The sequence below is a fragment of the Rhodococcus sp. NPDC076796 genome (assembly GCF_040702765.1).
Classification (GTDB): domain Bacteria; phylum Actinomycetota; class Actinomycetes; order Mycobacteriales; family Mycobacteriaceae; genus Rhodococcoides.
Genome location: NZ_JBFBMS010000001.1, coordinates 684,781 through 741,347, shown reverse-complemented (window position 1 = coordinate 741,347; position 56,567 = coordinate 684,781). Strand labels below are relative to the sequence as shown.

Here is a 56,567-nt window from a genome sequence, read left to right as displayed (position 1 = left end):
ACCATCGGCAGCGACTCGAGATCCGCAATTGTCAGGCCTGCGTCTTCGTCGACGCGTCCCGATTCCGACACGACGCAGACCAAGCGTTCGTCGAGGAGTTCCCGGCACCTGCCCGGCAGCCCGTCCGATGTCGGGGCCACGACGATGTCGGTGACGAGGAGCTGAGCCGGAAAGTCCGCCGCGGCGTCGGGATACGTGTCGAAGCGCACGGTGACCTCTGGTGCAACCTCCGTGAGCACCGCGGTCACGGGGCCGGCGAGCTGCCCCAGAGCGTGGTCGGATGCCATGATCGAGTAGAGCCGTCCCGGAGCGGCCGGATCGGTTCGATCTGCCGGTCGCAATGCCGAGTCGAGAACGAAGACGACCCGGTCGATCTCGACCTTCAGGGTCTCGGCCTTCGCGGTGAGGCGATAGTCGCGGCCGACTCGCTCGAGTAGTTCGTCGTCGTAGTGTTGCCTCAATCGAGCGAGCGCCCCACTGACCGCCTGGGGGCTCAGGAACAGCCGCCGAGCAGCACCGGTGACGCTCCGCTCGTCCAACAATGCGTGCAGAGTCAGGATCGCGTTGCGGTCGATGCTGCCGTCACCTCGCCGGACCATCGACCCTCCAAACCCTGCGCCGCAACCGTATTCGGTCCGGCGACAGGGTAGCTCGAATCTCCGCCGAGTCTCGCTGGAATGGTCGTTGTGCGCCCGAACCCACACGGGCGGATGAACAATGTCGGTATGCAACCGGACCCGCGTGACGTCGATCGAGGTGTACGCGAGATCGCGGCGGTGCTCTGGGCCGACGTGGAAGACCTCGTTCAGGACATGACGGCTCTCGTGGTGAGCAGGCATCCGCAGCTCGAGGCGTTGGGTATGCGGGACTACGTCGCGGGCAGCGGGGCGGTCAATCTACCGATTCTGCTCGACGGCTTGGCCCGCAATCGTGAGTCGGATTCGTTCGACCTGTCGGTGGAGGTCGCCGAACAGACGCTGCACATCGTCCGTTCGGGAGCGCCGCTGGATCTGGTGAGCGCGGGATATCGAATCGTGGCGTCCTGGGTGGTGGAGTTGTGGACCGACACGGTGGCCGTCCGGACCGATCTGCCCGAATCGACCAAGATCGCGGTGATCAGGCGCGGGACACGATTCATCCTGTCCTGGACGGAATCCTTGGTGGCCGGAATCGGCGACGTCTACCGAACGGAATTGGCGCGCATCGCCGCGGAGCGCTCTCGCGAACACATCGAATTCGTGCAAGCGGTGCTCGACGGGACCGTCGGCGATGCAGGCCTGATCGAGAAGAGGCTCGGAATGGCCTTGGCAGGCCGGCATCTGTGTTTGATCCTCCGTGCCAACGGCCCCGACGATCGTGCCGCGGACCTGAAGAACGCTCTGTACCGTCTGACGTCGTCCGCGGGGGTCGCCACCGAGGTCACGGTCGTCGCCGATCAGCGGACGGTGTGGTGCTGGGTGCGCAATCCCGAAGGGCGAGAGATCGATTGGTCGACTCCGATGGCGGGCGTCACCCTGGCCGTCGGCCGCGACGCGCCGGGGCTGTCGGGGTTCGTCGGCAGTCACCGATTCGCCACGGCTGCGCTGCGGGTGGCCGACCTGCGATCCGAACCGCCGGCGCGAGTGCGATACGACGACATCGAAGTGGTCGCTCTGTGTACCGGTGATCCCGATACCGCGAGGGTGTTCATGGCGACGGTGCTCGGACCTCTGGCGAAGTCCGGTGCCGCTGCAGCGCGCCAACGCGAGACGCTCGATGCCTTCGTGCAGTCGTCGATGAATTTTCGGGCCACCGCCACCCGGCTGGGGTTGCACCACAACACGGTGCGCTATCGACTCGACGCTGCCGAGAAGGTCCTCGGCTATACGATCGAAAGCCGAAAACTCGACCTCGAACTCGCGCTTCGACTGCATGCCTGGCTCGCCTGACCGATTGACCAATTGGCGCAAAACTCGTCGCCAGGTTGGTGACTTGACCGTGACGCAGACCACGTCGACCGTCCTACCATCGCTCTCACCAGCAGATTCGAGTAAGGGACTCCACATGAGAGCAGATGTTGACGTCGTCGTGATCGGGGCAGGATTCTCCGGTTTGTACGCGATACACAAGTTCCGCGACGAGATGAACATGACCGTCGCGGCATTCGATCTGGCCGACGGACCGGGAGGGACCTGGTTCTGGAACCGCTACCCCGGGGCGCGATGCGACTTCGAGTCCGTCTACTACAGCTTCTCGTTCTCCGACGAACTCGAGAACGAGTGGCGTTGGAGCGAGCGCTTCGCCGGACAGCCGGAGATCCTTGCCTACTTCGAGTGGGTGACCGACCGCCTGGACCTTCGACGCTCCATCTCGTTCGGCGTGGGTGTGGAGCGCCTCGACTGGGACGACACCGACGCGTTGTGGACCGTGTGTACCTCCGACGGGGCACGGACGACGGCCCGCTTCGTCGTGTCGGGTGCCGGAGGATTGTCCAAGCCGAAGGCGCCCGAGTTCCCGGGTTCGGAGTCGTTCCAGGGCGAGCTGTACGCCACCAGTACGTGGCCGGCCGCCGAGGTGGACTTGACCGGCAAGCGAATCGCGGTGGTGGGCACCGGTTCGTCCGGGGTTCAAACCATTCAGGAGGTGGCCAAGGTCGCCGGTAGCCTGACCGTCTTTCAGCGTAGTGCCAATTACGTTGCCCCTCTGGGTAACAGGCCCATCAGTGCCGAGCAGCAAGAGTGGAACGCTCTCCATCATGCGCAGATCCGCGCCGAAGCGAGTCCGGTCACCGGGGCCAGGTTCGAGCTCCCCAGAACGTCTGCGCTCGCAGTGTCCGCCGAGGAACGGAAGGCGCGATACGACCAGATGTGGGAACGAGGTGCTCTGGCTCTTGCCATCTCGAGTTTCATCGACATCTCGACGTCGATCGAGGCGAACGACACTCTCGCCGAATACATTCGCGATCGAATCAAGGCGCAGGTACACGATCCGCGTACTGCGGAACTGCTGTGCCCCGTCGATCACCCCTACGCCACCAAGCGCCCGCCGTTGGGAACGAACTACTACGAGGTCTACAACCAGGACAACGTGGTTCTGGTCGATGCGCGGACAACTCCCGTCGAGCGCATCACCGAACGCGGTATCAGGACGAGCGACCAGGACTACGAATTCGACGTCATCATCCTGTCGATCGGCTTCGACGCCTTCACCGGTGCGCAGCTGGCCGTCCCCACCGTCGGGCGAGGCGGGGTGACACTGAAGGAACACTGGGCCGACGGCCCAGCGAGCTTCCTCGGTCTCGCATCGGTCAACTTTCCGAACCTGTTCAACATCTGCGGGCCGCCCAGTGCCGCTTCGCAATACAACACACCGACGCTCATCGAGAAGCAGGTCGACTTCGTTGCCGGCGCGATCGTCCGCGCGTCGGAGTTGGGTGCACGTGCCGTCGAACCGCTGGCGGGTGCCGAAGAGGCATGGGCCACGCTGGCCAACGACATCCTGCAGATGACGTTGCTGCCGCTGGCCCCGAACACGTGGTTCCTGGGCGACAACATTGCGGGCAAACCCCGCAAGGCGTACGCGTTCCTCGGTGGCCCGCACTTCTACCTGGCCCTGTGCGAGCAGGTGCAGGCGCTGGGCTACTCCGGGTTCGCATTCGACGGAAAGCCGGCGACGGACACCCTTCCGCCACTGGTTCGCTTGAATGCAGCTGCGGCGCTGGCTGTATCGGGTGCGATGCTCTCCGGTGCGCCACCGATGGAAGACATCTCGATCGAGGAGATGCGCGCGCAGGTGCAGATGCAGACCGCGTTCCAGATACCGGGGCGAACGGTGAGCTCGCAGGACGTCGCAGGCAAGGGGCTGCGGGTCTACCGTCCCGATCGGGGTGGCCCGCTCCCTGTCGTGGTGTTCTATCACGGTGGCGGCTTCGTCGCGGGTTCGGTCGAGGCTGTCGACCCTCTGTGTGGCCACCTCGCCGAGGAGCTCGGATCGATCGTCGTCGCGGTGGACTATCGCCTGGCGCCCGAACATCCGTACCCGGCCGCTGTGAACGACAGCATCGACGCAGTGCGGTGGACCGTCGACTCGATCGCTGACTTCGGCGGGGATCCGCGACGGATCTCTCTGATGGGTGAGAGCGCCGGAGCGCACATGGCAGCGGTCACTGCGCTGCAGGCCCGCGACGAGGGGATCGATCTGGTAGCCCAGGTGCTCGTCTACCCGCCGATCGATCCGGAAGCCGCGACGGCCTCGGTCCTCGAGTTCGCGCACGGTCCGATCCTGACAGCAGCAGCGGGAGAACGGTTCTGGGAGCTGTACCTGGCCGGTGCAGACATCACGTGGAAGAACTCGCCCAACCGAGCCTCGCTGGCCGGCGTCGCTCCCGCGCTGGTCGTCACCGTCGAGTTGGATGTCCTACGAGACGAGGGAGAGGACTACGCGCGTCTGCTCGCCGACGCCGGTGTCGAGGTCGAGCGCCATCGCGTCGACGGAGTGTTCCACGGGGCACTGAGCATGCAGGCCATGATCCCGAAAGCGCGCGAGATAACAGATGTGGTGCGCGACTTCCTTCGCGATCGGACGAGTGTTGCTGCAGTGGAGCACAATTTGGCTGGTGCCGAGGTCTGAGTCCGATGTCGGCTACACCTCGATCGAGTCGAGTCCGTGTGACTCGATCTCGGTCGAGGCATCGCCGAGGATGGCATCGAGCGACCGGAACAGTCGGTCCGCGGTGTCGGCAGGCCAGTCGTGAGGAAGCAGGGTAGCCGGCAGCAACGGATCGGCCCTGCCCACGAACAGCCAGTCGGCCTGCAGGTGAATTCGTGCGGCAAATGCGCCCTCGGCGTCGAACACGCTGACATCCGTGCTCGCCCAACGAGCGTCGAACACCCTGTAGTACTGAGCAATACGATCCAGGTCGAAGGCATCGGACACCAGTGACTCGTCCGTGGTGGGGGGGTGAGCTCGGCCGATCATGACGGTGAGGTCGGCTCCGACGAAGTCGGAGCCGAGGATCGCCGACACGTCGCGGCTGCCCGGGGTGACCCACAGCCCGGACGCGGTGGTGCCGAACCCTGCCCAGCCGAGTCGAGACCGTGCCCGGTGTCGAAGATGGCGTGCGTCCTCCGGGACCGAGAGGGCCACAGTGGTCCACTGTCCGTCCCAGGAGGATTGCTCGGCGGCGCGCCACACTCGGCGTGAACCGTCGTCGAGAACGGCGGATCCGTGCTCGGTGAGCGAGTAGAAGGTCTTGCGACCCGACTTGTGGCGACCGAGCATGCCGCGATCGGTCATCCGGGCAAGCAGTGACCTGGTGGCCGAGCGGCCGACATCCAGCCACTCGAAGACCTCGACGATCGATGCGCCGCTGACTGCGATCGGCTTCCGCAGCAGGTGCATTCCCATGAAGGTCAGCAGCAGAGACTGCGGGGTGCTGGTGATCTCGACAGTGCCCCCTGTGTATAAGTCGCTCCGCATATCGGCAGTGTAGTGACGGCCCGGCGGTAACGATCAATACAACGCATTTCATTGACGTCACGTAACTCTCATGCATAGTATGAGTGAATCTTGTTCGTGCGCGGAGCATCCCTGCGAGATATTCGCGAGTCGACGCCGCCACGCCGTCAACACCCGAGGATCGAGGAAGCCGGCATGACTTCTCGTTACCGTCCAGGACTCGCGACGCTGTCGGAGCGAAGAGCGTCGAAGAGCGCCGACGCGATCGCGTCGATCTACCTGGGTACAGAGCTCACCTACCGCGAGGTGCACAACCGAGTGCTCGTGCGCGTCGACGAGATGGCACTGGCCGGTGTGCGACGCGGAGATCGCGTCGCCTATCTCGGTCCCAATCACCCCGCCCTGATCGAGACGATGCTTGCGACCGTGCGTATGGGTGCCGTCTTTCTCCCGCTCAACCACCGACTGTCGGCACCCGAGCTCGAATATCAGTTGGGTGACGCCGATGTCGTTCTCCTCGTTGCCGATCCGACTCTGGCGGCCACCGCCGACGAACTCCGCGGGGTGACCGCTGTGGAGTACCTTCGGTGGTCTCCCGAGCAGGCCGTGCCACCCGCCGATCCAGTCTCGGCCGCCGACGTCGGTGGGGACGATCCGGCCTTCGTTCTCTATACCTCCGGGACCACGGGACGTCCCAAGGGCGCAATTCTCACTCACGAGAATCTGCTGTGGAACAGCTACAACGTGCTGCTCGACGTCGACGTGTCCTCGGACGAGGTGGCCCTGATCTCGGCCCCGATGTTTCACGTCGCCGCGCTCGATCAGATCGTGCTGACCGTGTTCCTCAAAGGCGGTACCAACGTCATCGCACCCCGATGGGACGTCGACGACACTTTCGATCTGATCGACCGGTACAAGGTCACCTGGATGTTCGGCGTCACGTCGATGTATGCGCAGCTTGCACAATCCCCACGGTGGACCGATGCCGACCTGGGCTCCATCCGCAGCGTCATGTCCGGCGGCGCTCCCATCCCGTTGCGGCTGATCGAGATGTATCGGGACAAGCAGGTGACCTTCTGCCAGGGGTACGGCCTCACCGAAACCGCCCCTGGGGCAACGTTCCTGGGTCCCCGAGATGCCGTGCGCAAGGCCGGCTCTGCCGGTCGACAGGTGATGTTCGCCGAGGTCCGGATCATCGACGGCACAGGTGTGGAAGCGCAGCGCGGAACTGCGGGGGAGGTGCTCGTCCGCGGGCCGAACGTCACCCCCGGATATTGGGCGAACAGCGAAGCGACCGACGCGGCGTTCACCCCAGGGGGGTGGTTTCATACCGGAGACATCGCCTACGAGGACGACGAGGGCTTCGTCTACATCGTCGATCGGATGAAGGACATGTACATCTCCGGCGGGGAGAACGTCTATCCGGCCGAGGTGGAGAATGCGCTCTTCCAGCATCCCGAGGTGATCGAATGCGCGGTGGTCGGTACTGCCGACGACCGGTGGGGCGAAGTGGGACATGCCTACGTAGTCACCGCGGAGAACTCGACACTCGATCGAGAAAGCCTGTGCGAGTTCGTCGGCCAACGCCTCGCTCGCTACAAGGTGCCCAAGATCGTGACGTTCGTATCGGATCTTCCACGCACGGCCTCGGGCAAGATTCGCAAGCAGGACCTCCGCAGTGGCGGCGCACTGGGAGCGCACTCGGACCTGGCAACCACCATCGGCAAAGGCGTCAACTGACATGTCCATCGCAATCTCCGAGTCCTTGACCTTCGAAAGAGACGGGGACGTCGGCATTCTGACGCTCGACCGCCCGAAGAAGCGGAACGCCCTCGACGACGCGACGGTGAACGCGCTGGGTGACTTCTTCCGAACGCCGCCCGACGGGGTGCGGGCAGTGGTGCTGACCAGCTCCGGTGATCACTTCTGCGCCGGGCTCGATCTGGCCGAACTGTCCGAGCGCGATGCCGTCGGGGGCCTGCACCACTCGCGAATGTGGCACAAGGCGCTCGGTGAGATGGCGAACGGCGTGGTGCCGGTGGTGGCTGTTCTCCGCGGTGCCGTGATCGGCGGAGGTCTCGAGCTCGCCACCGCCGCACACATCCGGGTAGCCGAGCCCAGCGCGTATTTCGGTTTGCCGGAGGGGCAACGCGGTTTGTTCGTCGGAGGCGGTGCGTCGGTGCGGGTCCCGCGTTTGATCGGCGTCGCTCGAATGCAGGACATGATGCTGACCGGACGAGTGCTCACCGCACAGGAAGGCGAGCGGATAGGCCTTGCCGGTTATCTCGTGGACGACGGAGATGCCACTGCCCTCGGGCTGGCGCACAAGATCGCGAAGAACTCACCCGTCACCAATTACGCTGTTCTGCAGGCGCTCCCACGGATTGCCGACGTCTCCCAGGACGACGGACTGATGATGGAGTCCCTCATGGCAGCGGTCGCACAGTCGAGCTCGGAAGCCAAAGAACGCATGAGCCAGTTCCTCGACGGCAGCGGCCCCAAAGTGCGCGTGGCACCCGAACCCGAGACGACCCCGGTTCTACGACCGGTTCCCGCCGACGCACGCAAGACCTCGCGCGTCGGCGCATTCATGGAATGGCTGTCCACCACGCGCGGTCTCGAGTTCGAGGATTGGGACGCATTGCAGCGGTGGTCGACCGTCGAGATCGAGCAGTTCTGGGAGTCGATCTGGGACTACTTCGGCGTGGTGACGCACACGCCGTACGAGACTGTTCTCGATGCCCGTGTCATGCCTGGCGCACAATGGTTCACCGGCGCGTCGATCAACTACGCCGAACATTCACTCGGAGTCGACGAAGACCTGAACGCCGTCGCGGTCAAGGCGCGGTCGCAAACTCGCGGTACGACGAACCTGACGTTCGGCGAACTGCGTGACGAGGTGCGCCGAGTGCGTGCCGGTCTCGTGAATCTCGGTGTGCAGCGCGGTGATCGCGTCGCCGGGTATCTGCCGAACATCCCGGAAACGTTGATCGCGTTCCTCGCCACCGCCAGTCTTGGGGCGATCTGGGCGGCATGTGCGCCGGAGTTCGGTGCGCCCAGCGTCGTTGACCGGTTCGAGCAGATCGATCCGAAGGTTCTGTTCGTGGTCGGCGGCTATACCTACGGGGTCAAGAGTATCGACCGCGGCGAGGAGATCGCCCGTATTCGAGCAGGTCTACCCGGTGTCGAGTCGGTGGTATCGGTCGAGTACGGCGAGCATGCGGTCGAGAACGCGATCGCATGGAATGATCTGGGCCGCAACGAGAATGTCGGTGCGCCGGGTTCGCTTCCCGCGGTGGAGCCGGTGCCGTTCGACCATCCCCTCGTCGTCCTGTTCTCGTCCGGAACGACGGGTAAGCCCAAGCCGATCGTGCACGGCCACGGCGGCATTCTGCTCGAGACGCTGAAAAACCATGCTCTGCAGTTCGATCTCGGTCCTGGAGATACATTCTCGTGGTTCAGTACCACCGCGTGGATGATGTGGAACTCGCTCGTCGGCGGGCTGTTGGTGCGGTCGTCGATCGTGATGATGGACGGCAACCCGGTGTATCCCGACGTGCGTTACCAGTGGCGTATCGCCGCAGAAACCGGAGCGACGGTGATGGGGATGAGTCCGGGCGTCGTCATGCAGACTCGGCGCGACGGGCTGAAACCGACGGTGGAATTCGATCTGTCCGCGGTTCGACAGTTCGGTGCCGCAGGCAGCCCGCTACCGGTCGACGGTTATCGCTGGATCTACGAGCAATTCGGCTCCGACGTGCTTCTCAACGTCGGGAGCGGAGGCACGGATGTCTGCACCGGCATCGTGCAGGCGTCGCCGTTGACGCCGGTGTATCTGGGCGAGATGTCCGGGCCGAGCCTGGGTTTCGCTGCCGCGGCGTTCGACGACCACGGTCACTCCGTGGTGGGTGAACTCGGGGAACTCGTCATCACCGAGCCGGTACCGTCGATGCCCGTGAAGTTCTGGGGCGACGACGACGGATCTCGCTACCGCGACGCCTATTTCGGGAAGTATCCGGGTGTGTGGTGTCACGGCGACTGGGTTCGCTTCGCTGCCGACGGCGCAGTGGTGATCAGTGGTCGATCCGACGCGACCCTCAACAGAGGCGGGGTCCGGCTGGGGACTGCCGAGTTCTATCGCGTCGTCGAAGAACTCGACGGCATTGCCGACTCGCTGGTGGTCCACCTCGAAGACGATCAGGGCGGAATGGGGCAGTTGATCCTGTTCGTCGTCACCGACGAGGGCGTGATTCTCGACGACGAGCTGAAGAATTCGATCTCGATGGAACTGCGAACGGCGTTGTCTCCCCGTCATATTCCCGACGACATCCGCGAAATTCCGGTCGTTCCGTACAACCGGACCGGGAAGAAGCTGGAGATTCCGGTCAAGCGGATTCTTCTCGGTGCCGATCCGGCTGCCTTCGCAACTCCCGGATCACTTGCTCGACCCGACTCGCTCGACGCATTCGCGGCCGTCCGATGAGCGCAGCGGTTGCCGTTGTCGGAACCGGGGTCATCGGGGCCGCATGGACTGCAGGCTTCCTCGCCGCAGGACTGGACGTGGTCGCTACCGACCCGGCCGAGGGAGCCGAAGCGCGGTTGCGTGCCTCGCTACACGACACCCTCGATATCGCGTCCGAGTTGTGCGGTCGTACCGTCGCCGAACGTGGAAGCCTCCGATTCGTCGACTCCGTCGCCGAAGCCGCCGCCCACGCGACGTTCGTGCAGGAGAGCGGGCCCGAACGCCTCGATCTCAAGGGCGCGCTGCTCGCCGAGATCGACGCTGTCGCGCCACGCGGAGTGGTCATCGCGTCGTCGACTTCGGGTCTCGAACCCACTGCCCTGCAACAGTTCTGCTCGATCGACCCTGGCCGAGTCATCGTCGGGCATCCGTTCGATCCCGCCCACATCATCCCTCTCGTCGAGGTCGTACCCGGTCGCTCGACTACGGGGGAGTGCGCCGAGGAGGCCCTGGCCTTCTATCGGAGTATCGGCAAGAAGCCGGTACTGGTGCGGGCCGAGATTCCGGGCCATCTGACCAACCGGTTGCAGGCGGCGCTGTGGCGCGAGGCCTACTCTCTGGTCGACCGTGGGGTCGCGACGGTCGCCGACATCGACACCGCGATCTCTCATGGTCCTGGCCTTCGCTGGGCAATCGTCGGACCGCTTACAGGACAACATCTTTCGGGTGGTGAGGGCGGTATGCGCCATCTGCTCGAGCATTTGGGGCCACCCGCCCAGAAGTGGATGGACGACCTCGGCGAACCGCAGCTCGACGACGCTCTGGCGGACAAACTCGTGGCGGGCATGCACGACGAGATGGTCGGTATCGACCGAACGGATCTGGTCGCAGACCGCGATCGCCTGCTCGTGGACATCATGCGACTCAAACGCTCTGCTCGGCACCTGCCCTGATCATCGACAAAGACAAGGACCACCGTGACGTACGTTCCAGCCCTCGACCTCGATTCGCTCGTCGCCATCGACGTGCACACACACGTCGAAGCGGACGGCAATCATCACTGCTCGCTGGACCAGGAGCTTCTCGATGCGTCGGCCAAGTACTTCAAGCCGGGCGTCAATCGCACCCCGACCGTCGACGATCTGGCGTCGTACTACCGTGAGCGCAACATGGCGGCAGTGGTTTTCACTGTCGACGCACGTACTGCACTGGGGCACCCGCCGGTATCGAGCGAGGCGATCGCCGCCGAGGCGGCCGAGCATGCCGACGTTCTGATTCCGTTCGGGTCGGTGGATCCACACGATGTACCGGAGGCGGTTGCTCGTATCGGGATTCTCGCGCGTGACTACGGCGTCCGCGGGATGAAGTTCCACCCCAGTCTGCAAGATTTCGAGCCCAACGATCGAAAGTACTACCCGATCTACGAGGCCTGCGCCGAACACGGGTTGGTCGGACTGTTCCATACCGGTCAAACAGGCATCGGGGCAGGGCTTCCCGGCGGTCGCGGAATCAAGTTGAGGTACTCCGACCCGATGTTGCTCGACGACATCGCAGCCGACTTTCCGGACCTGACAATGATCTTCGCGCACCCGTCCGTGCCGTGGGTCGACTCATCGATCTCGATCGCGACGCACAAGGCGAACGTCTACATCGACCTGTCCGGATGGTCGCCCAAGTACTTCCCGCCGCAGCTGGTGCGCAACATCAATTCGCTTCTCGCGCGCAAGGCGCTGTTCGGATCGGATTTTCCCGTGCTCACCCCGGACCGATGGATCAAGGACTTCGCCGAGCTCGGAATCAAGGACGACGTCGTTCCACTCATCATGAAAGAAAACGCCATCCGAGTGCTGGGCCTGTCTCACTGACGGGCAGCTCACCGCGGACGTGATCGATCCGCGGAGGGATGCATCGTTCCGATTTCAACAAGCACCGTGGCCCCTGGCAGAATGAACCCGTCGCCACGGGACTCGGGGTCGGCTCGGTGCACGAGTGTCGAGTCGTGGTGACGTCACCCTCGTACCCGAAGGCCACATCCACATGCATCTGCTTCGACGATGGTGGTCGTTTCCCGCCGATTTCGCCTGGTCGGCCGCCTACCATCGGATGAGTCCGCTGCTGAGCCACGTCCACGTCGCGGTGGGCATCTGGTGCGGGTTCTTCGCGGCTCTGTGCGTCGCCGCGGCTCATACTCCGGCAGGGTTCGACTCGGGTTGGGCCGAGAAAGCCGGCTATGCGATCGCCGTGGCGAATACGTTGGTCGGAGTCGCCTGGGTCCGCGGACCGTTTCCTACCGAGAAGGTGTCTCGGTTGTTCGTCGCCTACATCGAGGTGGCGATCGCAGCCGTGTTGTTCCTGTTGGCCGATCCGTTCGTCGCGCTCCCTGGGGCAGCGGCCCTCGGGATCATCGGCAGCTACATTGCGGTCTTCCACAGTCCGAAGCTGTTCGTCGCTCATCAGACCTGGTCCGTTGCGGTGACCGGAGCCCTGCTGTTCGGGGCTGTCATGGAGCCTTCGGCCGATGTGGTGCTGGCGTACGCCTACCTGATTCTTCTGACCCTGATCTTGTTCTCTGCGCCGATACTCACCCAGTCACTTCTGTTGTTGCTGCGCAGCGACGCGGCCACTGCCTTCTACGATCCGCTGACCGGGCTCAGAAACAGGCGAGGATTGGACGCGGCGATCACTCAGCGAGGCAACGACCCGGACGGGCACGGCAGCGCAGCAGCTGTGCTCGTCGTGGATCTGGATGGGTTCAAGCTCGTGAACGACCGGTTCGGGCACGCACACGGTGACGTCGTACTTCGAGTGACGGCCGAGGCGATCGACGCAGCATTCCCGCCGCCCGCCATCACCGCGCGTACCGGCGGCGAAGAATTCGCGATCCTCACCTATGTCGACAGCGTCGCGGCGATCGAACAGGTCACCGAGCTACAGACACGACTGGCAGCAGACCCGGAGGTAGGCGTCACGGTCAGCGTCGGCGGTGCTCACCTCGAGGCCACCTCCGTTGCTCGTGACTTCCGCGGAGCCTGGAGCCGAGCGGACGTTGCGATGTACGCCGCGAAGCGGGCGGGCGGAAACTCGGTGTCGTTCGACCTGTGAAGCGTCCGAGGAGTCAGTCCTTCGGAAGTTCATGACATGCTCGATGAATGCCCATGCCCGACTGGCAGGACCAACCGGAAAATCGCGAGTACAAACGGAAGCTGCGCGATCTGCAGATTCCGATTCCGCGATGGTGGCCGGGTCGGATGAACATCGAGATCGTCGGCGGCGACCTCGAGACCGGTGCGGTGGTCGCCCATCTTCCGGTCGAGGGCAACCCCTACTTCGCCCGAGTGCCGGCCCACGGCCCGACTGGTGGCAACACCGATGTGACGCTGGCCGATCTCGATCGCAACCACGTACGAACCGAATGGGTCGACGGCGACTGGAAGTACATCGTGTTCGGTCGCGAGGAACTCGACGCGGTCGATGTGGGACACATCAGGATCTCGATGCGTTCGATCTCTCTGGAGGTGTCCAGTAGGGCAGTCACTTTCGATCCCACCGATCACGAACTGTTCGTCGTACAGGCCCAGGGTTTCGATTGGCAACTGCTACAGAACGGCTCCGTCCATCGGTATGGAGACCGTTTCGGACTCGACACCGCGAGCGCACACCTGGCAGAGCTCGGCTATATGGTGCACTCCCTCGATGCCGACCCTTGGCTCGATACTGCCGATATGCATACGGCCCTCGCTACCGCGTTGTCCTTTCCTGGCTCCTACGGACGAAACCTCGACGCACTGAACGATTGTCTCGGCGATGTGGGGCGGTACAGCTACGGAAGCGAATCGAACAGTGCCGGAACAGTGTTGGCCATCGCCGGCTTCGATTCTCTGCTCGATATCGATCGACCGACGGCGCTGGGGGTGCTCGACGTATTCGCGCGCCAAGCTCGGCTGTCCGCGCTGTACGGGCACGCGATGTTGTGCCTTGTCGAAACCCCCAGTGACGAACTCGGAAAAGTAGGCGGCACGGACGTCTCGCAGGCGACTGTGGCGGGGTTCCCGCCCGACCCACCCGAGCCGTTCGACGAGTCGACCATCATCGAGTTCGGGTTTCAGTTCTACGCAACGGCAGATGAAGCCGAAGATCTCGCCCTTCGGTTGGAGTCAGCGACGGCTCCGATTCTCGACGAAATCGGGCGATACTGCATGCGAGTCGATCTGGCGTCGGAACGTGCGGGGCAATCCGATGAACGGCACTCGAGCTCGTTCAGGCGTCGTGGACCCGGACAGGACCTCTACGAGATAAGCATTGCTACGCGGGGAACAGGAGATCGCAGCGTGCTCGGTGAACGGATCTTCGAGGCCGTCACCGGGTGCAGGCTGCCTTTCGGGCACATGAGCGAGACTCCGTTCGGTGGTCCGTTTCTGGCCGATGCACTCGAGAAGTACCCGTCGCTCGGTTGACTTCCGATCCGCGCAAGCTCACGGCCGCGGAATTCTTGCCGACTCGCAGGTGAACAACCGAGAACGGTTGGCGTAATGGGCCTCGACACCGGTTGGCGACCTCGATGCCCGACGCGTTGCCGCGCAGCAGATCCGCTGCGACCCGAAGTCGGAAGGTCCCGAATCGGACACGATAACCGTGAGTTCGCGGGTTTCGGATATCGGTTCAGGACTTGTGGACCGGAAGGTGCCAAACGGCTTCTGTTGGGGCACAATGCTCCTCGAACGGCACAACTCGACGACGGGGACGAGATATGCGAATCTTTGCGCGAACCACCGGTGTTGCCGCATCAGCGGCCCTTCTGCTACTCGTATCGCCTGCGTCCGCGCTGGCTGCCGAACCCGGGGACGTCACCTACTCGTTCACTGCTGTCGGTTCGAGCGTCGAGAACACGATCACGAACAACTCGGGCAGCGTGATCACCTGCGGGACGTCGCTCGCGCCGGCACCCGACGGAGTGCTTCCCCCGGTCGGTGAAGTGATCGGAAACGGACAGTCCCTCTACACGGGCGGGGAGGTGCCTGCAGGTGCCACCACCCAGGTGGTCGCCGACGTGCCGGCAGGCACGTACGTCGCCCTGGCGTCGTGCACGCTGACCGAAGGTGACTCGACTACCGCATGGATCTCGGACTACCCAGGTCTCGACGAGTTCTTGGCGCAGATCCCCTGGACGTCGTACACGGTGGAACAGGCCTCCGCCATCGTCACCGTCCAGTAACGCACAGGGATTCGACGTGGCCGCAACCCTGGAGCAAGCCTCCTATGTCTTTCGTGAATGGCACAAGCGCATCGAGGAACGCGACGCGCCCGCTCTGTCGGAGCTCTACGCGGCCGATGCGGTTCTCGAAAGCCCCCTTGTGCCAGTGCTGTTCGATCTGAGTTCCGGAATAGTCCAGGGAAGAATCGCACTCGACAGCTTCCTGCAGGAAACTACGCGAAAACGATTCGACGAGAACAGATCGCCGCACAGCACGGACATCTTCACGTTCGACGGGCACCGCCTGGTCTGGGAACACCCACGCCAGACGACGAACGGCGACAAACTCGATCTCGTCGAGATCGTGGAACTGGACGGCCCGCTCATCTCGAGGCACCGAATCTATTGGGATTGGCACGGTATCGCGCACATCGATACCTCCGACCGATCTCGAATCACTCGAAGGGATCGAGTCAGCCCGAGCTGAGGGTGTCCCTCACCGCGATGGCGTTATCCGATTTCGGCTCAGTTCTCCATACACTGAAGCCCGTGACTCGGGTGAGCGGTTCCCACGGCTCCGATCGTCGTCGTCTTCTGGCCGATGGGGCGATCGAACTGCTGGCGACCGACGGAGTGCACGGACTGACTCACCGTCGTCTCGACAAGGCGCTCGGGATTCCTGCCGGTTCTACCTCGAATGTGTTTCGTCGGCGCATCGATCTACTGCGGGCCGCGCTCGACGCGCTCGTGGAGCAGGAAATGGTGGTCGTGTACGACGCTCTGGGCGATCGTGAGCCCGGTCCGTGGAGTGTGGACACCGCCGCCGATGTATTCGCGGACGTGGTCGACGCGTGGCTGCTGCCGGCCAATCGCACTCTGCTCGTCGCGCGCTACACGCTGATTCTCGAGTCCTCACGATCCGACGAATTGGCACCGTTGTTGATCGCCGCGCGCGGCCGCTTCACGGCACTGGCGGAGTTGCTCTGTGCCGCAGCCGGTGTCGGCACCGAGGAGGACTCCATCGACCCGGCGATTCAACTTGTGGCCTGGGCGGACGGTGTGCTTCTCGCGCACGTCACCGCGGGAGTCCGGGCACCGACGCGTGCCGACGTCCAGCAGGGGGTTCGTAGGTTGCTCGAGCCCTGACGTCGATGCCGTGCTCGGGTTTCGAATCGCACTGGGTGTCGTTCCCGTACTGTATCGAGAAACTACGATCGTAGTTTCCGTCGAATCCGACGGGGGGATGCTGGGGCCGAGGGGTGGACGATGATCGAGGAACGAACGACTTTCACGGTGGACGGTTTCGAAGTAGCCGCAGTGATGACTTTGCCCGAGGGCGAGCAGGTGATGCCGTGCCCGGCGGTGTTCACAGCTCCGGGATTCGCTGGAGTCAAGGAGATGCTGATACCCGACTACAGCGCTGACCTCGCCGCCGGTGGGGTGGCGTCACTCGCATTCGACTACCCAGGATTCGGCGCGAGCGCAGGCGACGTACGCCAGCACATCGATCTACCTCAGCAACTGCGGTCCTTCCATGCCGCGCTCGACGCATTGGCGCGCGACCCACGCATCGATTCCGAGCGAATTGCCGTGTGGGGAACCAGCATGTCGGGAGGACACGCCATTGCTGTGGCCGCAGCAGACCCACGAGTGAAGGCGGTGGCCGCGATCATCCCGTTCATCAATCTCACTCCCACCGGCAATCTGGAGCTCGCTCCGGTCATCGTTCGGGACGCACTACGACGTCTGTTCCGCAGGCCGGGACTGACCATCCCGGCGGCGGGACGGCCGGGTGAGGTGGCGACGATGAACTCGGACGGAGCCTACGAATGGGCGCAGGAGATGGCGCGCGGAGCGGAGAACTACCGCAACGAGGTGACCGTCGCCTCGCTACCGGCCATGTTGCGGTGGTCGACGCGCAAGGCGGCAGCCCGTCTCGCCGTTCCGGTTCTCGCGATTCTCGCCGAATCCGACACCATCACTCCGCCCTCGCGAGTGCGCACGGCATTCGCTGACGTCGACACGGTCGAGTACCTGTCCTACCCCGAATCGCACTTCGAGCTGTTCACCGATCATGCTGAGGCAGTTCGTAAGTCGACGGTGGAGTGGTTGGTCGACAAGCTCGCGTGATCGGACTTCTCAGTCCTGCGCTGCGGGCACCAGCACGATGTCGAATCGTACGCGCGACCAGGTGCCGTCGACGACGCGGCCGTCGGGGGTCTTCGTACCGACCGGCTGCTGCTCGAAGTGTTTGATCAACGACTCCTTGACTCCGAAGACACTGTCGCCGTAGCCGATCGGATCACCCTCCGGAAAGATGTGCGTCACCAACGTGCGTGCGTCGTCGTGGGTCACCATGAAATGCAGGTGACTCGCACGCAACGGCGAACGTCCCACTGCGTCGAGCATCTTGCCGACGGGGCCGTCGTTGGGGATGGGATAGGGCGTGGGGGTCAGGCCCCAGAAGCGGAAGCTGCCGTCGGCCGCGGAGAAGAGGTGCGCCCGTGCCGCTCGCTTGTCGGCGTCGTACTGCACGTCGTACAGGCCGTCCTCGTCCGCCTCCCACACTTCGATGCGCGCACCCGCGAGCAGGTTGCCGTTCGTGTCGCGCACCGAGCCCTCGACCCAGCACGGCTCGCCGGGAGCGCCGAAGCCCATATCCTCGCCTTGTTCGATCGCGGGCGAGTCCTCGACGAAGAACGGGCCGAACACCGTCGACTCGGTGGCATTCTCGTAGGCCTGATGGTTGATGTTGACGGTCTGCATGCTCGCGCCGAGTACGTCGGAGAGCAGTACGAACTCCTGCCGGACATCGTCGGTGATGTGGCCTGCGGCGGTGAGGAATTCGACGGCACGGTTCCATTCCGGCTCGGTCAGGCGTACGTCGCGAACGAAGGCATGCAGGTGCGTGGTGAGCGAGACCATCACCTGACGCAGGCGGGGGTCCTCGCAGTGGTCGAAGGAGGCGACGACGGTGTCCACAAGCGTCTGTTCCACTGCCTGCTGCTGCGGCGAGACGTCGGCGGGGGAGTCGATTCGGGTGACCATGGCAGGTCCTTTCAGTCGATCGGTTCGCCGGCGAACGCGGCCGTCAGCAGCGTCGTCAGGTTCTCTTCGGTGACGGGGGTGGGGTTGTTCTCCGGGATGGCCTTCATGATCGGCATGACTGCGCGGGCGATGCCGTCCTTCGGCATACCGAAGTCGCGCAGCGCGGTCGGTGCGTTCACAGTTTTTCGAAGGTGCGCCAGGCCGCCGTTCGCTGTTGCAGTTCCGAACGCGTCGGAAATGCGTTTCTCCGCCTCGGGTGCGGACGGAGCGTTGAATGCGAGCACGTACGGCAACACGACGGCATGCGTCTGTGCGTGCGGTAGATCGAACATGCCGCCGAGGACGTGGCAGATCTTGTGGTGCATTCCCGATCCGGCCGATGCGAAGGCCACCGACGCGAGATACGCGCCGTAGAGGGTCTGCTCGATGCCGTCGAGCGAGTTGGAATCACCGGCCACGATCGGAAGGCCCTGCGCCAGAGCACGGATACCCTCCTGCGCCGACGCCCGGTCGATGGGGTCCGCCCGCGGACCCCACATCGAATCCACTCCGTGCGCCAACGCGTTGAGCCCACTGGCGACGGTGATCTCGCCGGGCAACGTGGTGAGCAGTTCGGCGTCGTAGACGATCGAGGCGGGCAGTACTCGATCGTCGACGCCGGTGGTCTTGACACCGTTCTCGGTCAGACCCCACACGTTGGTCGCCTCGGAGCCCGCGTAGGTGGTGGGGACGGCGACGATAGGCAGGCCTGTCGTCATCGCCACCGCCTTGGCCAGGCCCGTGGTCGATCCTCCGCCGACGCTCACCACGATGTCCGCACCCGCGGCGACTGCTGCCTCTCTGGCTCGCTGCGCAACCTCGGTGGGCACGTGCATGACGACCTCGGTGTGTTGCAGGACCACGGGAATCTCCCGGGCGATGGACTCGACCGAGGCTTGCTCTCGACGCGAGACGATGAGCATCACCTTCGAGGCACCGAGCGCGTCGACCTCTGTGGCAACGGCTTTCGGTGACTCGCCCGACGCGAACACGAGCCGCTGAGCGAGAGTTCGGTGAGTGAATTTCATGGTTCCTTCCGCACCTGCGGTGACTGAGTCGCCGGGAATTGCCGGTCTGCTGCATTGTCTGTGGTTGCGGTCACGTTGCACAGCCGAATGTCCGTTCAACGGACACGCCGCTGATCGATGGTTCGATGTTCATCCATCGAACATCTCTTCTAGGCTCACGGAGTCGCGAGAACGAGGAGGACAGATGCCCCGCGCCAACGAACCGGGTCGGTCGGTCAGCTCCCGACTCTGGGACCTGCTTTTCGCATTCGACCCCGACCACGTCGAACTGAGCCTCGCGGACCTGGTTCGACGCACCGGCATGCCGCATGCGACCACTCGACGGCTGACGCTGGAGCTGGTGGAGGTGGGGGCACTCGAACGTAACAGCGCCAACAAGTTCACGATCGGTCTGCCGCTGTGGCGTCTCGGCACCCTTGCCCCACGAGCCGAGACACTCCGCAGCGTCGCGCAACCGTTCATCGAGGACCTGTACGTGGCCTTGCGTCAACACGTGCAACTTGCCGTTCTGCAACACGATCACGCCGTCATCATCGAGAGACTGTCTGCCGTGAGCGCCGTTCGTCTCGAATCCCAAGTGGGCGGGCAACTTCCGTTGCACTGCTCCGGCGTCGGAAAGGTGCTGTTGAGCCACAGCAGCTCTGCATTCGTCGACGAGGTGCTCTCGCGTCGCCTCCCCGCCTTCACGCCTCACACGAAAATCGAACCCGACGCCCTGCGGCGAGAATTGGCGGACTGCCGTACTACCGGAATCGTTGTCGCCAGGGAAGAACTGACCGCGGGAGCGGATTCGGTGGCCACGCGCATCGTCGACGGACGCGGCACCGTCGTTGCGGCACTGTCGGTCGTGGTGGCCACCGGGTCGATCAACCTACAGGCCGTGATCCCCTCACTCGTCGCAAGCGGTCTGGGATTGTCCAGAAGCCTCGGCTGGCGTCCGGGCATCTCAGTCCGAAGTGGGTGAAGCGCGCCGCCGAACAAGGCCTGTAGCGCGGGCGTGGCTCGAATCGGCTCGCCTAACTCACCGCAGCAAGTCGGACGACCTGTGCGGCGATGCGCTCACCCAGATCCTGCGCTTCCGTAGCGAGTTCATCGCGACTTCTGGTATCGGTTTCATGCAGGAAAGTCGTCGATCCGACTGTGGCACCGCAGTATTCTACGATGCCCCGTTCGATCTGCGTTCGGAACGCGTCGTACACGCCGTGGCGTTCGAAGCTGTCGGCGTCGTCGCCGGCAAGGGCGACAAGGTGGACGGTGAGTCGATCCAGCTTCTTGACGAAGCCGCTGTCGGCAGTGATGTCGTAGGCCCATCCGCCGACGAAGACGCGATCGATCCATCCTTTGAGCAGTGCCGGCATGGACCACCAGTACATCGGGAAGACCAGAACCAGGTGATCGGCGCGGTCGATTCGTTCCTGTTCGGCACGCACGTCCGCGGGCGTGATTCCCTTGCCTCGAAACAGATTCAGGTCGCCACCGGCGAAACGTGGATCGAAGTTCTCCGCGGCGAGATCGGCCGTCTCGACGGTGCCACCTGCGGTGCGGATCGCCTCCGATACGGATCGGGCGACGTGGTGGGTCAGGGAGTCGGGGTCGGAATGGGAGACTACGACGAGTGCGGTCATGGCTGACTCCTTCGGGTGAGGTGAAACGGCTATGTACCAAGAGTAGGTTACTATTCGTATATAGCGCAAGGAGGTGCCCGATGGCCCGGACGCGACTGTCTCGCTCCGACCGATACGACCAGTTGGTGGAGGTCTCGTGGGCTCTCGTGCGAGCAGAGGGGGCCGACGCTCTGACACTCGGCCGACTCGCCGAACATGCCGGCGTCGCAAAACCCGTGGTGTACAGCCACTTCGCCTCGCGTGCAGAACTCCTGGCCGCCCTGTTCACCGAATTCGACGACCGGCAAACGGTCATGCTCGAGGAATCCCTCCGCTCCGCGCCCACCTCGTTGAACGGACGCGCACAGGCCATCGCCAACTCGTACGTGGGCTGCGCGTTGGCACAGGGACGTGAGCTGACGGGTGTGCTGGCGGCACTGGAGGGCTCGCCCGAACTCGAACAGGTCAAGAGAACGGCCGAACGGGCGTACTCCGATCGATGCCGGTCGATTCTCGAGCCGTACAGCGGCTCCGGCGGGATCTCGGCATCGTCGATCACCGCGATCTTCGGTGCAGCGGAAGCACTGTCACAAGCGGCGGTTTCGGGCGCAATCGCACCCGAGGAAGCGACAGGCGAACTGGCCGAGTTGATCATCGCCGTCGTGGGGAAGCTCTGACCCCGCAGCTCACTCGGCGATGAACATCGGCCTACCGACAACCGGATCTGCCACTACTCGGGCGCGGATCTCGAATACGTCCTCGAGCAGCGTCGGTGTCACGATGTCGCGGGGATGACCGTCGGCAACGATGACGCCATCCCGCATGGCCACGATTCGATCGCAGTACCGCGCCGCTTGATTGAGGTCGTGCAGCACCATCACCACGGTCTTCCCGCGATTCGCGACCAGATCGACGACCAACTCCATCACATCGATCTGATGACGCACGTCGAGATACGTGGTGGGTTCGTCCAGTAGCAGAATTTCGGTTTCCTGCGCCAAAGCCATTGCTATCCAGGTGCGTTGACGCTCTCCGCCGGAGAGTGAATCGACAGTGCGGTCGGCGAGGTGGAGGATTCCGGTCGAGGACATCGCTGTGTGCATGGCCTCGTCGTCGTGCCGTCTGAGCATCGACAGTGCCCCGAGCCTCGGATATCGCCCCTGTTCGACGAGCTCTCGGACGCGCAGTCCCTGCGGTGCGATGGCGGTCTGGGGCAGGATCGCGAGTCGTCGGGCCGTCTCGATCGACGACCGATCACGCAGAGGGGTGCCGTCCAGCCGTATCTGTCCGTGCCGAGGGGCCAAGACCCTGGCCAAGGCCATCAGTAACGTCGACTTGCCGGATCCGTTGGGGCCGACCAGCGCGGTGACCGTTCCCTTCTCGATGGCGATGTCGAGGTGCTCCGAGACCGTCCGATTGCGATACCCGAGCCCGAGATCGACGGCCTCGAGAATCGGTGTGGTGACGTACCCCGTCATCGGGCGTCCTTTCTGATCAGCCAGATGAGATAGGGAGCGCCGACGAGTGCCGTCACAGCCCCGACCGGAAGCCCTGATACATCCGGTCCGCTGCCTGGGATGTCGATCGACGCACTGAAGGCGAGTAGGTCTGCGGAGGACAGCAACACGGCACCGCCGATCACGCTGACCGGAATCAGTCCCCTGTGGTCGCCGCCGAGCGCGGCCCGCGCGGCGTGAGGTGCGATCAAGCCGACGAACGCGACGGCACCCGCGGCCGTGACGGCCGTTGCCGTTGCCAGTACCGCGATGGCGAGCAGCAACATTCGAGTCCTGTGGGGGCGAATCCCGAGGCCGGTGGACGTCGCGTCGCCCAGCACGAGCGCATTGGCGCGCGACGCGCACAGCAGCCCGGCCGGTATCAGTACGATTGCCCAGGGCCACAATCGATTCCAATCGTCCGTCGTCCTGGCATTGAGAGAGCCGATGAGCCATCGAAGGACCACGCCCATCGGTTGTGCGTCGACGACGAGCAGCAGTGAGGTCACCGCGGACAGGACAGCGCCGATGAGGATTCCCGCGACCGCCAGTGAGCGTCGGCCAAGAAGGTACAGAGCCAGTCCGGCACCTGCAGCACCGAGTAGTGACGCCAGGGGTGCGGTACCGGGGGCGGGCAGCACCAGAATCGACACCACAACGCCCAGTGCCGCTCCGGATCCCACGCCCGTCGTCGACGGTTCGGCCAGTGGATTTCGCATGACCGCCTGCAGCAACACTCCGGCCAGTGCCAGGAGAGCACCGGCCACCAATCCGACGAGCACTCGCGGAAGACGGTAGTTCCGAACGATGATCTCGTGTGCTCGCACCTCCGACGTGCCGGTCAGTACCCTGATCACCTCGGTCGCTCCGAGTTCGCTGCGCCCCGAGACGAGGTGAAGTATCACCAGGCCTGCGATGCACGTCATCCCGATCGCCACGAGGTGTCGAGCCTTCATCGTGTGGCGGACTGTCTGTGCAGAGCCAACAACAGTGCCGGAACGCCCAGAAGCGTTGTCGTGATGCCCACGGGAATCTCGATCGGATACAGCACGATTCGCGACGCCAGGTCGGCTGCGGCGAGCAGGAATGCGCCGATGATGGGCGTGAGCAGGAATATCCGCCGTGAACTGGTCGTGTGCAGAGCCCATCGAGCCAGATGTGGGGACAGCAACGCGACGTAGGCAACCGGACCGCACACCGAGGCCACCGCGGCGGTGAGCGCAGCGGCGCACACCAGTGCGGTCAGCCGGGTCGGTACCACGGAGATGCCAAGTCCCGCAGCCACATCGTCCCCGAGTGCAAGGGCAGCGACCCGATGCCGCATGAGCAGAGCGAGCGGGATGAAGACGGCAAGCCAGGGTGCAGCGACACCGAGATGGCTCCACCCTCGCTCGCCGAGACTGCCGAGCAGATACCGAAAGAGCAGGGGCAGGTTCCCTTCGGTGCCCAGGCTGACCAGCGCAATGACCAGTCCCGATGCGAGAGCGCTTACCGCGGCACCGAGCAGTACCACCCGGTGCGGGTCGCTGGTCGGTCCGACGGTGGTGATCACCGCGATGCCGGCGACAGCTGCACCGCACAGTGCCAGATAGGGAAGTGCTGTGAGCGGCAACGGAATGGCAAAGACGGCAACGGCTGTCATCGCGACAGCCGCGCCGGAGGACACACCCAGAATCTCCGGACCGGCAATCCTGTTGCGCAGTACATCCTGCATCAACGCTCCCGCCAGTCCGAGGGCCGCACCGCTCACCAGGCCCAACAACACACGCGGCAGTCGAATGAGCGCAACGTGCGGATGGAGGGGATTCGACGGGTCGAGCACGGCGTCGAGCGCGCGCACCGGATCGAGGGTCGGCTCACCCAGGCACAGAGCCAGCACGATCACGGCCACGCAGGCGCAGGTACCCGCAGCGCGAACCCATCTATCGGTAATGGTTATCATTTCGGACACATCATTCTGCAAAGGAGTTCCCATGCGCAAGTTGTCCGGCTCTTCTCGATTGTTCGGCGCACTCGCAATCTCGGTGTTCGCGCTCGCGGCCTGCAGTACTGCCGATGCGGGCAACGCTGACTCAGCACCTGCGGTCACGGTCACCGACGACAGCGGAACGGTGATCGAACTCGATGCACCCGTCGAGCGAATCGCGTGTCTGACGCTCATGTGCGTCGACGCGTTGAAGGAGGTGGGCATGACCCCCGTCGCCTATCGTGAGGAACTTGCGGCCGATCCCCGCTATGCCGGCCCGGATGCCGACATGCGCAAGATCACGGGCGGATTCGGTGAAGAGAACGTCGAGGACATCGCGCTCTCGGAACCGGACCTCGTCATCGGACTCGGAGGAGTGCAGGACGGGTTGCGCAGTGCCGTCGAGGAAGTGGCGCCGATGTACCTGGTGAACCCGACTTCCTGGCGAGATTCGGTCGAATTCCTCCGCACGATAGGCCGTGTGACGGATCGGCAGCAGCAGGCAGACGCCGCTGCCGAGGCGTTCACCGCCGAGGTCGATGCAGTCGCGGGCAAGTGGAGTGGCCTCACGACGCTGTCGATGTACGGCGAACCGGGCAGCCTCGGCGTCGATTCCGTCGACACCCCCGTCGGCTCGCTTCTCGCGGAGGTCAGTGACTATCCGTGGCAGGCGGGAACCGATGCCTTCGCGACGGTATCGGTGGAGCAGATCGCGTCGGTGGATCCGGATGTGGTGTTTGCGCAGGCATTTTCATCGGGCTCCGACAGTGAGCCTCTCTCGGACCGGCTGGCGAGCAATCCGTTGTGGTCGGGTGTGGCGGCGGCCCGCAACGATCGGGTGATCGAGGTGGACGCCGGGGTATGGGCGACGGGGCGCGGAACGATCTCGTTGCGGATGGTGCTCGCCACTGTGACGAATGAGCTCGAAAGTTCGTGATCCTTATTGAAAATGATTATCACTTGACGTAGGGTCGGACACCTCGACGATGTCGAGTCCATGGATCGGTTGCACCGCAACCGATTTGCCCATCGAAGAAGGAGAACCATGAACGACAACGAGCTGTTCCGTTCGATCCAGTCACCGGTGTCCCTGGCGACGCACTCCGCGGGCCACAGCAACGCCCTGGTCGAGAATCCCTTCGAGGAAGCCGAGGACTGATCTCGGTGGGGTCTGCACACCACGATGTGCAGACCCCGGCCGGGCCGTCGCCATGGAACTTGCACCCAGAACCGAACTGTACGAATCCGATTCGGGATTCGTGCTCCGCACCGCCGATGACGAACACTTCGCTCTCGCGCTCGACCACGACGAATTCGACCAACTGGCAGGAGCTTTGGCCGGCGCCGCGGCACCGGTGTCTGCGAAACCGAAGACGGCGCTGTCCGCGCTACTCGCCGCAGGCCATGTCGTTCCCGATCCGTCGACCGAGAAGGTTGCGGTGCTCGGCTGCGGCTCTGTCGCTGCTGCGCTGATGGGAATGCTGGGACGCGTCGGTATGTCCACGGGGCGTACGGCGACTCGATCGATCACCGTCAGTGACGACGGCGTCGAGACTCTGGGGTCCGATGGGTCGATCGCGTGTTTCCGTGACGGCAATCTGTACGTCGTCGTGCCCGAGGGGGTCCGGCCGACCGACGTGTCGATGCGGCGCGACGCCTCCCGTCGGAACAGGCAACGAATCGAGGACGGCTACGCCCCTCGCGCCGGCGGGCGACGATTGATGTCGCCGATCCATCCGGTGTCCGACGTGGCGGCCGAATTCGTGGCTGCTCAGGTGCTGGCGGAGATCATCGGTCCCACGGCCGACCATTGCGTGACGGCGATCGACCTCCGTAGGCTCCGGGTGACTCGGCACCCGATTCTGCCTGTGCCGGAACCGCCTCGATGACGGGGCGCGAGTACATGATCGGGGGACTTCGTGCCTTCGTCGTGAAGGCGCGGAGTCCGCGTGCCGTGCTGTCGATTCGCACCCCGTACAACAGTGAAGCTCACCTCGCCGAGGCTGCGGGCTGGGCCGAGCGCGGGTTCACCACCGTCGTACAAGATGTGCGCGGACGATACGGCTCCACCGGGTCCTTTCGTCCCTATCACGGCGAAGGGGCCGATGGCCTGGCCTGCATCGAGTGGATCACCGCACAAGCGTGGTGGTTGCAGGCCCCCTTTCTGTTCCTCTACGGCACGTCCTACGGGGCGCACTGTGCCACCGAAACAGCCTTCGTCGCAGCCGAATTCGAGGGAATTGCCGGCGTATCGGTCGTCGTGCCCGCTCTGGGGAAGGGGGAGACGGCGCGAAATCGAGACCGGGCCTTCTACCTGCAGTCGCGCCTCGGCTGGTGGTCCGAGCAGGGCGATGCAGCCCACTCTCGCGAGAGTTCGGCATCGGCGGATCTGCTCGAGACGCTGCCGGTGTCCGACATCGGAGACTCATCGAGCCCCCCGATACCCTCGTGGCACTCCGTCCTGGAGGCCGGCAGGTCGGATGCGGAACGCAGGAACCACGCTGCAGCACAACACTGTCCGCTGCTGGCGCAGGGTGGGACGGCGGACTGGTTCACCCAGGACACCGTCGACCTCTGGTCGTCGTGGGGTGGCCAGTCGGCACTCGCCCTCGGACCGTGGGATCACTCGATGCGGGGATCGGGTCGCGCCGAGCGCATGAGCGCATGGCTGGGTGCGGTGCTCGACGGTCGGCCGTGGACCGGAGGGCAGCTGTACGGTCACCCCGGTGGTCCGCTGCGGCTGGAGACCTGGCCGAGTTCCCGAGCGACGATCGAGCTGCCCGGTGGCAGCTTCGTCGCAGATCCTCTGCAGCCCTTCCCTTCCTCTACGCCCGGAACCGATGTTCGAGGGCTGGCGACACGCTCGGACTGCCTTGCCCGTCCGGTCCCGTGGCGCGCTGGAGCCGTTGTCGGAACTCCCGTGGTGCGCGTCGACAGCGGCGACTGCGACCGGCACTGGGGCGCAATGCTCGTCGCCCACCGGCGCGGCGGCGGGGTGGAGCAACTGACCCACGGCATGTCCCTCGACTCCGTCGTGCACCTCGCGCCGCTGTCCACACACATTCACGAGGGAGAGGAACTGATACTGATGATCTCGGCCCACGGCTTCCCACGATATGCCCGCGATCTGCACACCGACGAAGACCATCTGTACGGAACCCGAGCGGTGCCGATGCGACGCACCGTGCGCGGCATCGAGTTGGAGATGCCCGTATGAGCGAGGTCTTCTTCAGCGCAGACGATCTGGTCGACCCCTTCACCGGATTGATCCGTGCGCTGCACCCGGTCGAGAGGCTCGACGGGATGCCGGAACGGTACGTCGGACTGACGGCGGAGATCGCCGATACCCGTGCGCTCGGACAGTGGCCGTGCGATCTGGTGTCGCTCGGTACCACCTTCGCGGATCCCGCAGGGGCCCGGATTGCGGCGATCGGCGAGGCAGTGGAACGGTACTGCGGAAACTACGTACCGAACACGCTGCGCTACGCAACGCCCGCAGAACTGCGCGCCGAGGGTGTCCGCCATTGGGGGAACGACACATTCGAGTTCTTCGCGCCCTGGCAGCTGAACTCGGCAGGCTTCCCTTTCGAACGTTTCACCGAGAACTCGCGAGTCGCCTGGGTCGACGGGGTATCGGCCGACGGGGCGCGTGTCGCGATTCCGGCCTCGTACGTGTACCTCAACTGGCGCGGCGGATCTCGCAGGAAGGACCCGTGGATTCATCATCTGAACTACGCAGGTATCGCCACCGGACAGGGGCTCGACGACGCGGCCACACGTGGACTGCTCGAGCTCGTGGAGCGAGATTCGCTGTCGCTGTGGTGGCACTTGAACCTGCCTGCGCGGGGCATAGATCCGGCATCGGTGCCCGGACTCGCGGAAGACCTCGGCGACTCACGACTGCGGTGTCATCTCCTCGAGCTGCCGTCGTACTTCGGAGTTCCGGTGGTAGCGGCCGTTGTTCACGATCTCGAACTCGGAATCGTCGCAGGCGGCTTCTCGGCGAAGCTGGACCCGGTCGACACGGCACGCAAGGCCGTTCTCGAAGCGATCCACAGTTGGGTCTTCACCCGAGGACTGGTCGAAGCAGACGGCTGGGTGTTCGGGTCGATGCGCGCCGGGGTGCTGTCGCCGGGTCTCTACCTGGACCACCGCGCCGATCGCAGCTACCTCGATGCCGCCGGAGCGCGCAGTGAACACATCCGCGACCTGGGTGCACAAGCCCAGGTGTGGCTCGATCCCCGTACTCAGGCCGCATATCTTCCCCGCTTCACGAATCCGGCGGAGACGATATCGATCGACGAGCTACCCCGAGGCACCGCCGACGGTATGCGGAGTGCGCTCGCGGTAGCGGGCCACGAGGTGGTCGTCTGCGACATCACCACCTCGGACGTGGCGTCGACGCCACTGCGGGTGGCCCGGGTCTGTGCCTCCGGCTTGATTCCCAACGCCCCGGCCGCATTTCCCTACTTCGGGCTACCTCGGTGGCGCGACATCGCTCGACAGCAGGCACCCGATTGCGACCCGACCGATCCGAACACGCTGCTGCTCGCTCCGCCCCCGAGCCTGTGACCGCCTTTCGACGCTTCGTTCTGGCGCGTGCGGTCGCCTGGATCGGCAACGCGATGTCCACGGTGGCCGTGCCGATGCTCGTCTATCAGTTGAGCGGCTCGCCGTTGCTCTCCGGTGTCGCCTTCGCGGTGGAGTCGTTGCCGTACTTGATGTTCGGACTGATCGCAGGTGCGCTCGCCGACAGGTACGACCGTCGCGCAGTCCTGCTGGCAACGCAACTCGGCAGTGCTCTCGCTCTGGCGAGCATTCCGGCGGCCCACCTGATCGCGTCGGTGACCGTTGCACACCTGATGATCGTCGCGTTCGTCGTTTCGACGCTGTTCGTGTTCTTCGATGCCGCGTCCTTCGGCGTCGTACCGGCCTTGGTGGGACGCCATCGAATCGCCGACGCGACAGGCACACTCGTCAGCGTGGGCACGGTCATCGGGATCGCGGGCCCGTTGCTCGGTGGAATCGCAGCGACGACTCTGGGTCCGCCGGGTGCCATCGCGATCGATGCACTGTGTTTTCTCGTCGCGACGGTGATCACCTCGACGATCGCGCTACCCGTGAGCGCCGCGTCGGCTCCGGGCGGTTCCGATCTGGTCAGGTCGATCGTAGAAGGGGTGTCATTCATTCGGCGTCACCGCGTGGTGCGGGCACTGACTGCGGTCGGCGTCGGGGTGAGTATCGCCAACGGTGTGGTAGTGGGACTGATGGTGGTGGTCGGCGTCCGGCAGCTCGGTCTGGCCGCCGAGGATGCGAGAATCGGATCACTCTATGCAGCAACGGCTCTCGGGGCATTCCTGATCAGTCTGGTCAGTGCGCGCATCCAACGGGTGGTCGGGACCGGCGTGATCACGTGCCTCGGCTTGGTGGTGGCCTTCCTGTCGATGCTGGCGTGGTCCGTCACGGGAGTACTCGCTGTGTCTCTGCTGGTTCTGATCGTCTATCAGGCCGCCAACACCATGATCGTCGTCAACGGCATCGTGGTTCGTCAGTCCGTCACGCCCGACCACCTGCAGTCCCGGGTGAACACCACGGCACGGATGATCGCGATGGGTGGAACTCCCTTCGGCGCTGCGGCAGGCGGGGCGGTTGCCGGTATGTTCGGCGTGACCGCGGCCGTCGTGCTCGGAGCGGGCGCGCTCGCTCTTGCGGGGGCGGTAGCCCTGTGGCTCGGGGTGCCGCGGCTACCGTTGCTTGCCGTCCTCACCGAGTCCGCCGAGCGCGAAAGCCAGTAGCGGAACGGACAGTCGGTCCAGGCGGAGCAAGTGCGAGAGCTCCTCGTCGTAGAAGCCCGAGATTGCACAGCACGCCGATTCGAGTGCGGTCGCGACCAAGTACAGGTTCTGCGCGGCGATGCCGGCGTCGATGTGAAGGGTGCGATAGTGGCGTTCGCTGTATTTGATCAGGGTTCGGTCGAGGCGTCCGACGAGAATCACGACGAAGGGTGCCCGCCGCGCGAATTGTGGCTGCACGAGGCATGATTCGAGCGCGTCGACGCACGGTCCGGTGCCGGTTCTGCTCAGAACGTGTCGATCTGGATCGAAAAGGTAGGTCCCCGAGTCGATCTCAGCTGTACCGCGGAGGACCACGAGATGCAGGTCGATCGAATCGAGACCGCCTGCCGTCGGATTCATCCGGAAGGTGTGCGGCGTGCCGTCCGGCCGCTCGGCAGTCCGACCTGGCCCCGCTGCCGACCGGAGAAGAGTCGAGAGCTGCAGCGCGTCCATGTCCGCGAATCGGTAGTGCGACCGTCGGTCGCGCAGTGCTGTGTCGAGGCGCATCGGTGGGAGTGGCGGTGGCGACGGCAGAACATAGGTTCCATCTGCTGCGGGGACGGCCGCAAGGCCCGCTGCGGTGCCGCGATCGACGAGGCGTCGGTGCACATCGTGGACGCGCGCGACCGTAGAATCGAACGGATCTTCAGCCATGGAGTTCGACCCTAATCGAACACGGTAACCAGTGTCGATAAGGGATCGGGTATCTCGGTCGCGAGTCGCTCCTACTGGCAGTGCACGGTGGGGAATCGATTTCTCAGTGCGTCCAGCTGGCGATACAACTCGTACAGCGCCTGCTTCTGTGACTGCGCTTCATCGCTGTGCCACACATGACTGCGTGAATCCCCGACTCTCAACGCCTTGCGCGCGAGCTGCTCGGACTCCTCGACGCGACTCGACGCGGCTGCGATCTCGGCGGTCAGCATGTCGTCGAACACCCGCGCCTGAGCCGCGTCCGAATTCTCTGCCATGTGATCCACTCTCGATCTCGTGGCTCGACCGTTGATGGTTCGAGTACCGAAGATCAGGATAACCAACCGTAAAAAGACCGTCGGACCGGCTTCGGGGTTCGGAGACCTCGTTCTCGCACCTGGGCTACTACGCGGTGTAGTCGGTAGTAAGCTCCCGTCCATGCCGATGACCACGGATGGATTCGCGCTCCTGCGCGGTGCCTCCGTGGGCGGGCTGTCCGCGCTGGTCACCGTCGCAGCACACACGTTCGGTGGCGGGATGCTTCCGTCCGACGCAGCGATGGTGCTGCTGGCCGTCGTATCCGCGGCGATCGGCTACGCGGCCGCTGCGGCACCGACGCAGGTGGCGCCGCGCGCACAGTTGATGATGATTCTGACCGCCGCGCAGTCGATCGGCCACCTGCTGCTCACCGTTGTCGACGAGCACCATCACGGTCCGCTGATCACCCAGCAGATGTTCGCGGCCCACGCGGTTGCCATCCTGGTCGGCGCTCTGGCCATCCGCGGAGCCGAGCACGGCATCCGGCGCGCGGTGACCTCGCTACGCAAGGCCCTACCCCTCTTGGCAACTCTGGTCGTCGACGAGTCCCGCGTCGCCCCCGAACTCCCGGTCTACCGACTTCCGGGATCTCCGCGCCTACTCGACCTGTCGGGCTGCGGAAGCCGCGGACCGCCTGTTCGAGCTGCCTGAGCACAGCCCACCGTCTCACCCGCCCTGCTCGTCAGGCGTCGGGTAGTGGGTTCTTGCCGCATTCGATCCCGCACATCGCACTCTCGGTGATTCACGCTGCTTCCGCGCGGCCTGGTCCCGCAGGCGATGCCACTTCGCGCATCCGCGCGCCCACTCATGTCTTCACGAAACGAGTCCTCGTGTCCACACCGGAAATGGAACGCGTCGCCGATCCTTCCCCGCCCACCCGTCCGACAAGCCCCCGCAGCTGGCGTCCCCTGATCCTCCGGCTGCACTTTTATGCCGGCATTCTCGTTGCACCGTTCATCCTGATCGCCACCATCAGCGGCGGGCTCTATGCCGTCGCACCGACCATCGAGCAACTCGTCTACCGCGACTACCTCCACGTGGATGCATCCGGCCCGGCCGTCCCCGTCGCACAACAGATTCGGGCTGCGCAGGCCGAACGACCCGATCTCACCGTCGCCGCAGTCCGCCCCGCAGCCGAGGCCGGCGACACCACCCGAGTGCTGTTCACCGATCCGAGCCTCGGCGAATCCGAGCGGCTGGCCGTCTTCGTCGACCCCGCGACCGCGACGTCCGTGGGTGAACTCCAGGTCTACGGCTCGTCCAGCGCATTGCCGTTGCGCACCTGGATTTCCGAACTGCACCGCCATCTGCACTTGGGAGAGCCGGGTCGCCTCTACAGCGAACTTGCTGCCTCATGGTTGTGGGTGATCGCGCTCGGCGGGCTCTACCTGTGGGTCGAGCGCTACCGTCGCAATCGCGACAAAGCCAGGCTGTTGATCTTCGACCGGAAGTCGAAGGGCCGCAACAGGTCTCTCAATTGGCATGGTGTGGCGGGCATCTGGATCGCTGTCGGTTTGGTGTTCCTCTCCGCCACCGGTTTGACGTGGTCCACCTATGCGGGGGAGAACGTCACCGAGCTGCGTTCGGCATTGAGCTGGACCACTCCAGCGGTCAGCAAGACCATCGGATCTTCCGGCGCGGCATCGACCGATCATTCCGGTCACGGTGGGGATTCGATGGACATGCCCGCCGATGCATCGGTGACCGAGGACAACGTCGGTCGCATCGACTCGGTGCTGGGGACCGCCCGAGCGAACGGAATCGACGGCGCCGTGGAAGCGTCCATTCCGGCATCGACCGACACGGCGTTCGTCGTGACCGAAACACGTCAGCCCTTTGTGATGGACAACAACTCCATCTCGATCGACGGCAGTACCGGCGCAGTGATCGACACCGTGTTCTTCTCCGACTGGCCCCTCGCGGCCAAGCTGTCGGCCTGGGGTATTCAGCTGCACATGGGCACGCTGTTCGGCGTAGCCAATCAGCTTGCACTGCTCGCTCTCGCGGTTGCCTTGGCGTCGATCATCGTTCGCGGCTACATGATGTGGTGGAAGCGCCGCCCCACCAGGGCAACGGGCCTCACCGCAGGGCGGCCGCCTCTGCGCGGCGGCATTCGTCGTATCTCACCGATGTCCGTCGCCGTACTGACCGTCGTCGGTGCCGGTGTCGGTTGGTTCGTTCCGCTCCTCGGGCTGAGTCTGGTCGCCTTCCTCGCCGTCGACGTCGTGCTCGGCTCGATCCGGCGAGCACGGACCAGGACAGCCAATTCCACTGCTTCCCAACATGAAAGCGAACTAGCATGATCTCCTCCCGACGTACCTCGACTTTGCTGGCCGCGCTGTCGGTCACCGGCCTGATGCTCACCGGATGCTCCAGCAACGAGCCGGCCGCCGCGGCGAAGGAGTCCGATTCGGTCGTCGTCCGCGAGCAGTGGGTCAAAGCGACCGACCCCGGTATGACGGCGGCGTTCGCGGAACTGCAGAACACCGGCGACTCCGATGTGCACGTGGTCGGTGCGTCGTCTCCGGCGTCGAGCCGGATCGAATTGCACGAGATGGCAACCGGGGCCGACGGTGCGATGGTGATGCGCCCGAAAGAGGGCGGGTTTGTCATTCCGGCGGGCGGCACGCATGTGCTCGCCGCGGGCGGGGATCACCTGATGCTGATGGACGTCACCTCGCCGCTGACACCGGGATCCGACGCGGAGTTCACCCTCGAGTTCGAGGATGCGTCGAATACGACGTTCACCGCTCAGGTCAGGGACTTCTCCGGTGCCCAGGAGAACTACGAGCCCGGTGGTGTCGACATGGACGGCTCGTCAACCTCTGCCCCGGCACACGGTGGCTGACAACGAGAACCGGTCACCACGCTCGATGAGCCGGCGTCGCCGCGCTCGGCGTCGCGAGCGTCGGAGCGGCGACCGGATACGGAATCGTCGGCGATCGAGCCGAGCGGACAGCCACCGGGAGTGAGACTGTGCCGTGGCGCGGCCTGCATCAAGCCGGCGTCGATACTGTTCCGCCGCAGGCACACTCGATGTTCATCGGGTTGAACCTGCAGGATCGCGTCGGGCGCGGGGAGTTGGTCGGGATACTGAAGGTGTGGACCGAGGACATCGGACGGCTGACTGCTGGTGCGCCCGCGCTGGCCGATACCGAGGCCGAATTGGCACTTCGGCCCGCTCGCTTGACGGTGACGGTGGGTCTCGGTCCCGGTGTGTTCGACGCGATCGGTCTGCCGGATCGGCGGCCGTCGTGGCTGGCACCACTTCCTGCCTTCGGAATCGACCGTCTGGAACCGGGATTCACCGGCGGCGATCTGCTGCTGCAGGTGTGCTCGGACGATCCCGTCACCGTTGCACACGCAGTGCGGGTACTCACCAAGAACGTTCGCTCGTTGGTGACGATCGCCTGGACACAGCGCGGATTCCGGCGCTCGCGGGGTACCGAGGAATCGGGCACCACGATGCGCAATTTGATGGGGCAGGTCGACGGCACCGTCAATCCGCAGGCAGGAAGCATCGACTTCGACGGCCTGGTCTGGGACGACGGTAGTGAGCAGCCCTGGATGAGGCACGGAACGTCGATGGTGTTGCGGCGCATCCGAATCGAGATGGATACCTGGGACGAGCTGGACCGGCCCGGCCGGGAACTGTCGGTGGGGCGAACTCTCGATACCGGTGCGCCGTTGACCGGAACCGACGAGTTCGACGAGGCCGATTTCGATGCGACCGATCGATTCGGAATTCCGGTCATCCCGCCGTCCTCGCACATCGCGCGGGCACGGCACGTTCACGACGGCGAGCGCATCTTCCGGCGGGCCTACAACTACGACGATCCACCGGCGGCCGGGTCGTTGTCGAACTCCGGCCTGCTGTTCGCGAGCTATCAGCGCAATGTGCTCACCCAATTCCTGCCGATCCAGCAGCGCCTCGACGAGTTCGATGCACTGAACGAATGGACGACGCCGATCGGGTCTGCGGTGTTCGCAATACTGCCGGGAGTGGTCGACGACGGGTATCTGGGGCAGGGCCTGCTCGGGTAGCCGCACCTGAGTGTTCACGGTCGTCCTCTGTCTGCGGGATCCCGCCGGCGGGGTTCGATCGTGAACAACCAGGTGCGCTCAGGCCGGTACCAGAGCCCTGTTCACGTTGGAGAGTGCCAGACCCATGCTGGTGGTCATGCCGATTTCTGCACGACACCGGTGCGACGTATCCGTGGGAAGCCCTCGTCGAGGCACCGGTGCCGTTGGCCGAGTTGGCATCGGTGTTGCGGCCGACGCCGTCGGGAATTCTTCGGTCGTCGGTCGCTCCGTAGTTTCACGGTCTGTCGACGAGCTCTTTCGGGGCCCACGCCGGCCAGTGCGTGTCGCCGACAGCGTCGCCCTCGACGTAGCGAGCGACGATTGCAGTCACATCCGGCCGCGAGTTGTCGTACACGGTCGATTGATCTGCCAGATCGATCGCCCGTGAAACCAAGGGCCACAGTCGTGTATATCTCTCGCGAATTTTGTCCTCCGGTACGTGGTGGCCCCCTTCTTCGACCCGCACAGCAACTCGCGCAATCGACAACTCGACCGGGACCGTGATCACGTGCAGCACGACGACGTAGCCGGCGCGCTTCGCCGCGGCGACGAAGTCGAGCTTGGACGGATGTGAGAACACGGTCTCGGCGATGAACGACTCACCGCGCTCGACGAGCGAATCGCGAGTGCGCGCAGCAATTCTGGCTGCTTCGTAAGAATGATGTTCCGGGGAATCCGGCCAGTTCTGCTTCGCAATGATGTCGGCGTTGACGAATGTGCTCATCGGCAAGATCGGAAACAACCTCTGCTCGACGAACGTCGTCTTGCCGGAGCCGTTCGGTCCGACGACCAGATCGAGACGTCTCACAACACGATCTGGGTACCGTCGGGAAGGTGCTTCACAACCAGACCGTGCTCATCGAGGAACACGGTCGTTCGGCCCTGCGCGGTGCGCTCGGCGAGGTGGTTGCCGCTGGTGAGAGATTCTTCGAGTGCCGCCGCTGTCTCGGCGTTGAACACAACTCCCTCTTCCGGCGATAAGTCGGAAAGAGGAGTTCGGCCGGCGAGTGCGGCTTCGACCCGTCGGCGAGCGATTCCTCTCTGGCTGGACACTTCACGGCCGACTCGGGCCCAGTGTTCCAACTGCTGTCTCGCCGAGCGGTTTTCGCGCTCGCCCTCGGCGGCCGCATCGTCCACGAGGTCCGATGCGAAACGAGTCACCCGGTCTGCAACGTTGGTCATGGCTACTCCCTTTTCGGCGGCAATTCCCAGTGTAGCAATCTGCTACAAAAGGGGCGAAGAATGCAGGATTGCCGCCCGTGTGGGCGATTGCGTTTCGTCGGAGCGGGATACCCCCAAGCATGCCCGAAGGTGACACCGTGTTCGTATTGGCCGCGAGGTTGCGTCGAGCATTGGACGGGGCTTCCTTGCGGGCCGGAAGGCTGCAGGTGCCCGCACACGCAGTGGAGAATCTGGCCGGGCGAACCGTCGTCGCCCATCGAACGCACGGCAAGCATCTGCTCACCGATTTCGATGACGGCACGACGCTGCACACGCATCTGCGGATGAGCGGATCGTGGACGGTGGTGCGGGCCGGTCGCTCGATTCCGCAGCGTGTCCGACCCGACGTGCGGGTCCGGCTTGCCGTGGTCGACGGGCCAACCGCCTACGGAATTCTGCTGCCGGTCGTCGACTACGGATACACGCGGGAGATGAACGCGCTGATCGCGCATCTCGGACCGGACCCGCTGCATTCGACGTTCGACGCCGAGCGTGGTGTTGCCAACATCGCCGCCCAGGGAAGGCGGCCGATCATCGCGACGTTGCTGGACCAGCGAGTGATCGCCGGACCGGGAAATCTGTGGGCCAACGAGCTCTGCCTTCTGCGCGGGCTGTGGCCGTGGACGCCGTCGGGTGATGTCGACGCGCAGCGTTTGGTTGCGTTGCTCGAGCGAGCGATGCGTCATTCGGCGACAGTTCCGGGTGCGATGCAGGTGACCACGGGGGACACTCGTCGGGGCCGTGCGCACTGGGTCGCCGGTCGTGCCGGAAAGCCGTGCCTGCGCTGTGGAACGTCGATTCGGGTGGTCGCAGAAGTGGACGGTGCCCCGGACAGGCGTCGAACATGGTGGTGTCCGAGCTGTCAACCAGAGCAGTAGCGACGAGCGGTCGATCGCTGTTGTCTCAACGACATAACCGCCCGCGGGTATCGCGTGTTGCCTGCCGATACCACTGACAGCCATTCCTCGTGAGCTGCGAATCGAAACCCCGTCGGGTCGTCAGAAGGTCGAGTTCGTCGGGTGGTCGGTCTCCACCAGATCACGAGCCACACGGTGCAGAGGGAGATTTTGTTGCTGTGACAGCTTGGCCAGCAGGTCGAACGCTTGGACCGCGTCGAGGTCGTAGCGCTCCATGATCATTCCCTTGGCCTGGCCGATGATGTCTCGACTGGCCAGACCGGTCCGGAACTGCTCGTTGTCGCGGGCGCTGAGCATCGCGATGGCAGCGTGGGCCGCAAGAGCTTCACCGATGGCCACCGCGTCGGCATGAAATGCGCCGGTCTCGTCGCTGTAGAGCACGAGGGCACCGATGTCGTCGGCATTGCTGAAGAGCTGGAACGCAGCAAGAGACTTGTATCCTTCTTCGACTGCGGTGGCAGCGAACCGAGGCCACCGATTCTCGTCGGTCAGATCGTCGGCGACTACGACATCGAAGTGATGAACCTCGGTAGGAATGGGGCCTTCCCCCAGCTCGTACTGCAGGCGACACAGCTTTTCGGCAACCGGATCGGTGGAGGCGACCACCGTCCGCTCGCCCTTGTTCACTGTGGTGATGCATCCGGTGACGGCACCCGGGATCATCGTGATGGCCGTGCGCAGAATCTCGTCCAGCGTCTGCGGCATCGAGCGCCGAGTCTCACGCAAAGCGCGGGCGAATTCGGCCAGGGTCGAGGCGTCCGCCGATGCGGCTGTGTTGTCTTCGATGGAAGAGTGCGGCATGCACACGGTCCTCTCGCATGGGACCCCCAGCCGCCCTTTCGTCGGAGAGATCCACGATCATGCGCCTTCTGCTGGACGCCCGTACCGGCCGACAAAGTCGGCTCCGTGCATTTTATACGTTGTCATCGGGAGGTTGTACGTAGAACCGAAGAGCATCGGCAGCGGCACCCCGAGAACACAGCGAGGGCCGTCGATCCGGAGATCGACGGCCCTCGCGAGTGCGACCTACTTGAAGGTGTCCTTGATGTTCTCGCCGACCTTCTTCACGCCTGCCGAACCCTGGTCCTTCTTGCCCTCGGCCTCGAGGTCCTTGTTGTCGGTGGCGTCGCCCACAACTTCCTTGGCCTTGCCGATGGCGTCTTCTGCTGCGTTCTTGGCCTTGTCGATGAAGCTCATTGTGAGTCCCTTTCTCGTTTCGTGCGGTGTCAGTGATTGGTCGAAGCTCGAACCGAAAAGCGCACGCCGAGTCTTTGAGATCTGGGTCACACCGGATGCGCACTCGGGCAACGTTTCCAGCAGCGTCGTGGCGGATACATTCGATCGATGATGGTCGGCAAGGTGGACAGCTTTCAGCGCAGGCACCCGTCGGCGGGTTTCCCGCTCGCGGTCCTGTACAAATTTCTCGACGACCGAGGTGGATATCTCGCGGCTCTCATCGCGTACTACTCGTTCCTCTCGTTGTTTCCGTTGCTGCTGCTCTTCACCACCGTGTTGGGAATCGTGCTGGCCGGCGACCCGGAACTGCAGACCCGCATCATCGATTCGGCAATGAGCCAGATCCCGGTCATCGGTGATCAACTCGGTCAGCCGGATCGACTCAGCGGCGGAACAACCGCCATCGTGATCGGCGTGGTGGGGTCGCTCTACGGCGGACTCGGAGTGTCACTGGCCGCGCAGTACGCGATGAACACCGCATGGTCCGTCCCGCGAAACGAACAACCGGATCCGATCAAGGGTCGGCTGCGCGGGCTGGTGCTGCTCAGTACCGTCGGCACCGCCATCATCGGCCTGACCGTTCTCAACGGCGTCGCGTCCTCGGGCGTGTTCGGCTTTGCCGGAGGTGCACTGGCACTCGTCGGAGCGGTCGTGGTCAACGCGGTGGTCTTCACCGCTGCGTTCCGAATCGGAACCGCTCGCGCCCTGAGTGTGCGCGAGGTTCTGCCCGGCGCTGCGATCGCCGCGGTGATCTGGCAGGCGCTGCAATCGTTCGGCGGCATCTACATTCGCTATGTCGTCGGCAATGCCAGCGCCAGCAACGGGATCTTCGCGATCGTCCTCGGCCTGCTCGGTTTTCTCTACGTCGCGTCGGTGCTGATCGTGCTGTGCATCGAAATCAATGCCGTGCGCGTCGACCACCTGCATCCCCGGGCACTGCTGACTCCGTTCACCGACAACGTCGAGCTCACCGAGGGTGACAAGAACTCTTACACCGGGCAGGCAGAAGCGCAGCGTAACAAGGGATTCCAGGACATCACCGTCACTTACGAGGAACCGGATTCCGTGACGGGGGAGGGTTCGCCGACCAAGTGAGCCGAGTGATCGGGTAGGGCAAACGCGCGCGCGTTCGTCAGGTGCGCGTGGATTCGCCAGCCCGTCGGGCACTACTTTGCGCGCGGATGGCAAGTGCGCGCGCGTTTGCGAGGGCTGGGGGTGTGCTGGCTTCGCCGCGAGTGGGTAACGGTCAGGGGGACGTGTTGGGGTCGGTCGGTTCGCTGATTGATCGGGGCGGCGCAAACGCGCGCGCGTTCGTCAGGTGCGCGTGGATTCGCCAGCCCGTCGGGCACTATCTTGCGTGCGGATGGCAAGTGCGCGCGCGTTTGCGGGGACTGGGGGCGGAGAAGGCCAGGGCGGTGCCGAGACCGAGGATTGCGTGACCCCCGTCACGAACCGGCTGACCGGTCGGTGAAAAAGAATCCTGGTTTGTTTCGGCGAAAGCGCATGCGCAAGCGCTTGTATCGGTCTTAGGCTCCTGCAATCGAGCGACGCGACCGCGTGGCTAGGGGACAAGGGAGTCCACATGTTCAATCACCGTCGGAAGTCCGCGCTGACGATCGGAACCGCGCTCATGGCCGGTTCGCTCGTGCTCGGTCTGACCGCCTGCAGCAGTTCGGATTCGGACAGCGTCAAGGTCGGGCTCATCACCAAGACGGATTCCAATCCGTACTTCGTGAAGCTGCGCGAGGCAGCGCAGGCGCAGGCGGATTCCAGCGGAGCCGAGCTGGTGGCTCTGGCCGGCGCATTCGACGGTGACAACGAGGGCCAGGTCGCGGCGATCGAAAACCTGGTCGGCCAGGGTGTGAAGGGAATTCTGATCACGCCGAACTCGTCCACAGGAGTCCTGGACGCGATCAAGAAGGCACGTGACGCCGGCGTCGTCGTCATCGCCCTCGACACCGCAACCGACCCCGAGGACGCGGTCGACGCCACGTTCGCCACCGACAACAAGGCTGCCGGAGTGAGTCAGGGCGAATGGGTCAAGGGCACGCTCGGAACCACTGCACCCCAGGTCATCATGCTCGACGGCACCGCGGGCGGCACGGTCGACACCTTCCGTCACGACGGGTTCCTCGAGGGCATGGGGCTGACCGACAGTTCGCCGGAGATCGTCGGCCAGGAGAACACCAACGGCGATCAGACCAAGGCGCAGACCGCGATGGAGAACCTGCTGCAGCGCGCGCCGGGCGTCAATGCGCTCTACACGATCAACGAGCCCGCAGCAGCCGGTGCGTACCAGGCGATTCAGTCTGCAGGACGCGCCGATCAGATCACCATCGGCTCGATCGACGGCAGCTGCACCGGCATCGCGAACGTCAAGTCCGGCGTCATCGGCGCGACGGTGCTGCAGTTCCCGGCAAAGATGGCAGAGCAGGGCGTCGATGCAGTGGTGAAGTTCGCCGAGGACGGCACCAAGCCCAGCGGCTTCAACGACACCGGCTCGCAGTTGGTCACCGACCAGCCCGTCGACGGAATCGATTCGCAGGACACCGCATGGGGCGAAGAGAATTGCTGGGGCTGATCGCGACGCACCGGCGAACACAGGGATCTGATTCGTGAGTACCGACACCGCAGCCGAGCCCAAGGCTCCGAGCCGGTTCAACGTGGGGACCATTCTGCGTGAACCGCTGCTCGGGCCGATGGCCGCGCTCCTCATCGCCGTCATCGTCTTCAGCTCGATCTCGAGCTCGTTTCTCAACCCGCAGAACGTTTCTCTGATCCTGCAGCAGTCGGTGGTCGTCGGCATTCTGGCCGTCGGCCAGACGCTGATCATCCTCACCTCCGGTATCGATCTGTCGATCGGCGCGGTGGCGGTGATGGGTTCCATCGTGATGGCGCAGTCGGCCGGCGCGAACGGTCCGGTGGTCGCACTGGGTTCGACGCTTGCCGTCTGCGTTGCGTTCGGTGCGATCAACGGCGGATTGGTGACGGTTCTGCGACTTCCACCGTTCATCGTCACACTCGGCACGTTCACCGCGATCCAGGCGGCCACCCGGTTGCTGGCCGGCTCCGAGACGTACCAGGTGCCGAGCGGACCGCTGACGCTGTTGGGCAACTCGTTCAAGATCGGTAGCTTCTCCACGACGTACGGCGTGGTGGTGATGCTGCTGGTGTACGCCGTGATGTGGTACGCGTTGTCCCAAACCTCATGGGGCAGGCACATTTACGCGGTCGGCGGTAGCCCGCAGGCCTCGGATCGCTCCGGCATCAAGTCCGGTCGCGTGCTGTTCTCGGTGTACATCGCCACGGGAGTCATCGCGGCGATCGCGGCGTGGGCAGCGCTCGGACGGATCCCCAACGCCGATCCGAACGCGTATCAGAATGCGAACCTCGAGTCGATCACCGCGGTGGTCATCGGCGGAACCAGTCTGTTCGGTGGACGCGGCACCGTCATCGGCACCCTGGTCGGAACACTGATCGTCGGTGTTCTGCGCAACGGACTCACCCAGGCAGGCGTCGACAGTCTGTACCAGAACATCGCGACCGGCATTCTCGTCATCGTCGCGGTGGCCGTCGATCAATTCGCACGTAGGAGGTCACAGTGAATGCCCCCCTCGCTCTGGAAGCGCGTGGTCTGGTCAAGACCTACGGCAGCGTGACGGCCATCAACGGCGCAGATTTCGAGTTGCGGGCCGGTGAGGTGCTGGCGGTGATCGGCGACAACGGCGCCGGAAAGTCCAGTCTCATCAAAGCGTTGGCCGGTGCCGTGATTCCGGATTCGGGTGAGATCCTGATGAACGGATCGCCCGTGTCGTTCAAGAACACCCGCGACGCACGCGCGGCAGGCATCGAGACGGTCTATCAGGACCTGGCCGTCATTCCGGCCCTCGACATCGCGTCGAACGTGTATCTCGGTCGAGAGATCAAGCGCAAGGGGTTCAGCGGCAGTCTCTTTCGGCGTCTGGACATGCCGAAGATGCGGGAGGAGTCCTCGAAGCATCTGCAGGACTTGAAGATCGGTATCAAGTCGGTCAATCAGGCCGTCGAGACGCTCTCCGGTGGTCAACGTCAGGGTGTGGCCGTAGCGCGGGCAGCGGCGTTCGGACGCGGAGTGATCATCATGGACGAGCCGACTGCCGCACTGGGTGTGCGGGAGTCGGGCATGGTGATCGATCTGATTCGCACGATCCGTGACCGGGGCATACCGGTGGTGCTCATCAGCCACGACATGCCGCACGTGTTCGAGGTCGCCGACCGGATTCACATCCACCGCCTCGGCAAGCGGGCGGGCGTCGTGAATCCGAAGAACCGCACCATGTCCGAGGTCGTCGCGCTCATGACCGGCGCGGAGGAGCCGACCGACGATGAACGCGCCGGCGTCTGAATCGACAAGTCCGGTCGGTGTTTTCGTCGGGCTGGCGACACTCGACATCATCCATCGAGTGTCGGCAGCGCCGGCACCCAACCAGAAGATCACCTCGAGCGCGCAGTTCGTCGCGGCGGGAGGTCCTGCTGCCAACGCGGCAGTGACGTTCGCCGCGCTGGGTGGAACGGCAGTGCTCGTCACCGCGCTCGGAAACGATCCGGTGGCAGCGCTGGTCAAGGCCGACCTGGCGGCTTTCGGAGTGCGGGTGATCGACGCCGCCGAGGGCTCCACCAGGTCCGTTCCCGTCTCGGCGGTGACGGTGATCGAAGCGACCGGCGACCGATCGGTCGTATCGGCCGACGCCGTGAATTCCGACGCCTCGCCGCCGGAGGATCTCGCGGCCGTCGTTGCCGGTGCCGACGTCGTTCTGGTCGACGGGCACCACCCCCTGATCGCCTGCGCCGCCGCGGAACATGCGGCGGCGCGGGTTACCACGTTGGTCGTGGACGCCGGTCGCTGGAAACCGGTGATGAGCGAGCTGATTCCGCACGCCACGGACATGGTGTGCTCGGCGGACTTTCGCGCCCCCGGGACCTCGGAGACGGCTACGACTGCCGCAGCACTCGTTGCATCCGGTGTGCGTACCGTCGTCACCACCCACGGCGGCGAACCGGTCGAGTGGTGGTCCGAGGGTTCGTCGGGATCGGTCGATGTGGAGCCGGTTGCAGTGGTCGATACTCTGGGTGCCGGGGATGCGTTCCACGGCGCGTATGCCTACTACTCCACGCAGCCAGGCTCGCTTTCCGAGCGCATCGACAGGTCGGCTCACGTTGCCGCACTGCGCTGCTCGGTGATCGGCCCCAGAGCGTGGCTACACGAACTTTCCATCCGCGGACTCGAAAGCGACAACGGTGAGCATTGACCAGGACGTACAGGAAGCCACCCTCCCCGAACTCGTGGAGCTGGCGCGAACGCTGGCCGTACCCGGTGAGCGGCGGATACTCGGCCTGACCGGTGCGCCGGGTGCCGGAAAATCGACTGTGGCACAGCAACTCGTCGATGCGCTCGGGCCGGAGCTCGCGGTGCTGGTTCCGATGGACGGATTCCACCTCGCCAACGAGGTGTTGATCGAGCTGGGCAGGCTCGATCGCAAGGGTGCCCACGACACGTTCGACGACGGTGGTTACGCGCGGTTGATCGCGGCCGTTCACGATCAGCAGCCCGGTGGTCCCATCGTGTACGCGCCGAGATTCCGCCGAGAGATCGAGGAGTCGATCGGGTCCTCGATCCCGGTCCCGTCGACTGTCCCCCTGGTCATCACCGAGGGCAACTACCTGCTGATGGAGTCCGACGCGTGGCCGGCGGCGCGGGCGATGATCGATGAAGTCTGGTTTCTGGCTCCACACACGAGGGTTCGGCACGAGCGGCTGGTGGCCAGGCACGAGGCCTACGGAAAGTCGCACGAGGACGCGGAGTTCTGGGCACTGGGATCGGACGAACGCAACGCCGAATTGATCGGGTCGACCGCACGCCGCGCCGATCGAATCCTTCGGCTGACATGACGATTCCGCAGAGCCACGAGACACGACAGCGCTGGGCCGACTGATATGCCCACGATGGACGATGTCGCACGCCTGGCAGGGGTATCGGTTTCGACCGTCTCGCACGTGCTCAACGGAACACGCAACGTCAATCCCGCCACCCGGCAACGCGTCGACGCGGCGATCGTCGAGATCGGATACCGCCGCAACGTCGTCGCTCGATCGCTCGCGGCAGGTCGGACTCACACCGTGGGACTGTCCATCGCCGCGCTCACCAACCCGTACTTCGGCAGCCTGGTCCATGCCGTCGAGGAGCGGTTGTCCGAGGCCGGATACGTGCTGATCCTCGGTGATTCGCACGACGAGCCGCGGTCCGAGCGCAGGGTGACGGACTCGTTGCTGGACCGTCAGGTCGACGGCATGATTCTGGCGCCCGCGGCGGGGTCCGAATTTTCGACGATTCCCGAGATCGTGCGCAGTGGAACGCCTCTGGTGTTGATCGACCGGATGCTGGACGTCTCTTGTGATCAGGTGGGTCCGGAGAACGACGCGTCGGCGTACGAGCTCACGACTCACCTCCTCGACGCCGGACATCGACGCATCGCGATCGTCCGCGGCATCGAGGGGATCTCCTCCACGACAGAGCGATTCGACGGCTATACCCGCGCACTGGCGGATCGTGGAGTAGAACTCGATCCTCGACTGATTCTCGACGGTCGGTCCAACGTCGAGGTGGCCGAGCCTCGGGTGCGTGAGCTCATGTCGAGTCCTGATCGGCCGTCGGCTCTGGTGTCGATGAACAATTCGATGACCATCGGATCGCTGAAAGCGGTTCGCGGCCTGGGTTTGTCGATTCCCGCCGACCTCGCCTTCGTCTGCTACGACGACTTCGAGTGGTCGGATCTGTTCGAGCCCCGGCTCACAGCGGCGGCTCAGGACGTGCAGACGATCGGCCGAACCGCAGCCGACCTGGTTCTCCGGCGCATCGAGGGGCACGAGGACGAGCCCCGATCGATCCGAGTACCGACCACCTTCACCCACCGAAATTCCTGCGGCTGCACTGCACCTCGAGCCGACATGCCGGCCGCACCCGAAAGATAGGACAGCTCATGCCGATTGCCAGTCCGGACCAGTATGCCGCCATGCTGGATCGCGCCAAGGAAGGTGGGTTCGCCTACCCGTCGATCAACGTCACCGGTTCGCAGACACTCAACGCAGCCCTCCAGGGATTCGCCGAAGCCGAGAGTGACGGGATCATTCAGGTGTCGGTCGGTACCGCGCTCTATCTGTCCGGCAACGCCGTGCAGAACCGTTTCGCCGGATCCAAGGCTCTCGCGCAGTACGCCCACGAGGTGGCGCAGCACTATTCGATCTCGGTGGCGCTGCACACCGATCACTGCCCCGCCGAGAATCTGGACGACTGGGTGCGGCCCCTGCTGGCCGACGCGATCGAACGACGCGGCCGCGGGCTCGACCCGCTGTACCAATCGCACATGTGGGACGGGTCGGCTGTGCCGCTGGACGAGAATTTGCGGATCGCGCGCGAGTTGCTCGATCTGTCGGTGGAGGCCGACACCATTCTGGAGATCGAAGTGGGAGTGATCGGCGGAGAAGAGGACGGGGTGTCGCACGAGATCAACGAACAGCTGTACTCGACGGTCGACGACGCGCGCGCCACGATCGCTGCGCTCGGCGCGGGGGAGCGCGGTCGCTACATGACGGCCTTGACCTTCGGCAACGTGCACGGCGTCTACAACCCCGACTCGGTGCACCTACGACCCGAGATCCTCGACGAGATCCAGTCCGTCCTCGGAGCCGAGACCGGTAAGGACAAGCCCTTCGATCTGGTGTTCCACGGCGGATCGGGATCGAGCGCTGCAGACATCGCCTCCGCCGTCGCCAGCGGGGTGATCAAGATGAACATCGATACCGACACCCAGTACGCGTTCACCAGATCCATCGCCGGCCACATGATCAGCAAGTACGACCAGGTCCTCAAGGTCGACGGCGAATACGGAAACAAGAAGGCGTACGACCCCCGATCCTGGGGCAAGCCGGCCGAGACGGCGATGGCGGCTCGGGTGGTCGAGGCGACACAGATGCTGGGCTCGGCAGGGCGCACGATGCGCTGAGAATTCACTTCGCCGAGTGTGTCGAAATCTGCGGACCGGTTCCGTCCCAGGGTCGAATGCGGCAAGAATGGCCGCATCGAACGTCAGGAGACACCATGGCCAAGTACCTCATGCTCAAGCACTACCGCGGCGCTCCGGAACCGATCAACAATGTCCCGATGGACCGGTGGACCCCGGCGGAGGTGCACGACCACATCCAGTTCATGCAGGATTTCGCCGCCGAGCTCGAAGCCACCGGTGAGTTCGTCGACGCCCAGGCCCTGGCCCCCGAGGGAACCTGGGTCAGCTCCGGCGGTGAAGGCAAGCCACCGGTCACCGACGGTCCGTTCGCCGAGACCAAGGATCTCATCGCAGGCTGGATGATCATCGACGTCGATTCGTACGATCGAGCGTTGGAATTGGCCGGACAGTTGTCGGCTGCGCCCGGGGCCGGCGGGGAGCCCATTCACGAGTGGCTCGAGCTGCGTCCGTTCATGGAGGCTCCTCCCACCATCGCCGACTGACGATCGCCATGGACCCCCGGGTGCTGCGGGCACTGACACCCGCCGTGATCGGCGTCCTCGTCCACCGCGGAGCCGACTTCGCGTCGGCCGAGGACGCCGCAGCGGAGGCGATGCTCGAGGCGACCTCCACGTGGGTCGCCGAAGCGCCGGCCGATCCGAAGGGTTGGCTGGTGACCGTCGCGTGGCGAAAATTTCTGGACGCGCAACGCTCCGAGAAGGCGCGACGAGCCCGTGAGGATCGAGTCGCTGCCCAACCGGATCCCGGCAGTGTGGGCGGCGTCGACGACACGTTGCAGTTGTTCTTCCTGTGCGCGCATCCCTCGCTCGGTCCGGCGGCGGCGGTGGCACTGACGCTGCGTGCCGTCGGGGGATTGACGACGCGGCAGATCGCGCAGGCGTATCTGGTGCCGGAGAAGACCATGGCGCAACGCATCAGCAGAGCCAAACGCACGGTGCGCGACGTGCGATTCGACGCCCCCGGTGATGTGGGGACGGTGCGACGGGTGCTGTATCTCGTCTTCAACGAGGGGTACACCGGGAACGTCGATCTGGCGGCCGAGGCGATTCGGTTGACCCGGCAGTTGGCCGGGCTGTCCGACGACGAGGAAACGGCCGGGCTGTTGGCGCTGATGCTGCTGCACCACGCACGGCGTTCGGCCAGGACGGGGCCCGACGGTCACGTCATCCCTCTCGCGGAGCAGGACCGATCTCGTTGGGACACAGCGCTGATAGCGGAGGGCGTGCGGATTCTGCAGGCTGCGCTCGCCCGGGATCGGTTGGGTGAGTTTCAGGCGCAGGCGGCCATCGCCGCTCTACACGCCGATGCGAGCTGTGTGGAGGAGACCGACTGGCCGCAGATCGTCGAGTGGTACGACGAGTTGCTCGCTCTCACAGACAGTTCCGTGGTGCGACTCAACCGAGCGGTGGCGATCGGGGAGGCCCAGGGTCCGACGGCGGGGCTTGCAGCACTGGGCGAGGTCGATCCGGCTGTCCCGCGGCACACGGCGGCGGCCGCGTACCTGTACGAGAAGGCCGGTGATCTGCAGTGTGCCGCCGAGTTGTATGCGCAGGCAGCGGAGAAGGCGTCGTCGATTCCCGAGCGGCACCATCTGACGATGCAGGCCGCGCGGATCCGCTCTACCGACCAACCAACGGACCGATCGGTTTCGTAATCCGATCGTTAGCGGTAGAAAGCGGAATTCGTGCGACCCTCGTGTGGTGCTGATGTTGCGTGTGGGGCAGAAGAGAAGAAAGCGAACTCGATCCGCGGCGGTCGTGACGGCCGCCGCAGTGGCGTCGATGCTGATGACCGGAACGTCGGCGCAGGCGCTGCCGGGGAACTCGGGATCGGCCGACGCGGCTGCGGGAGCCATCGGCATCCATCAGGTGTCGGCGACCCGAGCTGTGCTGAACGTGTTCTCCCCGTCCATGAATCGCGTCATCTCCAATGAGGTGCTGCATTCCCCCGAGGGTGGTCCCGCGCCGACTCTCGTGCTGCTCAACGGTGCGCTCGGCAACGAGGACGGCGTCGGGTGGCTCAACAATTCCGGCGTCGAGAAGTTCTTCCTCGACAAGAAGGTCACCGTCGTGGCTCCGATCGGCGGCCGTTTCAGCTTCTACACCGACTGGCAGACAACGGATCCGGTGCTCGGCAGCAACATGTGGCAGACCTACCTCAGCCGCGAATTGCCTGCCGCCGTCGACGCTGCCTACGGATCGACCGGCAGGCGCGGCGTGGCCGGGCTGTCGATGAGTGGGGGTCCCGCACTCGACCTCGCGATCCAGGCCCCGGACGTGTTCGACGCGGCCGCGTCCTTCAGCGGATGCCCGGCCCCGTCCAACCCGCTTGCCACCGCAGGTATCTCGGCGATGATCGCCGGCGGGCTCAACAACCCTTTCAATATGTGGGGGCTACCGGGCAGCCAGGGATGGCGCGACCACGACCCGTCGCTCAACGTCGAGCGGCTACGCGGAACCGCGGTGTACGTCAGCTCGTCCCGCGGACTCCCCGGACCGGTGGATCGCATTCCCGACGGCGCGATCCCGCCGTTCGGCGGCATGGCGGTCGAAGCAATGGTCAACCACTGCACGTCGATCTTCGTCGACGCTCTGCGCCGAGCCGACGTACCGGCAACGGTGTCCATGCGCGAGGAGGGCGCGCACACCTGGCCGCTGTTCGAGGATCAGCTGCGCGAGGCCTGGTACACCACATTGGCACCGGCCCTGGGAACCAGCTGATTGCAACGAGACTCCGGCGGGTAAGCAGGGTTCACACCGGAGAAAGGACCACCCGAACATGTCGAAAGACGAATTGCACAAGGGCGACAAGGTCGAATGGCAGACCCACGGAACCACGACCGAGGGCGAGGTGGTGGAGAAGATCACCTCCGAGACCGAAGCTGCAGGCCGTACCGTGAAGGCGTCGAAAGACGACCCGCAGTACCGCGTCGAGAGTGACAAGTCGGGCAAGGACGCAGTGCACAAGCCGGACGCGCTCGACAAGAAGGACTGACCACGCGGACCTGCGATGCGCCTCCGATCCGTGGACTGGAGGCGCATCGGAAGATCTCAGGCCTGAGGCACCGAACGTTCTGCGCCCCAACTCCGTTCGATGTAGCCCCGAATCCGCTCGATGTCCTCGGCCGGAATTCTCTCGGGCTCGCCGTTCTCGAGCGGATCGGTGTGGAAGATGTAGAGCCGTGAGGCGAACTGGTCGAACGGGAGCGAACCTTCGCCCGCGCGTTCGCCGTTGCCGGCCGTACCCACCACGACGCCGTCGCCCCAGTCCTGCCCGCTGTCGTTGTTCGGGTTGAAGAAATACACCCGCATGACGCCGTCGGGATCGGGGGCGACGCGCAGGATCGTGATGGCGTGCCACCCCACATAGCGTGCGGCACTGTCGGTTACGGCCACCCCCGCCGGTTGGGGATGGATCAACGGTTGGTGCCCGTTGTACTCCGGATGGTACGCCGCGTGGAACTGCCGCAGAAAGGCGTCCAGGTCGACGAGATTGCCGGTCGCGACATCGACGTCGATGTGGAACTCGCGCGCCGACCACCACCCGTGGAACTCGGGGTTGACCCAGCGGTGCGGATCACCGGGACGATCGGCGCACCGTCGCACCATCTCGGCGTAGATGCGATCGAGGTGCGGAACCAGCAACAGCGACGCGGGATCGAGGTCCACCGGATCGGACGTGGCGACGCCGCTGACGCTCTCGGTCGACGAGATCGACTGCCCCTCGAAGTGCATGACGATCTCCTCGTCACGTGCCGCCCACACCACCATCTGCAGCAGGTAGTCGGGATCGTTGTAGGCCCACATCGACAATGCCCGGGCCGACTGACACGTCGGGTTGTCTCCCTGGCCCACACCGAGGGGCTGCCCGAGCATCGAGAGCAGACCCCCGAGCAAGCGTGACTCGGGAGAGGGGACCGGCCCGAACGTGGTGATCAGTCGTTCCCGCACTGCCGGAGCGAGTTTCAGCGACATCTGCCGCCACAGTGACGGCACGATCGGCGGCTGATGCAGAATCCCGCGATCGAGGAGCAACGCCAGTCCGTAGAGGCACTGCGCAGTTTCGGGGAACACCGATTCTTCGATGAGGCGATGGACCAGTTCCGGATACCGCGTCAGGCAGGTCCGGCCGGTATCGGACAGACCGAGCGCCTCGGGCAGAACATACGAGTAATGGTCGACGAGATACTGCGTCAGCGTCGCGTGGTACGGAGAGACCAGCCCGGTATCGTGCATGGCTCGCGCAAATCCGCGGGCCTCGAACTGCAACGCCTCGACGTCCATAGCCTCGAGTCGAGACCGGTACACCTCGACGCCCGGATCCTCGCGGCATGCATCGGTTGTGCCGAACAGCGCCGTGATCAACCGATCCAGGCCCTGCCCGGACGTGCCGAGGTCGACGGTCGGATCGTCACGATAGATCGCGATGCGGGTGACCATGGCCTTGATGGTGTCCACCTGAATCGGACGCTGCCGTAGAATCCGCCAGATTTCCTCCACCAATTCGTCGAGCACACTGTCGTAGCCGATCTGCCCAGCCACGTACCCGAACAGATCACGGATCAGATGCGCAGTGCGACCCAATCGGACTCGCTCCGACTCGGACGGGGGTGTGAACAGAACGTCGAGATTCACCGCCAGAACCTGAGAAAGGAACCGGCGGGCATCCTCGGCGGTCACCGCTTCATGCTCGTACTCGCCCGCGACGATTGCGATCATGCGCAGTTCGCTGGTCGCCTCGAGCACGAAGGTGTCGTCGTTGCCGCTGCGCAAGCTGGGCCCCACGAACCCTGGAACGAGAATGTCCGGCTGCGCCCAATCGGTGCCGGCGAACAGCCCCGCCTTCTCGAGCACCTCGGCGCGTTCGCGAATTGCACCGCAACCGCCGGGCTGCAACAGGACTCGATGCACACCATCCAGAACTCGTCGCACCTTGGTGTTCTTGCTGAACTCAGGTGCATCGGCCAAGGCGTGCACCGCATGGTCCAGTTGTGCCAACCGTGATGCCAACGCTTTGTCCACGGCGGTAGTCGCGTTCGTCGGTGCAGGCTCGTGCATCGTCTGCGACGGTGGGTTGGTGTCGTCCCCGAGTTGCTGCTTCACACGTAGAAGTCCAGTTCTTCCTGATGCTTCAACAAGTCACGCATGACATAGGAATCCTCGCCGAAGAAGTACAGCAGTCCCCAGTGGGTGCCGAACGCTGTTCTCTTGGTGACGGTTTCCTCGACCGGTGCGGACAGATCGTTGGTCTCGTAGTAGTCGTGCCCAGTCGTCTCCTCCGGAATTTGCAGATGGCTGACGACACGGCGTCGTGGATAGACACCGAAACATCCGGCGACACCGGTTGCATCGACGACCTCTTTCGGGAAGAAGGCGTCGATCTCCTCCTCGGTGGTCTTCGGGTCGAACGCCAACGCCAGGCCCTGGTAGGCGTTGAATCCGTAGGCCCGCTCGAGGAGCTCGAACACCTTGAAACCCGGTGGGCGGTAAGCCACTTCGCCGAAGTACATTTCACCGTCGCTGGTGACGAAGTATTCGGGGTGAATGAAACCGAACTCGATGTCGAAGGTCTTGATCAGCTTCTCGATCTGCACCGTGATCTGCTCGCGGTACTTCTCCAGTTCCGGTGTGGCAGGCACGAACACCGAATAGCCGAGCGTGACGTACTCGGAGATGTTGAGGAACTTGATCTTGCCGTTGTGGATCCACGCTTCGACGGCGAACTCCCACCCGTCCAGGTGCGATTCCATCAGCACCGGGAATTCCTCGTCCGGGATGGAGTCGACCTCGTCGGGTGTACGAATGACTCGATGACCCAGGCATCCTGCCTTGTCGAACGCCTTGAGGTGAATGGGGTCGTTCGGATCGCCGTCGAGCTTGAGCAGTGTCTGATTGACGCGGCGGAGGAATCGAATGACGTCCTCGCGGTCGTGAGCCTCCTCGAAGATGCCGACGCGGATGCCGCCCAACTGCGCTCGACGCTTCATCAGCGCCTTGTCGCGCAGCAGCATCGCCTGCCCGAACAGTCGAGGGTTACCCAGCAGCACCGAGTTGATGGCACCGGCCCACTCGACCGTCTCCTCGTAGAGCGGTATCGCGACGTCGACGCCCTTTGCCTTCAGGGTCTCGGCGATTTCCAGTGAGCGATCGTTGAGTCGCTCGAAGTTCCACGGGAGGTAAGGAATGTCGTGCTCGGTGCAGTACGCCTCGGCCCACTCGGGGGCGACGACGACGTAGCGCCGATCGAACTTGTCCAGTGCTTCCACTGCGGCCAAACTCCAGCCCAGCAGGGCCACGAAACCTTTGTTCGGGTCTTTCTCCAGCCTGTCTGGCTGAGCCATGAAGTTCCTTCCCCTAGATGATTCATCGGTCGAGGTCCTTCGCTCCACCGTACAGAGGCCCTGTCGGTCACTCGGCACCGTGTCCGTGACGGTGGATCACGGACCCGCCGTACGCAGGCGTTCGGTATCGATCACGATCGACAGATTTCCGCCGATCGTGCACGATCGTGAACAACGAGGTGCGGCGCGCGCCCACCGGGAACGAGGAGTGCGGAATGACGGTCGACAAAACCGGTGCCGAGGTCGAGATCTCCCGACAGGCGGACCGTTTCACTGTCTCGGTGGAGGGTTCGCAGGTCGGCTTCACCGAGTTCGTCGACGACGAACACGGCCGACGTGTCTTCTTCCACACCGAGGTCGACGCAGCCTACGGCGGACGTGGTCTGGCAACGGTTCTCGTGCAGCAGGCACTCGACGCCACCCGCGCCGACGCCAAGCGGATAGTTCCGATCTGCGAGTTGGTCGCGGCCTTCGTCGGCAAGCACTCGGAATTCGAAGACATCGCCGAGCAGCCCACCGACGAGATCCGGCAGTGGCTGGCCGACCGGCAGGGCTGACGGCGGGAATACCGTCGAACACCGTCGGGTTGAGGTCGGTAGAGTAGTTGCAGAGTCAACTACATTGCCGAAAGGGACGCCCATGCCTGCAGTGACGGTCGACAACATCCTCGCGTTGCCCCGAATCTCCATGCCCGACGCCACCGCCGTACCTCGGCCGGTCCGGTCCGTCACGACGGCACCGACGGGATACGAAGGGGAAGGCTTTCCGGTCCGTAGAGCGTTCGCCGGACTGGACATGTCGTCTCTCGATCCGTTCATCCACATGGATCAGATGGGTGAGGTGAACTACGCGCCCGGTGAGCCGAAGGGGACGCCGTGGCATCCGCACCGCGGGTTCGAGACGGTGACCTACATGATCGACGGCATCATGGAGCACAAGGACTCTCACGGCGGCGGCGGAATCATCAGCGGTGGCGACACCCAGTGGATGACGGCAGGCGGTGGCATTCTGCACATCGAGGCTCCGCCGGAGCATCTGGTGATGTCCGGCGGCTTGTTCCACGGAGTTCAGCTCTGGGTCAATCTGCCGCGCGAGAACAAGATGGCGCATCCGCGCTATCAGGACATCACCGGTAGCAAGGTGGCCTTGGCGTCGAGTCCCGACGGGGGTGCATTGGTCCGCGTCATTGCCGGCGAGATCGCGGGGCTGCAGGGACCGGGTTCGACCTACACCCCGATTGCCCTCTCGCACAGCACGATCGCACCGGGCGCGGCGCTGACGCTGCCGTGGAATCGTGAATTCAACGCACTCGTCTACGTTCTGGCGGGTGAGGGCACGGTGGGCGCGGAGAAGCGTCCGATCCGGATGGGGCAGACGGCTCTCTTCGGCCGCGGCGACACGATCGAGATGTCCGCGTCTGCGGTGGGGGAGTCACTCGAGGTGTTCGTTCTGGGAGGCAAGCCGATTCGGGAACCCGTCGCGATGGCAGGCCCGTTCGTCATGAACACCAAGTCCGAAGTGCTGCAGGCGTTCGAGGACTACCAGGTCGGTCGGCTCGGCGTACCCGTCGAATGATCCCGCCTGCCGTGCAACGATCTCCTGCATGAGCGACGCAGAACCCCGTTTTCGGAGAACACGGCTGTATCGCCGATTGGTCACCCGCGCGGACGGCCCGCTCGAGCCCGCGCGGGCGGCCAGGCGGCTGTCCGCCTACGTCTACGGAAACATCCTGGTCCTCGCGGCGGTCGCAGCATCGACGCCCAGCTCGATCGAGCACGGAACGGCTGCCGTTCTGGTTCTGGCCACTGCGGTGACGACGTTTCTGGCGCATGTGTTCGCTGATTTCGTCGCGAGCAGTCAGATTCCCGAAGCGCACGGTGATGCCACCGACGAGCAACGCACCTTCAAGGCCTTCGAGGAGCTTCGCGACGCGGTGCCCATCCTGAGCTCCGGCACCGTCCCCGCCCTGATGCTGGCCCTCGGCTGGTTGTCGGTACTCCCGGGGCAGTGGTCGGAGCTGCTGGCCGGCGGCGTGATCGTGGTGCGCATCGCCACGATTCAGATGGTCACGGAGCGAATTCGCGGCAACCCGTTGACCTTCCGCGCGATTCTCGGTGGGTTGGCCACCGCCGCAGTCGCCGCGCTCATCGTGCTGGCGAAAGTGTTCCTCGGCCACTAGCTCGGTCCACATCTGCTACCTGCTGGGTACCTTGATCCGGTATCGCTGCAATCGTGAATACAGGGTGGTGCGGCTGATTCCGAGCATGGCAGCAGCGGACGCCTTGTTGCCCCTGGATTCGCGTAGTGCCCCGCTGATGGCATCGCGTTCTGCGGTTTCCATGACAGTGAGGGTGCGGCCGACGTGTGGTCGCTGACGGATGGGCTCCGGCAGATCCTCCTCGGTGACAACCCCGTTGGGGCGCTTCTGCAATGCATAGATGAGAGTGTCCTGAAGTTCGCGGACGTTCCCGGGCCAGTCGTACTGAGCAAGTGATGTGACGGCCGACGGCGCGACTTCTACTCCGGAATCTGGTCGCAACTGCACCATCAAGGCCTGCACTAGCGACGGCAATTTGTGAGGACACGATCTCAGCGGCTGCAATTCGTGCCGACTGGATGCCAGCGATGCGAGCGCGCTGTGGGCCCTGTCGAGATCGGCAACGGGAATGCTGGTCATCACCAAGGGCATTCGCCTCGATTCCAATGCTTGGGTCAGCGCGGTTGCCGATCGAGGGTGGAGTGCATCGATGTTCTCGATGATCAACGCTTTCACACCGGAGCCGAGTGCACGTCTCACTTCGGTGAACCACTCGTTCTCCGCCCCAACCGATTCTGCACAGTCCAGGCTGACAGCTTCACTCCCGACCAGGGTTCGGGCCGTCGTTGTCCGTCCCGTACCCGGTTCGCCGGTGACCAGGACGATCCCGGACATCGGCGAACGGGATGCCATGTTCGCGTCGGGCGACTTCGTGGCGATGGCACCGAGATCGAAGGTGGACGCATCTGGGCTTCGCTCCACCAGATCGAACAGCGCGCCTCCGTTGCTGCCGGCGACTGCGCACGCGCGTACGGCCACGACACGACCCGACGCAAGCACGAGGGGACCCTCGTACGGCGATCCGGGGGCCAGATCCGAGGCGATGGCGCGAAGGGACGCATGGTCCACACCTTTGACGAGGTCGACGGCGGCGACGTTGGTCAGCACGAGATTTTCACCCAGGGCGAGAACCGCATGGCTTCGCCGGCTCGAATGAGTCTGAAACTCCGCCAGCAACAGCTTCTCCGCGACGCGGGACCCTTCGAGAAGTCGTTGCTCGATGTCGCGTGTCGCTCGCATGAGGAAGGGCCCGAGCAAGCCGGTCGCGTCCGAGACGGGACCCGAGACATCGAGTACACCTTCGACGCGATGTGTGATCGGGTGGATGATCGGAGCCCCGTAGCACGCAAAGTACTTCAACGCTTCGAGAAAGTGTTCCTCGCCGGTGACCGCTATCGGCTTCCGCAATTCGAACGCGGTTGCAAGGGAGTTGGTTCCGCTGGTCTCCTCGAGATATTGAAAGCCTGGTACCGCCAGAACTCGGTCCAGAGCTCTGCC

General features: G+C 64.4%; 57 protein-coding genes and 1 pseudogene (2 of these 58 only partly in view). 41 read left to right on the top strand and 17 right to left on the bottom strand.

Annotated features, from left to right (window positions below):
* Positions 1 to 599, bottom strand: partial view of a LysR family transcriptional regulator gene (locus AB0366_RS03570; RefSeq protein WP_366242722.1) — the 5' portion only. Its footprint begins 346 nt before the window's first position; the window shows 599 of its 945 coding nt (coding positions 1-599); the start codon lies at positions 597 to 599; its stop codon lies off the left edge, out of view.
* A gap of 126 nt (positions 600 to 725) precedes the next feature.
* Here AB0366_RS03570 and AB0366_RS03565 point away from each other — a divergent pair, with 126 nt between their 5' ends.
* The gene (locus AB0366_RS03565) at positions 726 to 1,928 is read left to right on the top strand and encodes a helix-turn-helix domain-containing protein (RefSeq protein ID WP_366242721.1); all 1,203 of its coding nucleotides are present in this window, start codon (positions 726 to 728) and stop codon (positions 1,926 to 1,928) included.
* A 115-nt stretch (positions 1,929 to 2,043) separates the two neighbouring features.
* Positions 2,044 to 4,608 carry an alpha/beta hydrolase fold domain-containing protein gene (locus AB0366_RS03560; RefSeq protein ID WP_366242720.1) on the top strand — a complete coding sequence of 855 codons (2,565 nt, stop codon included), beginning with the start codon at positions 2,044 to 2,046 and terminating at the stop codon, positions 4,606 to 4,608.
* A gap of 12 nt (positions 4,609 to 4,620) precedes the next feature.
* Here AB0366_RS03560 and AB0366_RS03555 read toward each other — a convergent pair whose 3' ends face one another.
* Positions 4,621 to 5,457: a PaaX family transcriptional regulator C-terminal domain-containing protein gene (locus tag AB0366_RS03555; protein ID WP_366242719.1), complete on the bottom strand. Its 837-nt coding sequence runs from the start codon at positions 5,455 to 5,457 to the stop codon at positions 4,621 to 4,623.
* A gap of 174 nt (positions 5,458 to 5,631) precedes the next feature.
* Here AB0366_RS03555 and AB0366_RS03550 point away from each other — a divergent pair, with 174 nt between their 5' ends.
* The 10 genes from AB0366_RS03550 to AB0366_RS03505 all read left to right on the top strand — a co-directional run bounded on the left by AB0366_RS03550 (position 5,632) and on the right by AB0366_RS03505 (position 17,219).
* The gene (locus AB0366_RS03550) at positions 5,632 to 7,176 is read left to right on the top strand and encodes a long-chain fatty acid--CoA ligase (protein WP_366242718.1); all 1,545 of its coding nucleotides are present in this window, start codon (positions 5,632 to 5,634) and stop codon (positions 7,174 to 7,176) included.
* Between the two features lies 1 nt (position 7,177).
* Entirely contained in the window at positions 7,178 to 9,919 is a 2,742-nt protein-coding gene (locus AB0366_RS03545) for an acetoacetate--CoA ligase (RefSeq protein ID WP_366242717.1), read from the top strand.
* Entirely contained in the window at positions 9,916 to 10,851 is a 936-nt protein-coding gene (locus AB0366_RS03540) for a 3-hydroxyacyl-CoA dehydrogenase NAD-binding domain-containing protein (protein WP_366242716.1), read from the top strand. Before AB0366_RS03545 ends, AB0366_RS03540 begins: the two co-directional genes overlap by 4 nt.
* Positions 10,852 to 10,875: 24 nt before the next feature.
* Entirely contained in the window at positions 10,876 to 11,763 is an 888-nt protein-coding gene (locus tag AB0366_RS03535) for an amidohydrolase family protein (protein WP_366242715.1), read from the top strand.
* A gap of 124 nt (positions 11,764 to 11,887) precedes the next feature.
* Complete coding sequence (locus tag AB0366_RS03530) at positions 11,888 to 13,000, top strand: GGDEF domain-containing protein (protein ID WP_366242714.1); 1,113 nt, start codon at positions 11,888 to 11,890, stop codon at positions 12,998 to 13,000.
* Between the two features lie 47 nt (positions 13,001 to 13,047).
* Positions 13,048 to 14,352, top strand: coding sequence for a barstar family protein (locus AB0366_RS03525; RefSeq protein ID WP_366242713.1), 1,305 nt, complete (start codon positions 13,048 to 13,050; stop codon positions 14,350 to 14,352).
* Between the two features lie 293 nt (positions 14,353 to 14,645).
* Positions 14,646 to 15,110 (top strand): hypothetical protein, encoded by a 465-nt coding sequence (locus tag AB0366_RS03520; RefSeq protein WP_366242712.1) that lies wholly within the window; start codon positions 14,646 to 14,648, stop codon positions 15,108 to 15,110.
* 16 nt (positions 15,111 to 15,126) lie between these two features.
* On the top strand, positions 15,127 to 15,576 hold the full coding sequence (locus tag AB0366_RS03515; RefSeq protein WP_366242710.1) for a nuclear transport factor 2 family protein: 450 nt from the start codon (positions 15,127 to 15,129) through the stop codon (positions 15,574 to 15,576).
* 62 nt (positions 15,577 to 15,638) lie between these two features.
* Complete coding sequence (locus AB0366_RS03510; protein WP_366242709.1) at positions 15,639 to 16,235, top strand: hypothetical protein; 597 nt, start codon at positions 15,639 to 15,641, stop codon at positions 16,233 to 16,235.
* 120 nt (positions 16,236 to 16,355) lie between these two features.
* Positions 16,356 to 17,219: an alpha/beta fold hydrolase gene (locus tag AB0366_RS03505; protein ID WP_366242708.1), complete on the top strand. Its 864-nt coding sequence runs from the start codon at positions 16,356 to 16,358 to the stop codon at positions 17,217 to 17,219.
* Positions 17,220 to 17,228: 9 nt separating this feature from the next.
* Here AB0366_RS03505 and AB0366_RS03500 read toward each other — a convergent pair whose 3' ends face one another.
* Together AB0366_RS03500 and AB0366_RS03495 are read right to left on the bottom strand one after the other, a co-directional pair.
* Complete coding sequence (locus AB0366_RS03500) at positions 17,229 to 18,137, bottom strand: dioxygenase (RefSeq protein ID WP_366242707.1); 909 nt, start codon at positions 18,135 to 18,137, stop codon at positions 17,229 to 17,231.
* Positions 18,138 to 18,148: 11 nt separating this feature from the next.
* Positions 18,149 to 19,204 (bottom strand): maleylacetate reductase, encoded by a 1,056-nt coding sequence (locus tag AB0366_RS03495; RefSeq protein WP_366242706.1) that lies wholly within the window; start codon positions 19,202 to 19,204, stop codon positions 18,149 to 18,151.
* Positions 19,205 to 19,388: 184 nt separating this feature from the next.
* Between AB0366_RS03495 and AB0366_RS03490 the strand changes: the two genes are divergently transcribed.
* Entirely contained in the window at positions 19,389 to 20,168 is a 780-nt protein-coding gene (locus AB0366_RS03490) for an IclR family transcriptional regulator (protein WP_366242705.1), read from the top strand.
* Positions 20,169 to 20,220: 52 nt separating this feature from the next.
* Here the strand turns inward: AB0366_RS03490 and AB0366_RS03485 are convergent, their stop codons facing one another.
* The gene (locus AB0366_RS03485) at positions 20,221 to 20,829 is read right to left on the bottom strand and encodes an NAD(P)H-dependent oxidoreductase (RefSeq protein WP_366242704.1); all 609 of its coding nucleotides are present in this window, start codon (positions 20,827 to 20,829) and stop codon (positions 20,221 to 20,223) included.
* Positions 20,830 to 20,909: 80 nt separating this feature from the next.
* Here AB0366_RS03485 and AB0366_RS03480 point away from each other — a divergent pair, with 80 nt between their 5' ends.
* The gene (locus AB0366_RS03480) at positions 20,910 to 21,485 is read left to right on the top strand and encodes a TetR/AcrR family transcriptional regulator (RefSeq protein WP_366242703.1); all 576 of its coding nucleotides are present in this window, start codon (positions 20,910 to 20,912) and stop codon (positions 21,483 to 21,485) included.
* Positions 21,486 to 21,494: 9 nt separating this feature from the next.
* Here AB0366_RS03480 and AB0366_RS03475 read toward each other — a convergent pair whose 3' ends face one another.
* Genes AB0366_RS03475 through AB0366_RS03465 form a run of 3 tightly spaced genes read right to left on the bottom strand, consistent with a single transcriptional unit; the run spans position 21,495 to position 24,195 of the window.
* Positions 21,495 to 22,286, bottom strand: a complete 792-nt coding sequence (locus AB0366_RS03475; protein ID WP_366242702.1) for an ABC transporter ATP-binding protein — start codon at positions 22,284 to 22,286, stop codon at positions 21,495 to 21,497.
* Positions 22,283 to 23,260: an iron ABC transporter permease gene (locus AB0366_RS03470; protein WP_366242701.1), complete on the bottom strand. Its 978-nt coding sequence runs from the start codon at positions 23,258 to 23,260 to the stop codon at positions 22,283 to 22,285. The genes AB0366_RS03475 and AB0366_RS03470 overlap by 4 nt, the downstream gene beginning before the upstream one ends.
* Positions 23,257 to 24,195, bottom strand: a complete 939-nt coding sequence (locus AB0366_RS03465) for an iron ABC transporter permease (RefSeq protein ID WP_366242700.1) — start codon at positions 24,193 to 24,195, stop codon at positions 23,257 to 23,259. The genes AB0366_RS03470 and AB0366_RS03465 overlap by 4 nt, the downstream gene beginning before the upstream one ends.
* Before the next feature lie 82 nt (positions 24,196 to 24,277).
* Here AB0366_RS03465 and AB0366_RS03460 point away from each other — a divergent pair, with 82 nt between their 5' ends.
* The 6 genes from AB0366_RS03460 (at position 24,278) to AB0366_RS03435 (ending at position 30,065) form a co-directional block, all read left to right on the top strand.
* The gene (locus tag AB0366_RS03460) at positions 24,278 to 25,207 is read left to right on the top strand and encodes an ABC transporter substrate-binding protein (RefSeq protein WP_366242699.1); all 930 of its coding nucleotides are present in this window, start codon (positions 24,278 to 24,280) and stop codon (positions 25,205 to 25,207) included.
* A 108-nt stretch (positions 25,208 to 25,315) separates the two neighbouring features.
* Entirely contained in the window at positions 25,316 to 25,429 is a 114-nt protein-coding gene (gene amiA, locus AB0366_RS03455) for a streptamidine family RiPP (protein ID WP_254924168.1), read from the top strand.
* A 52-nt stretch (positions 25,430 to 25,481) separates the two neighbouring features.
* On the top strand, positions 25,482 to 26,159 hold the full coding sequence (locus AB0366_RS03450) for a hypothetical protein (RefSeq protein ID WP_366242698.1): 678 nt from the start codon (positions 25,482 to 25,484) through the stop codon (positions 26,157 to 26,159).
* On the top strand, positions 26,156 to 27,487 hold the full coding sequence (locus AB0366_RS03445) for a CocE/NonD family hydrolase (protein ID WP_366242697.1): 1,332 nt from the start codon (positions 26,156 to 26,158) through the stop codon (positions 27,485 to 27,487). The genes AB0366_RS03450 and AB0366_RS03445 overlap by 4 nt, the downstream gene beginning before the upstream one ends.
* Entirely contained in the window at positions 27,484 to 28,842 is a 1,359-nt protein-coding gene (locus tag AB0366_RS03440; protein WP_366242696.1) for a YcaO-like family protein, read from the top strand. Before AB0366_RS03445 ends, AB0366_RS03440 begins: the two co-directional genes overlap by 4 nt.
* A complete protein-coding gene (locus tag AB0366_RS03435) occupies positions 28,839 to 30,065 on the top strand; it encodes an MFS transporter (RefSeq protein WP_366242695.1) in 1,227 nt (408 codons plus the stop codon). Before AB0366_RS03440 ends, AB0366_RS03435 begins: the two co-directional genes overlap by 4 nt.
* Here the strand turns inward: AB0366_RS03435 and AB0366_RS03430 are convergent.
* Together AB0366_RS03430 and AB0366_RS03425 are read right to left on the bottom strand one after the other, a co-directional pair.
* Positions 30,015 to 30,758, bottom strand: a complete 744-nt coding sequence (locus AB0366_RS03430; protein ID WP_366242694.1) for a SagB family peptide dehydrogenase — start codon at positions 30,756 to 30,758, stop codon at positions 30,015 to 30,017. The genes AB0366_RS03435 and AB0366_RS03430 overlap by 51 nt on opposite strands.
* Before the next feature lie 71 nt (positions 30,759 to 30,829).
* The gene (locus AB0366_RS03425; RefSeq protein WP_366242693.1) at positions 30,830 to 31,075 is read right to left on the bottom strand and encodes a hypothetical protein; all 246 of its coding nucleotides are present in this window, start codon (positions 31,073 to 31,075) and stop codon (positions 30,830 to 30,832) included.
* Positions 31,076 to 31,235: 160 nt separating this feature from the next.
* Between AB0366_RS03425 and AB0366_RS03420 the strand changes: the two genes are divergently transcribed.
* From AB0366_RS03420 to AB0366_RS03400, 5 genes and pseudogenes are all read left to right on the top strand, one after another.
* Positions 31,236 to 31,766, top strand: a complete 531-nt coding sequence (locus AB0366_RS03420; RefSeq protein WP_366242692.1) for a hypothetical protein — start codon at positions 31,236 to 31,238, stop codon at positions 31,764 to 31,766.
* 179 nt (positions 31,767 to 31,945) lie between these two features.
* Positions 31,946 to 33,418, top strand: coding sequence for a PepSY domain-containing protein (locus AB0366_RS03415; protein ID WP_366242691.1), 1,473 nt, complete (start codon positions 31,946 to 31,948; stop codon positions 33,416 to 33,418).
* Positions 33,415 to 33,963, top strand: a complete 549-nt coding sequence (locus AB0366_RS03410; RefSeq protein WP_366242690.1) for a copper chaperone PCu(A)C — start codon at positions 33,415 to 33,417, stop codon at positions 33,961 to 33,963. Before AB0366_RS03415 ends, AB0366_RS03410 begins: the two co-directional genes overlap by 4 nt.
* A gap of 122 nt (positions 33,964 to 34,085) precedes the next feature.
* Positions 34,086 to 35,159: pseudogene (locus tag AB0366_RS03405) on the top strand (Dyp-type peroxidase); the annotation flags it as partial.
* A 113-nt stretch (positions 35,160 to 35,272) separates the two neighbouring features.
* Positions 35,273 to 35,431, top strand: coding sequence for a hypothetical protein (locus tag AB0366_RS03400; RefSeq protein ID WP_366242689.1), 159 nt, complete (start codon positions 35,273 to 35,275; stop codon positions 35,429 to 35,431).
* 2 nt (positions 35,432 to 35,433) lie between these two features.
* On the opposite strand, the gene AB0366_RS03395 is transcribed toward AB0366_RS03400, so the two are convergent.
* Both AB0366_RS03395 and AB0366_RS03390 read right to left on the bottom strand, forming a co-directional pair.
* Positions 35,434 to 36,006, bottom strand: a complete 573-nt coding sequence (locus tag AB0366_RS03395) for a zeta toxin family protein (protein ID WP_366242688.1) — start codon at positions 36,004 to 36,006, stop codon at positions 35,434 to 35,436.
* Positions 36,003 to 36,380 (bottom strand): hypothetical protein, encoded by a 378-nt coding sequence (locus AB0366_RS03390; protein ID WP_366242687.1) that lies wholly within the window; start codon positions 36,378 to 36,380, stop codon positions 36,003 to 36,005. The genes AB0366_RS03395 and AB0366_RS03390 overlap by 4 nt, the downstream gene beginning before the upstream one ends.
* Positions 36,381 to 36,499: 119 nt before the next feature.
* On the opposite strand from AB0366_RS03390, the gene AB0366_RS03385 reads away from it, so the two are divergent.
* Entirely contained in the window at positions 36,500 to 37,297 is a 798-nt protein-coding gene (locus tag AB0366_RS03385) for a DNA-formamidopyrimidine glycosylase family protein (RefSeq protein ID WP_366242686.1), read from the top strand.
* 120 nt (positions 37,298 to 37,417) lie between these two features.
* Here the strand turns inward: AB0366_RS03385 and AB0366_RS03380 are convergent, their stop codons facing one another.
* Together AB0366_RS03380 and AB0366_RS03375 are read right to left on the bottom strand one after the other, a co-directional pair.
* Entirely contained in the window at positions 37,418 to 38,137 is a 720-nt protein-coding gene (locus AB0366_RS03380) for a GAF and ANTAR domain-containing protein (RefSeq protein ID WP_366242685.1), read from the bottom strand.
* A 225-nt stretch (positions 38,138 to 38,362) separates the two neighbouring features.
* Positions 38,363 to 38,533, bottom strand: coding sequence for a CsbD family protein (locus AB0366_RS03375; RefSeq protein ID WP_008718579.1), 171 nt, complete (start codon positions 38,531 to 38,533; stop codon positions 38,363 to 38,365).
* Positions 38,534 to 38,683: 150 nt separating this feature from the next.
* Here AB0366_RS03375 and AB0366_RS03370 point away from each other — a divergent pair, with 150 nt between their 5' ends.
* From AB0366_RS03370 to AB0366_RS03315, 12 genes are all read left to right on the top strand, one after another.
* Positions 38,684 to 39,667, top strand: a complete 984-nt coding sequence (locus AB0366_RS03370; protein ID WP_366242978.1) for a YihY/virulence factor BrkB family protein — start codon at positions 38,684 to 38,686, stop codon at positions 39,665 to 39,667.
* Between the two features lie 487 nt (positions 39,668 to 40,154).
* A complete protein-coding gene (locus AB0366_RS03365) occupies positions 40,155 to 41,153 on the top strand; it encodes a substrate-binding domain-containing protein (protein ID WP_366242684.1) in 999 nt (332 codons plus the stop codon).
* Between the two features lie 34 nt (positions 41,154 to 41,187).
* Complete coding sequence (locus AB0366_RS03360) at positions 41,188 to 42,177, top strand: ABC transporter permease (protein ID WP_366242683.1); 990 nt, start codon at positions 41,188 to 41,190, stop codon at positions 42,175 to 42,177.
* Positions 42,174 to 42,956 (top strand): ATP-binding cassette domain-containing protein, encoded by a 783-nt coding sequence (locus tag AB0366_RS03355; RefSeq protein ID WP_366242682.1) that lies wholly within the window; start codon positions 42,174 to 42,176, stop codon positions 42,954 to 42,956. The genes AB0366_RS03360 and AB0366_RS03355 overlap by 4 nt, the downstream gene beginning before the upstream one ends.
* On the top strand, positions 42,937 to 43,860 hold the full coding sequence (locus tag AB0366_RS03350) for a PfkB family carbohydrate kinase (protein ID WP_366242681.1): 924 nt from the start codon (positions 42,937 to 42,939) through the stop codon (positions 43,858 to 43,860). The genes AB0366_RS03355 and AB0366_RS03350 overlap by 20 nt, the downstream gene beginning before the upstream one ends.
* Positions 43,850 to 44,500 carry a nucleoside/nucleotide kinase family protein gene (locus tag AB0366_RS03345; protein ID WP_366242680.1) on the top strand — a complete coding sequence of 217 codons (651 nt, stop codon included), beginning with the start codon at positions 43,850 to 43,852 and terminating at the stop codon, positions 44,498 to 44,500. Before AB0366_RS03350 ends, AB0366_RS03345 begins: the two co-directional genes overlap by 11 nt.
* A 54-nt stretch (positions 44,501 to 44,554) precedes the next feature.
* Positions 44,555 to 45,580, top strand: a complete 1,026-nt coding sequence (locus AB0366_RS03340) for a LacI family DNA-binding transcriptional regulator (protein ID WP_366242679.1) — start codon at positions 44,555 to 44,557, stop codon at positions 45,578 to 45,580.
* Between the two features lie 8 nt (positions 45,581 to 45,588).
* The gene (gene fbaA / locus AB0366_RS03335) at positions 45,589 to 46,611 is read left to right on the top strand and encodes a class II fructose-bisphosphate aldolase (protein WP_366242678.1); all 1,023 of its coding nucleotides are present in this window, start codon (positions 45,589 to 45,591) and stop codon (positions 46,609 to 46,611) included.
* A 95-nt stretch (positions 46,612 to 46,706) separates the two neighbouring features.
* Entirely contained in the window at positions 46,707 to 47,114 is a 408-nt protein-coding gene (locus tag AB0366_RS03330; RefSeq protein WP_366242677.1) for a YciI family protein, read from the top strand.
* Positions 47,115 to 47,122: 8 nt separating this feature from the next.
* Positions 47,123 to 48,286 carry a DUF6596 domain-containing protein gene (locus AB0366_RS03325; RefSeq protein ID WP_366242676.1) on the top strand — a complete coding sequence of 388 codons (1,164 nt, stop codon included), beginning with the start codon at positions 47,123 to 47,125 and terminating at the stop codon, positions 48,284 to 48,286.
* Between the two features lie 52 nt (positions 48,287 to 48,338).
* A complete protein-coding gene (locus tag AB0366_RS03320; protein WP_366242977.1) occupies positions 48,339 to 49,352 on the top strand; it encodes an alpha/beta hydrolase family protein in 1,014 nt (337 codons plus the stop codon).
* Between the two features lie 58 nt (positions 49,353 to 49,410).
* The gene (locus tag AB0366_RS03315; protein ID WP_121870889.1) at positions 49,411 to 49,626 is read left to right on the top strand and encodes a DUF2945 domain-containing protein; all 216 of its coding nucleotides are present in this window, start codon (positions 49,411 to 49,413) and stop codon (positions 49,624 to 49,626) included.
* Positions 49,627 to 49,682: 56 nt separating this feature from the next.
* Here the strand turns inward: AB0366_RS03315 and AB0366_RS03310 are convergent, their stop codons facing one another.
* Positions 49,683 to 51,689: a hypothetical protein gene (locus AB0366_RS03310; protein ID WP_366242976.1), complete on the bottom strand. Its 2,007-nt coding sequence runs from the start codon at positions 51,687 to 51,689 to the stop codon at positions 49,683 to 49,685.
* A gap of 41 nt (positions 51,690 to 51,730) precedes the next feature.
* Positions 51,731 to 52,972 (bottom strand): acetyl-CoA carboxylase biotin carboxylase subunit family protein, encoded by a 1,242-nt coding sequence (locus AB0366_RS03305; RefSeq protein WP_128646067.1) that lies wholly within the window; start codon positions 52,970 to 52,972, stop codon positions 51,731 to 51,733.
* Positions 52,973 to 53,187: 215 nt separating this feature from the next.
* Here AB0366_RS03305 and AB0366_RS03300 point away from each other — a divergent pair, with 215 nt between their 5' ends.
* From AB0366_RS03300 to AB0366_RS03290, 3 genes are all read left to right on the top strand, one after another.
* On the top strand, positions 53,188 to 53,529 hold the full coding sequence (locus AB0366_RS03300; protein ID WP_366242675.1) for a GNAT family N-acetyltransferase: 342 nt from the start codon (positions 53,188 to 53,190) through the stop codon (positions 53,527 to 53,529).
* A gap of 82 nt (positions 53,530 to 53,611) precedes the next feature.
* Positions 53,612 to 54,547, top strand: a complete 936-nt coding sequence (locus AB0366_RS03295; RefSeq protein ID WP_366242674.1) for a pirin family protein — start codon at positions 53,612 to 53,614, stop codon at positions 54,545 to 54,547.
* A gap of 28 nt (positions 54,548 to 54,575) precedes the next feature.
* Positions 54,576 to 55,151: a hypothetical protein gene (locus tag AB0366_RS03290; RefSeq protein WP_366242673.1), complete on the top strand. Its 576-nt coding sequence runs from the start codon at positions 54,576 to 54,578 to the stop codon at positions 55,149 to 55,151.
* Between the two features lie 15 nt (positions 55,152 to 55,166).
* On the opposite strand, the gene AB0366_RS03285 is transcribed toward AB0366_RS03290, so the two are convergent.
* On the bottom strand, positions 55,167 to 56,567 hold the 3' portion of the coding sequence (locus AB0366_RS03285) for a helix-turn-helix domain-containing protein (protein ID WP_347873186.1). It continues 267 nt past the right edge of the window; the window shows 1,401 of its 1,668 coding nt (coding positions 268-1,668); its start codon lies beyond the right edge, outside the window; the stop codon is at positions 55,167 to 55,169.

Coding starts and splice junctions, on each gene's coding strand:
- AB0366_RS03295 (WP_366242674.1), top strand. CDS start 53,612: ATGCCTGCAGTGACGGTCGACAACATCCTCGCGTTGCCCCGAATCTCC.
- AB0366_RS03320 (WP_366242977.1), top strand. CDS start 48,339: ATGTTGCGTGTGGGGCAGAAGAGAAGAAAGCGAACTCGATCCGCGGCG.
- AB0366_RS03505 (WP_366242708.1), top strand. CDS start 16,356: ATGATCGAGGAACGAACGACTTTCACGGTGGACGGTTTCGAAGTAGCC.
- AB0366_RS03525 (WP_366242713.1), top strand. CDS start 13,048: ATGCCCATGCCCGACTGGCAGGACCAACCGGAAAATCGCGAGTACAAA.
- AB0366_RS03350 (WP_366242681.1), top strand. CDS start 42,937: ATGAACGCGCCGGCGTCTGAATCGACAAGTCCGGTCGGTGTTTTCGTC.
- AB0366_RS03475 (WP_366242702.1), bottom strand. CDS start 22,286: ATGACGGGGTACGTCACCACACCGATTCTCGAGGCCGTCGATCTCGGG.
- AB0366_RS03520 (WP_366242712.1), top strand. CDS start 14,646: ATGCGAATCTTTGCGCGAACCACCGGTGTTGCCGCATCAGCGGCCCTT.
- AB0366_RS03555 (WP_366242719.1), bottom strand. CDS start 5,457: ATGCGGAGCGACTTATACACAGGGGGCACTGTCGAGATCACCAGCACC.
- AB0366_RS03380 (WP_366242685.1), bottom strand. CDS start 38,137: ATGCCGCACTCTTCCATCGAAGACAACACAGCCGCATCGGCGGACGCC.
- AB0366_RS03550 (WP_366242718.1), top strand. CDS start 5,632: ATGACTTCTCGTTACCGTCCAGGACTCGCGACGCTGTCGGAGCGAAGA.
- AB0366_RS03315 (WP_121870889.1), top strand. CDS start 49,411: ATGTCGAAAGACGAATTGCACAAGGGCGACAAGGTCGAATGGCAGACC.
- AB0366_RS03560 (WP_366242720.1), top strand. CDS start 2,044: ATGAGAGCAGATGTTGACGTCGTCGTGATCGGGGCAGGATTCTCCGGT.
- AB0366_RS03500 (WP_366242707.1), bottom strand. CDS start 18,137: ATGGTCACCCGAATCGACTCCCCCGCCGACGTCTCGCCGCAGCAGCAG.
- AB0366_RS03565 (WP_366242721.1), top strand. CDS start 726: ATGCAACCGGACCCGCGTGACGTCGATCGAGGTGTACGCGAGATCGCG.
- AB0366_RS03375 (WP_008718579.1), bottom strand. CDS start 38,533: ATGAGCTTCATCGACAAGGCCAAGAACGCAGCAGAAGACGCCATCGGC.
- fbaA (WP_366242678.1), top strand. CDS start 45,589: ATGCCGATTGCCAGTCCGGACCAGTATGCCGCCATGCTGGATCGCGCC.
- AB0366_RS03545 (WP_366242717.1), top strand. CDS start 7,178: ATGTCCATCGCAATCTCCGAGTCCTTGACCTTCGAAAGAGACGGGGAC.
- AB0366_RS03385 (WP_366242686.1), top strand. CDS start 36,500: ATGCCCGAAGGTGACACCGTGTTCGTATTGGCCGCGAGGTTGCGTCGA.
- AB0366_RS03440 (WP_366242696.1), top strand. CDS start 27,484: ATGAGCGAGGTCTTCTTCAGCGCAGACGATCTGGTCGACCCCTTCACC.
- AB0366_RS03310 (WP_366242976.1), bottom strand. CDS start 51,689: ATGCACGAGCCTGCACCGACGAACGCGACTACCGCCGTGGACAAAGCG.
- AB0366_RS03420 (WP_366242692.1), top strand. CDS start 31,236: ATGCCGATGACCACGGATGGATTCGCGCTCCTGCGCGGTGCCTCCGTG.
- AB0366_RS03365 (WP_366242684.1), top strand. CDS start 40,155: ATGTTCAATCACCGTCGGAAGTCCGCGCTGACGATCGGAACCGCGCTC.
- AB0366_RS03445 (WP_366242697.1), top strand. CDS start 26,156: ATGACGGGGCGCGAGTACATGATCGGGGGACTTCGTGCCTTCGTCGTG.
- AB0366_RS03390 (WP_366242687.1), bottom strand. CDS start 36,380: ATGACCAACGTTGCAGACCGGGTGACTCGTTTCGCATCGGACCTCGTG.
- AB0366_RS03290 (WP_366242673.1), top strand. CDS start 54,576: ATGAGCGACGCAGAACCCCGTTTTCGGAGAACACGGCTGTATCGCCGA.
- AB0366_RS03430 (WP_366242694.1), bottom strand. CDS start 30,758: ATGGCTGAAGATCCGTTCGATTCTACGGTCGCGCGCGTCCACGATGTG.
- AB0366_RS03485 (WP_366242704.1), bottom strand. CDS start 20,829: ATGACCGCACTCGTCGTAGTCTCCCATTCCGACCCCGACTCCCTGACC.
- AB0366_RS03480 (WP_366242703.1), top strand. CDS start 20,910: ATGGCCCGGACGCGACTGTCTCGCTCCGACCGATACGACCAGTTGGTG.
- AB0366_RS03540 (WP_366242716.1), top strand. CDS start 9,916: ATGAGCGCAGCGGTTGCCGTTGTCGGAACCGGGGTCATCGGGGCCGCA.
- amiA (WP_254924168.1), top strand. CDS start 25,316: ATGAACGACAACGAGCTGTTCCGTTCGATCCAGTCACCGGTGTCCCTG.
- AB0366_RS03460 (WP_366242699.1), top strand. CDS start 24,278: ATGCGCAAGTTGTCCGGCTCTTCTCGATTGTTCGGCGCACTCGCAATC.
- AB0366_RS03340 (WP_366242679.1), top strand. CDS start 44,555: ATGGACGATGTCGCACGCCTGGCAGGGGTATCGGTTTCGACCGTCTCG.
- AB0366_RS03370 (WP_366242978.1), top strand. CDS start 38,684: ATGGTCGGCAAGGTGGACAGCTTTCAGCGCAGGCACCCGTCGGCGGGT.
- AB0366_RS03330 (WP_366242677.1), top strand. CDS start 46,707: ATGGCCAAGTACCTCATGCTCAAGCACTACCGCGGCGCTCCGGAACCG.
- AB0366_RS03300 (WP_366242675.1), top strand. CDS start 53,188: ATGACGGTCGACAAAACCGGTGCCGAGGTCGAGATCTCCCGACAGGCG.
- AB0366_RS03470 (WP_366242701.1), bottom strand. CDS start 23,260: ATGAAGGCTCGACACCTCGTGGCGATCGGGATGACGTGCATCGCAGGC.
- AB0366_RS03325 (WP_366242676.1), top strand. CDS start 47,123: ATGGACCCCCGGGTGCTGCGGGCACTGACACCCGCCGTGATCGGCGTC.
- AB0366_RS03490 (WP_366242705.1), top strand. CDS start 19,389: ATGCCCCGCGCCAACGAACCGGGTCGGTCGGTCAGCTCCCGACTCTGG.
- AB0366_RS03495 (WP_366242706.1), bottom strand. CDS start 19,204: ATGAAATTCACTCACCGAACTCTCGCTCAGCGGCTCGTGTTCGCGTCG.
- AB0366_RS03305 (WP_128646067.1), bottom strand. CDS start 52,972: ATGGCTCAGCCAGACAGGCTGGAGAAAGACCCGAACAAAGGTTTCGTG.
- AB0366_RS03450 (WP_366242698.1), top strand. CDS start 25,482: ATGGAACTTGCACCCAGAACCGAACTGTACGAATCCGATTCGGGATTC.
- AB0366_RS03410 (WP_366242690.1), top strand. CDS start 33,415: ATGATCTCCTCCCGACGTACCTCGACTTTGCTGGCCGCGCTGTCGGTC.
- AB0366_RS03425 (WP_366242693.1), bottom strand. CDS start 31,075: ATGGCAGAGAATTCGGACGCGGCTCAGGCGCGGGTGTTCGACGACATG.